The following is a 57,671-nucleotide window of genomic DNA, read 5'->3' as shown; positions in this document are numbered from 1 at the left end:
GGATGTTGGCTTAGAAGCAGCCATCATTTAAAGAAAGCGTAATAGCTCACTGGTCGAGTCGGCCTGCGCGGAAGATGTAACGGGGCTAAACCATGCACCGAAGCTGCGGCAGCGACACTTATGTGTTGTTGGGTAGGGGAGCGTTCTGTAAGCCGTTGAAGGTGTGCTGTGAGGCATGCTGGAGGTATCAGAAGTGCGAATGCTGACATAAGTAACGATAAAGCGGGTGAAAAGCCCGCTCGCCGGAAGACCAAGGGTTCCTGTCCAACGTTAATCGGGGCAGGGTGAGTCGACCCCTAAGGCGAGGCCGAAAGGCGTAGTCGATGGGAAACAGGTTAATATTCCTGTACTTGGTGTTACTGCGAAGGGGGGACGGAGAAGGCTATGTCAGCCGGGCGACGGTTGTCCCGGTTTAAGCATGTAGGCGGAGGTTCCAGGTAAATCCGGTACCTTATTAACGCTGAGGTGTGATGACGAGGCACTACGGTGCTGAAGTGATAAATGCCCTGCTTCCAGGAAAAGCCTCTAAGCATCAGGTAACACGAAATCGTACCCCAAACCGACACAGGTGGTCAGGTAGAGAATACCAAGGCGCTTGAGAGAACTCGGGTGAAGGAACTAGGCAAAATGGTGCCGTAACTTCGGGAGAAGGCACGCTGATAGGTAGGTGAAGTCCCTGCGGACGGAGCTGAAATCAGTCGAAGATACCAGCTGGCTGCAACTGTTTATTAAAAACACAGCACTGTGCAAACACGAAAGTGGACGTATACGGTGTGACGCCTGCCCGGTGCCGGAAGGTTAATTGATGGGGTTAGCGGCAACGCGAAGCTCTTGATCGAAGCCCCGGTAAACGGCGGCCGTAACTATAACGGTCCTAAGGTAGCGAAATTCCTTGTCGGGTAAGTTCCGACCTGCACGAATGGCGTAATGATGGCCAGGCTGTCTCCACCCGAGACTCAGTGAAATTGAACTCGCTGTGAAGATGCAGTGTACCCGCGGCAAGACGGAAAGACCCCGTGAACCTTTACTATAGCTTGACACTGAACACTGGTCCTTGATGTGTAGGATAGGTGGGAGGCTTTGAAGCGTGGACGCCAGTCTGCGTGGAGCCATCCTTGAAATACCACCCTTTAATGGCTGGTGTTCTAACGTAGACCCGTGATCCGGGTTGCGGACAGTGTCTGGTGGGTAGTTTGACTGGGGCGGTCTCCTCCCAAAGAGTAACGGAGGAGCACGAAGGTTGGCTAATCCTGGTCGGACATCAGGAGGTTAGTGCAATGGCATAAGCCAGCTTGACTGCGAGCGTGACGGCGCGAGCAGGTGCGAAAGCAGGTCATAGTGATCCGGTGGTTCTGAATGGAAGGGCCATCGCTCAACGGATAAAAGGTACTCCGGGGATAACAGGCTGATACCGCCCAAGAGTTCATATCGACGGCGGTGTTTGGCACCTCGATGTCGGCTCATCACATCCTGGGGCTGAAGTAGGTCCCAAGGGTATGGCTGTTCGCCATTTAAAGTGGTACGCGAGCTGGGTTTAGAACGTCGTGAGACAGTTCGGTCCCTATCTGCCGTGGGCGCTGGAGAATTGAGGGGGGCTGCTCCTAGTACGAGAGGACCGGAGTGGACGCATCACTGGTGTTCGGGTTGTCATGCCAATGGCACTGCCCGGTAGCTAAATGCGGAAGAGATAAGTGCTGAAAGCATCTAAGCACGAAACTTGCCCCGAGATGAGTTCTCCCTGAGACTTTAAGTCTCCTGAAGGAACGTTGAAGACGACGACGTTGATAGGTCGGGTGTGTAAGCGCAGCGATGCGTTGAGCTAACCGATACTAATGAACCGTGAGGCTTAACCTTACAACGCCGAAGATGTTTTGGCGAAGAGACAGACACGATTTTCAGCCTGATACAGATTAACAGAATTTGCCTGGCGGCTTTAGCGCGGTGGTCCCACCTGACCCCATGCCGAACTCAGAAGTGAAACGCCGTAGCGCCGATGGTAGTGTGGGGTCTCCCCATGTGAGAGTAGGGAACTGCCAGGCATCAAACAAGTGAAGAGGCCATCCGCAAGGATGGCCTTTTTGCGTTTGTTTGCTGAAAAACGGCAGGCCTTAAGAAGCCGTCACCCGGCAGATTTCAGACTGCACACCACGCCGAAATAAACGCTGCAATCCCCTCCACATTATTCAAATCCAGAACCGGTACTTTCAGCGTCAACGCAACGTCACTGGCCACGGCAATCACATGTTCATCCAGCGTTAACTCACTTACGTCATGTCCGGCATCGCTTCTGAATAGCAGGATCTTCGCAACAGCCTCATGCTTAAACCCCTCAACCAGCACCAGATCCAGCGTGGAGTGATCCATCCGGCTGACAAGATAAGCGAGATCCAGCGGTGCTTCATCCGGTGTTTCTGTCATTAACGCCCAGCGCTGGTTACTCGCCACCATCGTTTGTGCAGCGCCAGCCTTACGCAGCTCATAGCTATCTTTCCCCGGTTTATCGACATCCATGTTATGGTGCGTATGCTTAATCAATCCGGGACGAATGCCTTTGGCGCAAAGTGCAGGTATCAGTTTTTTTAGCAGCGAAGTTTTCCCGGTGCCACTCCAGGCTGAGATCGCTAATACGGGTATCATTTTCTCTCCTGCATCATCTGCAAATCTTCCGTCGTGTTTACATTCACAAACGCCGATTTCATGTCGCTGAAATCAACGGAATGCCCTCCGGACTGGCGCATAAATACCATGACGCGTCGCTCTCCTGCGGCCAGGTAATCTTCCAGCGCGGATATTAACGAGCGATTAATCAATGCGATCGTTGGATGGTCGCGTTCACCGTCGTGTACCCAGACGACGGGAGCACCACCGCGCCGCTGCACCAGACGTTCAACCAGACAGGACGGGATGAAGGGCGTATCACATGAACAAAAGAGAAACCACTCTCCGTACGACTGCTGCATAACAGAAAGCATTCCCGCCAGCGGACCGGGGTAGTCCATCAGGTTATCCTGATAAACCGGATACCCGCTGCGCTGATAAATATCAACATGTCGGTTAGCGCTGATCGCCATCGATGACACCTGATCTGCAAGCGTATCAGCAACATGCTGCCATAATGGTGTGTTGTTCAGGAGCTGAAGTCCCTTATCCTTTCCACCCATTCGCGTTGCCCTGCCCCCGGCCAGAACAACCCCGATGATTTCCTGGCATTGATTCACGAATATCGCCTCTTTTATTGTGGGATTGACCCTGCTAACGTGTCTCTCTAAATGAAAGGAGCACTACCATGAAATGTAAACGTCTTAATGAAGTCATTGAGCTTCTCCAGCCGGCCTGGCAAAAAGAGCCAGAGCTGAATCTGATGCAATTTTTACAGAAACTGGCGAAAGAGTCAGGTTTTGATGGCGAACTGGCGGACCTTTCTGACGACATCCTGATCTACCACCTGAAAATGCGTGACTCGGCTAAAGATGCTGTTATTCCTGGCATTCAGAAAGATTATGAAGAGGATTTTAAAACCGCATTACTGCGCGCCCGAGGCGTAATTAAAGAGTAAAAGCTTGTAAGCGGAGCCACCGAAATCGCCACAAGATGATATCCTGAATCATTCGTATAATTTCCGGATGATCGGATGAACGACCAGGCTTTTACTTTCCAGACACTACACCCGGATACCATTATGGATGCGCTGTTCGAGCAGGGTATTCGGGTGGATTCCGGGTTAACCGCTTTAAACAGCTACGAAAACCGTGTCTACCAATTTCAGGACGAAGAGCGCCAGCGCTTTGTCGTAAAGTTTTACCGTCCACAGCGCTGGTCCGCAGAACAAATTCAGGAAGAACATCAGTTTGCCCACGATCTACTGGATGATGATGTTCCCGTTGCGGCACCGATTAAATTCAATAACCAAACGCTGCTGACCCATCAGGGCTTTTACTACGCGGTATTTCCGAGCCTGGGCGGAAGACAGTTTGAGGCAGATAATATCGATCAGATGGAATGGGTTGCCCGCTATCTGGGGCGCATTCATCAGACGGGACGTAAAAAACCGTTTGTTGCCCGTCCGACGATTGGTGTTCAGGAATATCTTATTGAGCCGCGACAGGTATTCGAAACATCGGCGCTGATCCCGAATGCACTAAAGGATAATTTCCTCACGGCGACCGATAAGCTTATTGATGCTGTAAAAGCCTGCTGGCGGGATGATATTACTACTCTGCGCCTGCACGGTGACTGCCACGCCGGGAATATTCTCTGGCGCGATGGGCCGCTATTTGTCGATCTTGATGACGCACGTATGGGACCCGCGGTGCAGGATCTATGGATGCTACTCAACGGTGATAAAGCCGAGCAGCGCATGCAGCTTGAGACCATAATTGAAGCTTATGAAGAATTTATCCCCTTTAATTCAGACGAAATTGCCTTGATAGAGCCTTTACGTGCGATGCGATTTGTTTATTATCTCGCGTGGTTAATCAGGCGTTGGGAAGACCCGGCTTTTCCCCGAAATTTCCCCTGGCTTACCGGGGAGGATTACTGGCGCAACCAGATATCCACATTTACCGAGCAGGTTAAGGTTCTACAGGAACCCCCTTTGCAATTAACGCCGATGTATTAATTGGACACACCCAGGAGAGAGTTGATCATGAAAAAAATTTGGCTGGCGCTGGCTGGTATGATTCTGGCATTTAGCGCAACTGCTGCGCAGTTTACCGACGGCAAGCAGTACATTACGCTAGACAAGCCTGTTGCTGGCGAGCCTCAGGTGCTGGAGTTCTTCTCCTTCTACTGCCCGCACTGCTACGAGTTTGAGCAGGTACTTCATGTTTCTGACAACGTGAAGAAAAAGCTGCCGGAAGGCACCAAAATGACGAAATACCACGTTGAGTTCCTTGGCCCACTGGGCAAAGATCTGACTCAGGCATGGGCGGTCGCGATTGCGCTGGGTGTGGAAGATAAGATCACCGCGCCTATGTTTGAAGCCGTACAGAAAACCCAGACCGTACAAACTACGGCAGATATCCGTAAAGTGTTCGTAGATGCCGGTGTGAAAGGTGAAGACTACGACGCTGCCTGGAACAGTTTTGTGGTGAAATCTCTCGTGGCACAGCAGGAAAAAGCTGCCGCTGACTTCCAGTTGCAGGGCGTGCCGGCGATGTATGTTAACGGCAAATACCAGGTGAATATGCGTGGTATGGACACGACCAGCATGGATATCTTCGTACAACAGTACGCTGATACCGTGAAATACCTGGTTGAGAAAAAGTAACAACCATAAAGAAAAACGCCGGTCACTGACCGGCGTTTTTGTATGAAGATTTAATCTTCGCTATCTGCTCGTCTTTCTCTTTCCAGAGTGTATTAAGCCAAAGCTGGAAACGACGTTTGAAGTTTTTATCGTTGACGTAATCCCCGTGCAGTTCAGTATTGACGGGCACCAGATCAACGCGGACAACGATACGCGTCAGCCTGCCGCTGAGCATGTCGTAGAATGGCGTCCTGTCGTTTTCCGGATAGCAGAGCGTTACGTTCAACAATTTATCGAACTGCTCACCCAGCACGTTGAGCGCCATTGCGATGCCCGCAGCCTTTGGCGGCAACAGGTTCTGATAAGGAGAGCGAGTTTGCTGGCGCTTCTCTTCGGTAAAGCGCGATCCTTCGACGAAGTTAACAATGGTGGTGGGATGCGCGCGAAACTTCTCGCAAGAACGGCGCGTGGTTTCCACGTCCTTACCGCGGCGTTCCGGATGACGAATCAAATAGCTGCGTGAATAGCGTTTCATAAACGGCATATCCAGCGCCCAGCAGGCCAGACCAATGAAAGGCACCCAGGCCAGCTGCTGTTTCAGAAAGTATTTATTCATCGGAATGTGTTTGCGAAACAGTACGCACAATACAACAATGTCGGCCCAGCTGTGGTGATTGCAGATCAGCAGATACCAGTTCTTTTTGTTCAGCTTCTCCAGACCCTGAACGTCCCACTTCAGCCAGGGGTTCAGATGCAGCAGGATCGCCAGGCCTTCACACCAGCAGTACATCATAAAATTACAAAAAGCAGACACCGCGCGCCATACCGGAGGGACAGGCAACAGGAGCTTAATTATTCCGGCAACGATGATTGGCACAGAACAGGCGATAGTAACCAGAATAGTTAAAATGACGCTTAATAATAATGTTATCGCAGCGAGTATTCTCGACATGATGAATTTTTTCAGATAGTTAGCTGTAATTGAGCAGCCGGCTATCCGGTGCTGGGCGCCGATCTTATCAGAAATTCGCTCAGACCAGGGCGCTTTCACACCAGGAGGCCGCGGCTTTTCCTGGCAGGCCTCGAATTTTTCCCTATAGACAAGGTGCTTAAGCCTTATATCCACATAGACTAAATAACCATCAGTGAGGTGTGATCTTAATTGATCTTGTATTAATTGTTTGATTTAAATAGATAAATAAGTTTTCAATATCACTTTTATCAAGCTGTTATTCACCTGTATTAAAAATATGCACAAACTTATCCACAGTTTTGTTTTGCGAGCGATCTTCCCGATCGCAAAATCTTTTTCTGTATAAAGCGCTAAAACCTGATGTTTTCATCCTTCTGTGGCATCCTTTACCCATAAATTCATAACAGGCACGGACATTATGGTTCAGATCCCAGAAAACCCACTTATACTCGTCGATGGCTCTTCTTACCTGTATCGGGCGTATCATGCGTTTCCTCCTCTGACCAACAGCGCAGGGGAACCTACCGGCGCAATGTACGGCGTGCTGAATATGCTGCGCAGCCTGATTCTGCAATACCATCCAACCCATGCGGCCGTGGTGTTTGATGCGAAGGGTAAAACCTTCCGCGATGAATTATTTGAGCACTACAAATCACACCGTCCCCCTATGCCTGACGATCTGCGTGCGCAGATTGAACCGCTGCACGCTATGGTGAAAGCGATGGGGCTGCCACTGCTGGCGGTCTCTGGCGTTGAAGCTGACGACGTAATTGGTACCCTGGCGCGCGAAGCGGAAAAAGCAGGCCGCCCGGTTCTGATCAGTACCGGTGATAAAGACATGGCGCAGCTGGTAACGCCAGGGATTACGCTGATCAACACCATGACAAACACCATTCTTGGCCCGGAAGAAGTGGTCGCCAAATATGGTGTGCCGCCAGAGCTCATTATTGATTTCCTCGCCCTGATGGGCGATTCCTCGGATAACATTCCTGGCGTGCCGGGCGTGGGTGAAAAAACAGCTCAGGCGCTGCTGCAAGGGCTGGGCGGGCTGGATACGCTGTATGCAGAGTCCGATAAAATTGCCGGTCTTACCTTCCGTGGCGCAAAAACCATGGCCGGAAAGCTCGCCGATAACAAAGAGGTGGCTTATCTCTCCTATCAGTTGGCCACCATCAAAACTGACGTAGAGCTGGAGCTTACCTGCGAGCAGCTGGAAGTGCAGGAACCCGCCGCCGACGAACTGCTTGGTCTGTTCAGAAAATACGAATTTAAACGCTGGACCGCGGATGTTGAAGCCGGTAAATGGCTTCAGGCGAAAGGGGCTAAACCTGCGGCGAAGCCGAAAGAGACCATCGTTGTCGATGCCGAAGAGCAGTCAGAAGAAGAGGCGGTAGCGCTCTCCTTCGACAACTATGAAACCATCCTGGAAGAGTCACGGCTCGTCGCCTGGATTGAAAAGCTGAAAAAAGCGCCAGTATTTGCTTTCGATACCGAAACGGACAGCCTCGATAACATTACGGCTAATATGGTGGGCCTGTCATTCGCAACGGAGCCGGGTATTGCCGCCTATGTTCCGGTTGCTCACGACTATCTGGATGCGCCGGAGCAAATCTCCCGCGAGCGCGCCTTAGAACTGCTGAAGCCGATTCTGGAAGACGAGAAAGCGCTGAAGGTCGGGCAAAACCTGAAGTACGACCGCGGTATTCTGCAAAACTACGGCATTGAGCTGCGTGGTATCGCTTTTGACACCATGCTGGAATCTTACATTCTGGACAGCGTGGCGGGCCGCCATGATATGGATTCCTTATCCGATCGTTGGCTGAAACACAAAACCATCACCTTCGAAGAAATTGCCGGTAAGGGCAAAAATCAGCTGACCTTTAACCAGATCGCGCTGGAAGAAGCAGGCCGCTACGCCGCGGAAGACGCTGACGTCACGCTACAGCTGCATCTCAAAATGTGGCCGAAATTGCAGAAGCACGAAGGGCCGCTGAATGTGTTCCGGAACATTGAGATGCCGCTGGTGCCTGTGCTGTCCCGCATTGAGCGCAATGGCGTTAAAATCGACCCAACGGTGCTGCATAACCACTCTGGTGAGCTGGCGCAGCGCCTGACCGAGCTTGAACAGAAGGCGCATGAGCTTGCTGGCGAGGCATTTAACCTGTCGTCACCGAAACAGCTGCAAACCATCCTGTTTGAAAAACAGGGCATCAAGCCGCTGAAGAAAACCCCAGGCGGCGCCCCTTCAACGTCTGAAGAGGTGCTGGAAGAGCTGGCGCTGGACTATCCGCTGCCAAAAGTTATTCTGCAATACCGCGGCCTGGCTAAGCTGAAATCGACCTATACCGACAAACTGCCGTTGATGATCAACCCGAAAACGGGCCGCGTGCACACCTCCTATCACCAGGCTGTGGCGGCGACCGGGCGACTTTCGTCAACCGATCCTAACCTTCAGAACATTCCGGTGCGTAATGAAGAGGGCCGCCGTATTCGCCAGGCTTTCATTGCGCCAGAGGATTATCTGATTGTCTCCGCGGACTACTCGCAAATCGAACTGCGTATTATGGCGCACCTGTCACGCGACAAAGGCCTGCTGACGGCCTTTGCCGAAGGGAAGGACATTCACCGGGCAACCGCTGCCGAAGTGTTTGGGCTGCCGCTGGAGAGCGTGACAAATGAGCAGCGTCGTAGCGCAAAAGCGATCAACTTCGGTCTGATTTACGGCATGAGTGCCTTTGGTCTTTCACGCCAGCTCAATATTCCGCGTAAAGAGTCGCAGAAGTATATGGATCTCTACTTCGAGCGGTATCCGGGCGTGCTGGAATATATGGAACGTACCCGCGCGCAGGCGAAAGAGAAAGGCTACGTTGAAACGCTGGATGGCCGTCGTCTCTACCTTCCGGACATCAAATCCAGCAACGCCGCGCGCCGCGCGGGTGCTGAACGTGCTGCGATTAACGCCCCTATGCAGGGCACTGCGGCGGACATCATTAAACGCGCAATGATCGCCGTCGATGCCTGGTTGGAAAAAGAGAAGCCGCGCGTGAAAATGATCATGCAGGTACACGATGAACTGGTCTTTGAAGTTCATAAAGACGATCTGGAGACGGTCTCTCAGAAGATCCATGAACTGATGGAAAACAGCATGAAGCTGGACGTTCCGTTGCTGGTGGAAGTGGGTAGCGGCGAAAACTGGGATCAGGCTCACTAAGGGTTAACGGAATAACGCGCGTTTTATGTAAGTAAGCAACATAAGTACGCGCGTTTTGTGACGATCATTAGAATTCCCTATGTAAAGAATGAAAAAAAACTACAAAAAGTGCTTTGTCCAGCGATAAAAAAAGAGTAGAGTTAACGACGTAGGGTACAGAGGTAAGATGTTCTATCTTTCAGACCTTTTACTTCACGTAATCGGATTTGGCTGAATATTTTAGCCGCCCCAGTCAGTAATGTCTGGGGCGTTTTTTATTGCGGCAAAGAAAGTTTCAGGCGAAAAAAAGCGCGGTCATCGCCGCGCCTGTTATTACTCTGCTTCCGCTTCTGTCGCCGGTTCCAGATCGTTAAACCAGCTGTCGAGCTTCTGACGCAGTTTATCCACGCCCTGCTTTTTCAGCGAGGAGAACGGTTCAACCTGTACATCACCGTTGAATGCCAGCACCGCTTCACGAACCTTATTCACCTGTGCCTTGCGCGCGCCGCTCGCCAGCTTATCCGCTTTTGTCAGCAGTACCAGCACCGCAATATCGCTTGCCACCGCCCAGTCAATCATCTGCTGGTCGAGATCTTTCAGCGGATGACGAATATCCATCAGCACCACCAGGCCTTTCAGACACATGCGTTTTTCCAGGTATTCACCCAGCGCACGCTGCCATTTGATCTTCATCTCTTCCGGTACCTGCGCGTAACCGTAGCCCGGTAAATCGACCAGGCGTTTGCCTTCAGCCACTTCAAACAGGTTAATCAGTTGTGTACGGCCAGGTGTTTTTGAGGTACGCGCCAGGTTTTTCTGATTGGTCAGCGTATTCAGGGCACTGGATTTTCCCGCATTGGAGCGGCCAGCAAATGCCACTTCAATCCCTGTGTCTGAGGGCAGGTGGCGAATATCGGGCGCACTGGTGACAAAATGCGTCTGTTGGTAGTTCCAGGTAGTCACGTGGTCGTCTCCAAAAATCGTAATCTGCGGGGATTATACCTGAATGCGGGCAAAAGGCTTTTCCCTTCGTCATTGACATGTAAGTGAAAGCCCTGCGAAATGTAAGAGATTTGCCCTTAAGCGTATGAGAAATTTAAGAGAAATCGCAGGGTCTAAAAAACTCAAGATATTAAAATTCAAAGAGTTATTAATGAGTAATTATCTGAAAATCCGGTTTTGTACCTTTTCGTTGCTTGTTAGTTTAAAGGAACAAGGTAAAGTGTGTGCTACGGCGAGGATGCCAACAGGATAACGACTTAAGGATAAGGGTCAGGAGCGCCAGGAGGCGAAGACTCAGGATTGTCAGGACGACCGGCGCCTGGAGGCGTTTTTAACAGGAAACGGAACCGTATCACGGACGGTAGTAGCCAAGGGATAAACAGGGTTTGTTGCAGGCAAACAGGGAATGTCTGACCCGTTAAGGGTTGTGAGTCAGGAAAAAAGGCGACAGATTGCTCTGTCGCCTTTTTTCTTTGCTTGCTTTCTGCTAGATTTCGCCGCAATTCTATACTGAAGAAAACGACTTAAAGATAAAACATCATGAAAAAACCGACCTCCGCTGCGGGCGCGAAACGCCCTGCAAAAGCACGCCGCAAAACGCGCGAAGAACTGAATCAGGAAGCGCGCGATCGCAAACGCGATAAAAAACATCGTGGCCATGCTGCGGGTAGCCGTGCTAACGGTGGCGGTGCCGCAGGCGCTTCTGCAAAAGGCAAACAGCAGAAAGATCCTCGTATCGGCAGTAAAACTCCCATTCCACTGGGCGTGACAGACACCCCGGTCACTAAGCAGCATAAACCAAAGAGCGAGAAACCTATGCTTTCACCGCAGGCTGAGCTGGATTTGCTGGAGAACGATGAGCGCCTGGACGCGCTGCTGGAACGTCTTGAAGAGGGTGAAACCTTGACCGCCGAAGAGCAGTCATGGGTGGATGCCAAACTGGATCGCATCGACGAGCTGATGCAGAAGCTGGGTCTGTCTTACGATGACGAAGACGATGAAGAAGAAGACGAAAAGCAGGAAGATATGATGCGTCTTCTGAAGGGTGGAAACTAACATTTGCACCCGGCAGGTACACTCGTCCTGCTTATAACCCTTCCGGTTATATGTTATCTGGTGTGGTTATTCGTTAAACTACGGCGGTTGTCGCGGCGACAGAAGTGGCTGCGCACCCGAATGATGGCCCGCAACGGGACCAGAACGGGCCGCCGTATACGAACGCGACACCAACGGAAGGAGTGAGCATGTCTGTACCATCTATCGACTGGGATTTGGCCCTGATCCAGAAATATAACTATTCCGGGCCGCGTTATACCTCATACCCCACCGCGCTGGAGTTTTCTGACGCTTTCGGCGAGGCGGATTTTCAGCATGCTGTGGTGCGCTATCCCGAGCGCCCGCTGTCGCTCTACGTCCATATTCCATTCTGCCATAAGCTCTGCTACTTCTGCGGCTGCAATAAAATCGTTACCCGCCAGCAGCACAAAGCCGATCAATACCTCGATGCGCTCGAACAGGAAATTCTGCACCGCGCACCGCTGTTTAAAGGGCGTCACGTTAGCCAGCTTCACTGGGGCGGTGGTACGCCAACCTATCTGAATAAAGCGCAGATCAGCCGCCTGATGGCGCTGCTGCGCGACAATTTCAGTTTTAACGACGACGCCGAAATTTCGATCGAGGTCGATCCACGTGAAATCGAGCTGGATGTGCTGGATCATTTACGCGCTGAAGGCTTCAACCGCCTGAGTATGGGCGTACAGGACTTCAATAAAGAAGTACAGCGCCTGGTAAACCGCGAGCAGGACGAAGCGTTTATCTTTGCCTTACTCAACCATGCGCGTGAAATCGGCTTTACCTCAACGAATATAGACCTGATTTACGGCCTGCCGAAGCAGACGCCGGAGAGCTTCGCCTACACGCTTAAACGCGTGGCTGAGCTTAACCCGGACCGTCTGAGCGTCTTTAATTACGCGCACCTGCCGACGCTGTTCGCCGCTCAGCGCAAAATCAAAGATGCGGATCTGCCTTCCGCCCAGCAGAAGCTGGACATTTTGCAGGAGACCATCGCCTCGCTGACCGAAACCGGCTATCAGTTTATCGGGATGGATCACTTTGCCCGCCCTGACGACGAACTGGCAATTGCCCAGCGCGAAGGTGTTCTCCACCGTAACTTCCAGGGTTACACCACCCAGGGCGATACCGATCTGCTCGGAATGGGCGTCTCCGCCATTAGCATGATTGGCGACTGCTACGCTCAGAACCAGAAAGAGCTGAAGCTGTACTACCAGCAGGTTGATGAAACGGGTAACGCATTGTGGCGCGGCATTGCGTTAACGCGTGACGACTGCATCCGTCGTGATGTGATTAAGGCGCTTATCTGCAACTTCCGTCTCGAATTCCGCGAGGTGGAGTCGCAATGGGATCTGCAATTCAGCGATTACTTTGCCGAAGACCTGAAACTCCTTGCGCCGCTGGCGAAGGACGGGCTGGTGGATGTGTCGGAAAGCGCGGTGGTCGTCACGCCGAAAGGACGTCTGTTGATTCGTAATATCTGCATGTGCTTCGATGCCTATCTACGTCAGAAGGCGCGTTTACAGCAGTTCTCGCGGGTGATTTAAGTTGAAAAGCCGGGTAAGCGAAGCGCCACCCGGCTTTTCATCAACAGCTCGTTAGCTAAACAGCCCAACCAGCGCCGCACACAGCACCGCCGCAACGGCAGTTTGTGGCGTGTGGCTTTCTGCTGCTCCGCTCGAAAGCAAAGTCACTAATGATTCCAGCATGATGCTCCCCCTGTTTCCGGGCACGATCATACAAAACTCATCGGAACAGTAAAGCGCAAAATAACGGCACTTTGCGCTCAATTAGTAACCTTTACACAGCGGAGTAAGATCACTCCATTCCCAGCTCTTTCAGCTTGCGCGTCAGGGTGTTTCGACCCCATCCCAACAGGCGAGCCGCTTCCTGTTTGTGGCCCTGGGTATGACGAAGCGCGGTAGTTAACAGCGTGCGCTCCATCTCAGGCTGCGCTTCGGAGAGCAGATTTTGATGACCGGAACGCAGCGCGCGATCTGCCCACTGCGCCAGCAGCGTCGCCCAGCTGTCCGGCAGCGCATGTCCGGCGGTGCTTTCGGGCACGGTGGCTTCAAACAGCTCGGCAGGGAGATCCTGAATCAACACTTCCTGTCCGGCGGCCATCACGGTCAGCCAGCGACAGGTGTTTTCCAGCTGACGCACGTTGCCAGGCCACGCCAGACGGGTGAGGGCGGCATCCGTTTCCGGATGAAGCTGCTTGGCTTCCACGCCCAGCTCGCGGGCCGCCACTTGCAGGAAATGGCGCGCCAGACGCGGGATATCTTCCCGACGCTCGCGCAGCGGCGGCAGGTGGACACGGATCACGTTCAGACGATGGAATAAATCTTCACGGAATTTCCCCTCCTGCACGCGCAGCTCCAGGTTCTGGTGCGTCGCGGCAATAATACGCACGTCCACCTTCACCGGCGCATACCCGCCCACGCGGTAAAACTGGCCATCTGCCAGCACGCGCAGCAATCGGGTCTGAACATCCAGCGGCATATCGCCGATTTCATCCAGGAATAGCGTTCCGCCGTCAGCCTGTTCAAAGCGTCCCTGACGAATGGTATTGGCTCCGGTAAACGCCCCTTTTTCGTGGCCGAACAGCTCAGATTCAATTAAATCCTTAGGGATCGCTGCCATGTTCAGGGCGATAAAGGGGGCTTTCGCCCGCGGGCTGTGGCGATGCAGGGCGTGTGCAACCAGCTCTTTACCGGTCCCTGATTCACCGTTAATCAAGACGCTGATAGACGAGCGCGACAGACGCCCGATGATGCGAAACACGTCCTGCATGGCCGGCGCTTCACCGATGATGTCCGTCGTAGGCCCGAAATCCGGCGCGTGGCGGGGCTGCTGTTGCTCCTGATAGTGGCTGATGGCGCGTTCGACCAGGGCAACGGCTTCGTCGATATCAAACGGTTTTGGCAGATAATCAAACGCCCCCTGCTGGTAGGCGCTAACGGCGGCATCCAGGTCGGAGTGGGCGGTCATTATGATGACCGGAAGCATGGGGTGGCGCTGTTTGATCTGCTTTAAGAGCGCCAGTCCGTCCATGCCCGGCATGCGAATATCCGAGAGCAGAACGTCCGGCGTTTTGGTGGTGAGTGCGTCGAGCACCTCGCTGCCGCTCTCAAACGTCGTGCAGCTTAATCCCGCTCCCGTGAGTGCGCGTTCAAGCACCCAACGGATGGAGCTATCGTCATCGACTACCCAGACTATCCCTCGTTGCATAAACGTCACCTTTATTTTTTAATCGGCAGGAAAACCGAAAACTCGGTATGTCCCGGCCAACTGGTAAATTCAATTTTGCCGGAGTGTTGGTCAATCAAATTTCGGGCTATGGATAACCCCAGCCCGGTGCCGCCTTCGCGACCGCTGACCATCGGGTAGAACAGAGTGTCCTGGAGATGCGGTGGGATCCCCGGCCCGTTATCTTCCACATCAATACGTGCCGCCAGACGATAACGCACGCCGTGCAGCGTCAGCTGGAACGCGGTGCGGGTACGCAGAATAATTTCGCCACCCTCCGGGCCCAGCGCCTGCAACGCGTTACGCACAATGTTCAACAGCACCTGTTCAATCTGGTCCGGATCGTGCGCCAGCTCCGGCAGGCTTGGGTCGTAATCACGCACCAGCGTGACGTTATCCGGCAGCTCCATAGAGACGAGTTTCACCACCCGCTCCGCGACCTTGTGAATGCTTTCTGAAACATGCATCCCCGGCTGCTGTGGCCCGAGCAGGCGATCGACCAGATTACGCAGACGGTCCGCCTGCTCGATAATGACGTTGGTATACTCCGCCAGGGCAGGGTCAGGCAGCGCTTTGGTCAAAAGCTGTGCCGCACCGCGTAAGCCGCCCAGCGGGTTTTTGATCTCATGGGCCAGCCCGCGCACCAGGTCGCGCGCCGCAATCTGCTGCGCATGCTGAAGCTGCTCCTGGCTGAGACGACGTTGGTTATCCATCGGCGCCATTTCCAGCAGAATCATGCCATCTGGCAGGCGCTGTGCGGTGAGGGACAAAATATGCGAGCGTCCGTCAATCACCAGCGTCACTTCGTTATCGGTGAAGCCCTGACCCGCCTGCAAACTCTCCTGCATCAGACCAATATTCAGCGAGAAATAGCTCAGCAGTTCCGGCAGCGGCGTGCCAAACAGTTTTCGGGCGCTTTGGGCGAGCAGCTGTTGCGCCGCCGGGTTGGCGTAATGCACCGCCAGCTCGTCGTCGACCAGCAAAATACTGTTAATCAAAGAATTGAGGATCTGCCCAGCATCGGGCAGCGTGCCAGTTGCCATTCAGCAGTCTCCTGGAGTCGTTGCACTATTTTAGTGCAGTATAGCGTTTTAGAGGTAAAAAGCGCGTGAGATCAGGTTGTTGGTGGAGAAAAAAGCCCATCCGAAGATGGGCTAAAGTTTCCACGGCAACTACTCCCGACGCGTATGCGCCGGGTAAAACAAATCAATTAAACGCTGTAGTACAGTTCGAACTCAACCGGGTGCGGCGTCATGCGAACGCGGTCGTTTTCTTCGGTACGCAGCGCGATGTAAGCGTCGATAGCTTCATCGGTGAACACGCCGCCAGCGGTCAGGAACTCGCGGTCTGCGTCCAGCGCTTGCAGGGCTTCTTCCAGAGAGCCGGCAACCTGTGGGATCTCTTTCGCTTCTTCTGGCGGCAGGTCGTACAGGTTTTTGTCCATGGCTTCGCCCGGGTGGATCTTGTTCTTGATACCGTCCAGACCGGCCATCAGCAGTGCTGCGAAGCACAGGTATGGGTTAGCCGCCGGGTCCGGGAAGCGCACTTCGATACGACGCGCTTTCGGAGACGCAACCACCGGGATACGGATAGAAGCAGAACGGTTACGGGCAGAGTACGCCAGCATCACGGGTGCTTCGTAGCCTGGAACCAGACGCTTGTAGGAGTTCGTGGTCGGGTTCGCCAGGGCGTTGATCGCTTTAGCGTGTTTGATAACACCGCCGATGTAGTGCAGCGCCTGCTCAGACAGACCCGCATACTTGTCGCCAGAGAACAGGTTGGTGCCGTTCTTGGACAGGGACATGTGGCAGTGCATGCCGGAACCGTTGTCGCCAAACATTGGTTTTGGCATGAAGGTCGCGGTTTTACCGAAACGGTGCGCAACGTTGTGTACAACGTATTTGTAGATCTGAATCTCATCCGCTTTTTTGGTCATGGTGTTGAAGCGGGTAGCGATCTCGTTCTGGCCAGCCGTTGCCACTTCGTGGTGGTGCGCTTCAACAACCAGGCCCATCTCTTCCATGATCAGACACATGGTAGAACGGATGTCCTGTGAAGAATCGACCGGAGGAACCGGGAAGTAACCGCCTTTCACGCCCGGACGGTGACCTTTGTTACCACCTTCGTACTTGGTGGAAGAGTTCCATGCGCCTTCGATGTCATCGATAGCGACGTGGGAGCCAGAAATGGAAGCACCAAAACGGATGTCGTCGAACAGGAAGAACTCTGGCTCTGGCCCGAACAGAACGGTGTCTGCGATGCCGGTAGAGCGCAGGTACTCTTCAGCGCGTTTTGCGATGGAGCGTGGGTCACGGTCATAGCCTTGCAGCGTGCCAGGTTCCAGAATATCGCAGCGGATGATCAGCGTAGGTTCTTCGTAGAACGGGTCAATGAGCGCAGTGGTTGCATCTGGCATCAGAACCATGTCGGATTCGTTAATGCCTTTCCAGCCGCCAATGGAGGAGCCGTCAAACATTTTGCCTTCTTCAAAGAATTCGGCGTTCACCTGATGAGCAGGGATCGTGACGTGCTGTTCTTTACCTTTGGTATCGGTGAAGCGCAGATCAACAAACTTCACTTCATGTTCGTTCAGCATCGTCAAAACGTGTTCAGCGGACATACTTAACTCTCCAGATTGGTCATTGTCGTCGTGGTAACGAGGTCTTCAAATCGGCTGGGCTGCCATATTTTTACTGTATTTCTGTAAAGCGAAATCTGTGCCAACTTTTAAAACACCCCAAAAAGGCGTTATCATGCGCACCATAGTGCAGAAGGGCTGCACCACATTGGATTTGTTGCACCATTATAGTGCTTCTGTGTGAACATCGAGCACCATATTGGTGCAATTTACGTTAAAGTGCCCTTTTACCGCTCCGTGAAAGCGATCACAAAGCATCTCTGCAATACTTGTTTGCGGGGGATGTTTGTGATCCTGTTTTGTAGTGCGATTAATCCGTGTACAATAACGCGCTATTTCTAAATGCCTGAGGCAAAGTTGTGATCGAAAAATTGCGTAATATCGCCATCATCGCGCACGTCGACCATGGTAAAACTACCCTGGTTGATAAGCTGCTACAGCAGTCCGGTACGTTTGATGCTCGTGCCGAAACTCAAGAGCGTGTGATGGACTCCAACGATTTGGAGAAAGAGCGTGGGATTACCATCCTCGCCAAAAACACCGCTATCAAATGGAATGACTACCGTATCAACATCGTTGATACCCCAGGGCACGCCGACTTCGGTGGTGAAGTTGAGCGCGTGATGTCCATGGTGGATTCCGTGCTGCTGGTGGTTGACGCATTTGATGGCCCTATGCCGCAAACGCGCTTCGTGACCAAAAAAGCATTTGCCCACGGCCTGAAACCTATCGTTGTGATCAACAAGGTTGACCGTCCTGGCGCGCGTCCTGACTGGGTTGTTGACCAGGTCTTCGACCTGTTCGTTAACCTCGACGCGACCGACGAACAGCTGGACTTCCCTATCGTTTATGCGTCTGCGCTGAACGGTATCGCCGGTCTGGATCACGAAGACATGGCGGAAGACATGACTCCGCTGTACCAGACGATTGTTGACCGCGTTCCTGCGCCAAACGTTGACCTGGAAGGCACCCTGCAAATGCAGATCTCTCAGCTCGACTACAACAACTATGTTGGCGTAATCGGCATTGGTCGTATCAAGCGCGGTAAAGTGAAGCCTAACCAGCAGGTCACTATCATCGATAGCGAAGGGAAAACCCGTAACGGTAAAGTCGGTAAAGTGCTGACTCACCTGGGTCTTGAGCGTATCGAGAGCGACATCGCTGAAGCGGGCGACATCATCGCTATCACCGGTCTGGGTGAACTGAACATCTCCGACACCATCTGCGATCCGCAGAACGTCGAAGCGCTGCCAGCCCTGTCCGTTGATGAACCAACCGTATCCATGTTCTTCAACGTCAACACCTCTCCGTTCTGTGGTAAAGAAGGTAAGTTCGTTACCTCTCGTCAGATCCTTGACCGCCTGAACAAAGAGCTGGTGCACAACGTTGCGCTGCGCGTTGAAGAAACCGAAGACGCTGATGCATTCCGCGTTTCGGGTCGTGGTGAGCTGCACCTGTCTGTTCTGATTGAGAACATGCGTCGTGAAGGTTTCGAGATGGCGGTTTCCCGTCCGAAAGTTATCTTCCGCGAAATCGATGGCCGTAAACAAGAGCCGTTCGAAAACGTAACGCTGGACGTTGAAGAGCAGCACCAGGGTTCTGTGATGCAGGCACTGGGTGAGCGTAAAGGCGACCTGAAAAACATGAATCCAGATGGCAAAGGCCGCGTACGTCTCGACTACGTGATCCCAAGCCGTGGCCTGATCGGCTTCCGTTCTGAGTTCATGACCATGACTTCCGGTACCGGTCTGCTGTACTCCACCTTCAGCCACTACGACGACGTTCGTCCGGGCGAAGTGGGCCAGCGTAACAACGGCGTGCTGATCTCCAACGGTCAGGGTAAAGCGGTTGCGTTTGCGCTGTTCGGTTTGCAGGATCGCGGTAAGCTGTTCCTGGGTCACGGTGCTGAAGTTTACGAAGGCCAGATCATCGGTATTCACAGCCGTTCTAACGACCTGACGGTAAACTGCCTGACCGGTAAGAAACTGACCAACATGCGTGCGTCCGGTACTGACGAAGCAACGGTTCTGGTTCCACCGATCAAGATGACCCTGGAGCAGGCGCTGGAATTCATCGATGATGACGAACTGGTCGAAGTGACGCCTCAGTCAATTCGTATCCGTAAACGTCACCTGACTGAGAACGATCGTAAACGTGCAATGCGCGGTGCGAAAGAAGACTAATTCGGTTATGCCGTAGGCCGGGTAAGCGCATGCGCCACCCGGCAACGAAAAAGCCGCTGAGCGATCAGCGGCTTTTTTATTAGAACGAATACCGTAACCCTAAACGGATCCGGTACTGCTCCCGGTTGTAATCATTCCATCGGTCCAGCCACTGTAGCTCAAGATACGGCAGCCAGTTTCTGTCGATTTTATAGCTGAACTTGTTAGTAATTTCCCAGTGATGATCTTTGCCATTTTTGCTGTGGTAATCATTCACCCGCTGGAAAAAGTGCGGCTCAAAGGTGTAGAAAAACGCATCCGTCACTTTGAAATTCCAGTAGTTGGCGAATTCATGCGTGTCGTTCTTATCCATCTGCCCGTTATAGTCCGGCGTATCGTAATTGTTATGGTTATAGCGATAGCGGAACGTCAGATTAAACCAGTCCGTAAATTTGTAATTGGTATCTAAATAAACCGCGCCACCTGATCCTGCGCTGCTGTCATTAATTAAGCCGCCGGGCTGGAAGGTCAGTTTGTCGGTCGGTTTGAAGAGCGGATACCACCCCTCGATTTCGTTATAGCTGTGTTTCAGTTCGTCCCATTTCCCCACGTTATAAGCGTTGGTGAACATCAGCCCCGCGCCCATATCGAAGTTATAGCCCGCACGCAGGATCACTTCGTGCAGCTCTGAGGCGGTGTTGTAGGCTTCGCGCGTTTCGACGTAGGCCCCGGCAAATACCGGGCAGGACACAGACGACACGATCAGTACGGTGATGATTCTTTTCATAATTTGTCCATGTATCAGGTACAGAAAGGCCTCCCTCCTGATAAACAGGAAGGACATAGTGGCCGGATTTATTGTTATAAAGTGACTGCTGACGCTTTATTGTTGGTGGTTATCTCAGGGGTATTTGCTGTCTGTTTCTTCCGTTTTCCAATCTCCTCGATAATAAAGGCGAAGCGCGCTTCGTTGAGTTTATAAAATAGCCCCATGGTCACGGCGGCGACGATTGCCAGGCCGCACGGCCAGAGGAAAATAAGCTGACGCAACCCAAGCAGCGTGCCCGCGCTCTGCACGGCGTGAGGAACGTAGCCAATCTGGGCCAGCATGATGCCGGGCAGGAAACCGGCGAGCGCGGCGGAGATTTTGCGCGAGAAGGTATAGCCGGTATACACCGACCCTTCGGCGCGAATGCCGGTTTTCCACTCGCCGTAATCAACGGTATCCGGCACCAGCGCCCAGTTCAGGCTATTAACAAACGCCGTGCCGAAGAAGGCCATGCAGGAAAACAGCACGAACAGCAGGGAGCTGGTCCCCCAGAAAAAATTCAGCACGTCGCCCACCGCCCACAGCGTCAGCCCGCCCAGATAGACCGGCTTCTTGCCAAAGCGCTTCACCGCGCCAGGCACCAGAAACACGCCAATCAGAATGCAGCCCATGCTGAAAAAGCCCATCCACGACAGGAGATGCAGATCGTTCAGCACGTACTGGGTGTAATAGACCTGAATCGCCAGCTTGATGTTAAACGCGGCGAGGGTACAGAGGTTGGCGATGCACAGCACCAGCAGCGGCGGATTGCGGAAAATCGCGCAGAATGATTTCAGAATGCCGGGCTTATGGTGATCGGGCGTAAGCTCGACGTAGCGTTCTTTCACCCCGCTGTAGCACCACCACATGCAGAACAGCCCCCCGGTGACGAACACCAGCGCGGCCACCAGATAGCCGAGTGAGGGCTGGCTGATGAACAGCGCCTGAATCGGCATAAAGCCGACGGTGCAGAGCAACAGTCCTACCGTTGCGCCGCCTTGACGCCACGCCGCAAGCTGCGCGCGCTCGTTCGGATTTTTGGTGATGGCCGGAACCATTGCACCGTAGGCGCAGTTCATCAGGCTGTAGCAGAGGCCAAACATCATGAAGAGCACGGTGGCGAGGGCCGTTTTCACCGTCAGGCTAAAGTCGTTGGCCATAAACTGCGCCGTCGCGACCAGCGCCACCGGAACGGAGGCGTAAAGTATGAATGGCCTGAACTTCCCCCTCGGGCCAATGTTACGCCGGGAATCCAGCAGCACCCCGGTCAGCATGTCGGTGAACGCGGTAAAGAACTTGGCGACCAGAAAAATGATGCCGCCGTAGAACGCGGGCATGCCCAGCTCGTCCGTGTAAAACTTCAGCAGATACAGCGTGCCAATACACAGCATCAGGTTCGAGCCAAAATCACCCATCCCGTAGGCGCACTTCTCTCGCAGGCTCAATTTCAGGGTTAACGGATCAGTATTATGTGTCATGGTCGATCCTCAAAGCGCCCCGCAGGGCGCTCAATCACGTCATTTATGCCGTACGTTTGCGCAGTTCGATCTCTTCGACGATGCGCACATACATCTTCTCGTTGAGGTTGTAGAAGCAGCCCATCGCCACGATGGTGATGACCGCCAGCAGGCTCGGGTAGATAAATATCAGCTGCCGCAGCCCTTCAACCGTCCCGGCGGACTGCACCACGTTCGGCACATAGCCGATCTGGGTGAGCATGATCCCCGGGAAGAAGCCCGCCAGCGCCTGCGAGACCTTCCTGAAGAAGGTAAAGCCGGTGTAGACCGTTCCCTCGGAGCGCACGCCGGTGCGCCACTCGCCGTATTCCACGGTATCGGACACCAGCGCCCAGTTCAGGCTGTTCACGAACGCGGAACCGAAGAACGCCAGGCAGGAGAACGCCACAAAGCTCACCGAGCCGCCGCCGAAGAAGTAGTTAAGCAGATCGCCCGCCACCCAAATCATCAGCCCGCTGATGTAGACCTTTTTCTTGCCGAAGCGCCGCACCGCGCCGGGCATCATAAAGACGCCGATAAAAATACAGCCCATGCTGAAGAAGCCCATATACGACAGCAGGATCGGGTCGTTCAGCACGTACTGCGTGTAGTAGACCTGAATGGCGAGTTTGACGTTAAAGGCGCCCAGCGTGCACAGGTTAGCGATGCACAGGATGAACAGCGGACGGTTCCCGGCGATGGCGCGAAACGACTGCAACAGCCCCGGTTTCTGCGCCGGGTTAGCAGGCTGCGTCTCGACGTAACGCTCGGTAACGCCCTTATAGCACCACCACATAAAGAACAGCCCGAACAGCGAGAAGAGGGTGGCGGCAAAGATGTAGCCAAGCTGGTCGTTACCCTCAATCAGGTTCATCACCGGGACAAAGCCCACCGTACAGAGCAGCAGGCCGAGCGTGGCGCCGCCCTGACGCCAGGCCGCCAGCGAGGCGCGCTCGTCCGGGTTTTTGGTGATGGCGGGCACCATCGCGCCGTAAGAGCAGTTCATCATGCTGAAGAACAGGCCGTACAGCATGAACAGCACCGTCGCCATCACCGTTTTACCGGTGATTTCAAACGGTGTGCCGACGAAGTTGGCAATCGCCAGCAACGTTACCGGGAAGGCTGCATACAGCACGAACGGGCGGAATTTCCCTTTCGGGCCGATCTTGCGCCGGGAATCGAGCATGATCCCGGTGCCCATATCGGTGAAGGCGGTAAAAAACTTCGCAATCAGGAAGATAATCCCGCCGTAGGTGCCCGGCAGCCCCAGCACGTCGGTGTAGAACTTCAGCAGATACAGCGTGCCGATATCAAGCAGGATGTTAGAGCCGAGATCGCCCATCCCGTAGGCGAGTTTTTCTTTAAACGGCAGGCGCAGGGTTGCCGGATCAGAAGTATGTTGACTCATTATTGTTCTCCGTCTGCCCGCAGGTTTCCCCGCGGGCGAGCCTTATCAGATATGACGTAAGGTGCTAAACAGATCGGCCCATTCGCTTTGCTGGCGATAGAAGACCGGCGGTTTGCCGAGCGGGGCATCAACGGTGATGTCACCGCCCTGGCAGGTTTCTCCGGTCCACGCATTGACCCAGGTGTCCTGCGGCAGATAGAGCGACCAGTCGCGGCGTCCCTTTTCATGAACCGGCGCCACCAGCAGATCGCGGCCAAACAGATACTGGTATTTCAGCGTGTAGGCGCGCGCGTCGTCCTCGTAGTGCAGGAAAAGCGGACGCATCACCGGCAGGCCGCTTTTCGCGTTCTGCGCAACCGCAGCTTTGATATACGGCTTCAGGGTGGTGAAGACGGTGGTCATGCGCGCGAAGTGGGCGATGGTTTCCGCGTCGCCGTCGAACTGCCAGTTATCGCCAGGGCGGTTGCCCTCGTGGGTACGCATCATCGGCGTAAAGGCGCTGAAATCACACCAGCGCAGCAGCAGCTCTTTGCTGCGCTTCATCTCGAAGAGCGTCGTATAGCCGCCAATGTCGCTGTGGTGCAGGCCGTGCCCGGTCATCGCCAGCGACAGCGCCGCCGGTACGACGGAAGCCAGACCGTCGTCCAGGCTCCAGTCGACGTTCTGATCCCCCGCCCACATCATCACCGAGTGCTTCTGGCTACCGGTGTAGCCTGCGCGCATGAAGAACAGGATCTCCCCGAGCTTGCCGGTCTCCTCCAGCGCTTCGTAGTTACATTTCGCCCACAGGGCAGGCCAGGCGTTATGCATGATCTCCGCGCTCACGCCGTTGTGCAGGAAGGTATCGGTCGGCAGGTACTCCCCGAAATCGGCCATCCAGCCGCCGCAGCCCAGTTCGATCAGGTTCTTTTTAATGACCTCTTTGTACCAGTCGTAGGCTGCCGGGTTGGTCAGGTCGATAACGCCCGCGTAGAACTCGCCGAACTCGACGTGGTAGTCCTTGCCGTCGGCGTTTTTGGTCAGATAGCCGCGTTTCGCGGCCTCTTCGCAGAGATCTTTATCGCTGGCGACGTACGGGTTGATATAGGAGAGGAACTGCACGCCTTCTTCTTTCCACTGCGCAATCCGCGTATCAAGCTGCGGATAGAGCGCGCTGTTCCACTTCCAGTTCCACATTACGCGTTTGCCGAAGGAGGTCATGCGGATGCCGGACCAGTCCTGCGCCCAGATGCCGTTCACCTTTACGCCGCCGTTACGCATGGTGTCGAGCTTCTGCTGGCACACCTCGGTGCCGCCCTGGATGCCCAGCGTCACGCCGTCGTACACCCAGTCCGGCAGCTCCGGCTGGCGTCCCAGCAGGCCGGTCAGTTTTTCCAGCAGATCGACGTACGTTTCCGCACATTCGAAGCGCAGCGTGGCGTTATCTTCCCAGAACGCCAGCTCGTGGAAGTCAGGGGCGCTGAAGTCGAAGTTCATATAGCAGCTGTTATCCACGTGGCAGTAGTACTTCTGGGTGCTCACGAAGGTGGGCTGCGGGAAGAAGGTCCAGTAGTAGTCACCGCCTGCGTTCTCTTTGCAGTCGGCCTGCCAGGTGACGTAGGTCTGCTTATTGCGGCCCACGCCCTGCTCGCTGGTCCACAGCGGGAACGGCTTGCCGCGCAAATCGAAATACGAGAACTGCTCGCCGCAGCCGTAAATATGATCGTCAGGCTGAGCTGCCAGCCGCAACCAGATGCGGTTATGGCTGGCGGCATCATTTTTCAGCTTCAGCTCCAGACGGCCTTCCGCATCCACGCCCACCAGCAGCGTGGCGCTCACCGCGTCGCCGCGGGTAAAGCGGATTGCCCAGCCCGCGCTTTGCTGCGTAACGGTCGCGTTCGTCAGGGCAATCTTTTCGTTGAGCTTGTCTTTAATGCTGAAGTTGCCGCGAAACATCTCGATATCCGCCTCACCTGCGCCAATCCACAGGCAAGGGGCATCCGCGGTGTGGGATAAAATCAGACGGTCCTGCCAGCGCAGGGTGAAGCCACTTTCGTTATTTTTCAGGTCAATATTGTGTAGGGTACGCATAAAAACTCCGTCTTAATTATTTGGCCTGGCTATCCAGTAATCCGGCGGCGACGGCAGGCGCTAAGCCCGGTGCCAGCGGCAGGCGGGGGATCACCAGGCAGTGCAGCAGATGGTAAATATCCTGCTTGCCGTCCCAGACTTTGGTGGTCACTTCGTTGTTGGTGTCCAGCTCCTGCCACCAGGATCCGTTTTCGTAATCCATCAGATACTTGATGCAGTAATCCCACCATTTCTGATACCAGGCTTCGTACTGCGCCTCGCCGGTCACGGTATAGAGGGCATAGGCCGTGCCCATCGCCTCGACGATTGGCCAGCGCACGCGTTCGCGCACGATTGGCTTGCCGTCCCAGCCCACGGAGTAGACAAAGCCGTCCGCCCCGTCGGGTGCCCAGGCGTCGCGGATGGTGGCGTGGAACAGTCCTTTCGCATCTTCCAGCAGCCACTCCGGCGGGGTTTCAAAGCGCGCTTCCAGCGCGGCGCGCAGGTGCAGCATCAGGCGGCCCCACTCAATCCAGTGCCCAGGCGTGCCGCCATAGGCGCGGAAGCGGTGGGCGGGGTTATCGATGTTATAGTCGCGGATCGGGTTCCAGTTGGTGTCAAAATGCTCGTTAACGCGGTACTCCCCTTTGCGCGCCACGTCGTGAATAATCACCGAGGCGATGCGCAGGGCGCGGTCGAGCCATTTGCGGTCGTGGGTCACGTCATAAACGATGAGGAAAGCTTCCACGGCGTGCATGTTGGCGTTACCGCCGCGATAGTCTTCCGTTTTGCTGAAGGCTTCGTCCCAGGACTCCAGGCACATCTGCTCCTGTTCGCTCCAGAAGTAGCGCTCAATCACCTCGATGGCGTCGTCCAGCAACTTGCGTGCCTGCGGATGGCCGGTGGTGACGGCGCTCGCCGCGCCCAGCAGAACGAAGAAATGCTGATAGCCCTGCTTGGACGCATCAATCACGCCTTCATCGTTTACGCAGGCGTACCAGCCGCCGTGCTGCTTGTCGCGCAGCGGACCGTTCAGGGCATTAATGCCGTGCTCAACCAGGGCGTACGCGCCGGGGCGCCCCATGTTCGCCGCCACCGCGTACACATGCAGCATGCGGGCGGTGATCCACAGATGTGTGCCCATATCGCTACGCACCTGCCCGTTATTGCCCAGCCAGCCAAAGCCGGTCGGTACGGCGGCGTTTTTACCGAAATCGAGAATGCGGTCGGTCTCTTGTTCGAGCCAGCGGTTATGGCTCAGGGTGTTAAACCATTTCATGTTCGGATCCTTTCTTAACGGCGAGCCATCATTTCGTCGACGATCTCACCCAGACGCTGAAGTTTTGGTACGGAAATATCACGCAGCATCAGCTCGGTGTCCGGCAGGCCAATCACAGAGGACCAGACGGCGCGACCGGCTAAAAAGCCCGATGCCCCCGCCTGCATCGCCACGCTCACCGCGCGCGGGAATAACTTATCGTCAACGCCGGACGAGAGGATCACCCACGGCATGGCGATGTTCTCGTTAAGCTTTTGCGAGGCCGCCAGCAGCTCCTGCTGCGTGCCCTTGCCAAACAGTGGCATCTCCACTTTGTAGAGGTCGGCACCGCTGTCGCCCAGCTCTTTGGCCGCGTCGATAATCGCCTGTTCGCGGTTAAACGCGGCACCGCGACGCGGTGGACGCACCACCGGCTCGATAATGCTCAGCAGACCGTTATCGTGGCACAGCGTATTGAACGCTTTCACCATCTCCAGGCGCTGCTGCGGATCTTCATCGCTGCGCCACAGCACCAGCAGCTTCAGTGCTTTGCCGCCATCGCGTTTGACCGCCTGCGCGTCGACGTTCTTGTCGATCACCACGCTGTCGACCGGAATACCGTTCCCCGGAATAAACTCGTCGGCTGCAACAATCATCGCGCAGCTTTTTGCCACGGCCTGCTGCCCGACAATCTGGCGATAGCAGAACTGCTGGTCGACAAGGATCGCAGAGGCGTACGGCGACAGAATTTTTGCCGCGTTGACTTTAAAATCCGTCAGGTGCTGGTCGGTTACCGGTACCGGCGCGCCTGCCGCCGCAAACATCAGGCGCATCGCTTCGCGCTGATCCACGGCCAGCATCGCAAAACCGCCGGAAGGTCGGGTGATATCTTTCAGGGTGTACATCGTCATTCCTCAGTCCTTTCGTATCAGTGTGATTTTTTCAGCCCGGCAGATGCGCGAACCTGTTCAAGAATGGCCGTCCAGTCCTCGCGCCCGCGCCCGGCGGCGCGAGCCTGGTTGTAAACTTCGCGGGAGGCCGCGCCCAGCGGCATCGGAACGTGGAGCTGGTTGGCCACGTCGAGGGCGATCCCCAGGTCTTTATGCGCAAGGTCGATCATGAAGGCGGGAGAAAGATCCCCTTTCAGCACCTTGTTCGGCCAGGATGTCGTGAAGTGGCCTTTACCCGCAGGCGTACCGCTCATGACCTTGAGCGCCACGTCAAAGGAGAGGCCAAGCGCTTCGCACAGTACGGCGGCCTCGGCGGAAAGGGCGTTCAGGGCGATGCTCATGTAGTTATTGATAAGCTTCACGCGGATGCCCATGCCTGGCCCGCCGGCGTTAATCAGTTCATTGCCCATCGCCATTAATACCGGGGTGGCGCGCTCAACCTGCTGCGCCGTACCGCCCGCCAGCAGGAGCAGCGTACCGGCGATGGCATGGTCAGAGGTGCGTCCGACGGGCACGTCCATCAGGCTGAAGCCTTGCTCAGCCATGTCGCGTATCAGCGCGTCGGTTTGTAGCGGGTGAATGGTGGACATATCAATCACCAGCGCGTCGCGGGATAATCCTTCGCACACGCCGTGCTCGCCGAACAGGACGCTGCGTACCAGGTCGCCGTTTGGCAGCATGGTAATCACGAATTCGGCGTCCGTTGCTGCCTGTGCGGGCGTAGCCGCCGCCCGAGCGCCGCTCTCTACCAGCGCCTGAACCGCCTGCGGGTTCACATCAAAAACGTTAAGCTGGTGGCCCTGTTTCAACAGATTCTTCGCCATGGGCGCGCCCATCTGTCCTAAGCCGATAAATGCGATTGCTGACATGCCTCTCTCCTGTCACATCGTGTCAATTTTTGCGCGTTTGTGGTGTCTGTTTTTGATCGTATTTGTAATTTATAGTCAAAAAATTGACACGGGTCACTTTTTAAACATTTGGTGAAATTAAAATGAAGGCATCAGAAATCGCAGAAGGAATCACCATGACTCGCATCGTTTGTGTCGGCATTACCGTGCTGGATCGCATCTGGTATCTCGATGATTTACCGAAAGAAGGTGGGAAATATGTCGCAAAAGACTATACGGAAGTGGGCGGCGGCCCGGCGGCAACGGCGGCAGTGGCAGCCGCGAAACTGGGCGCGGAAGTGGATTTTATTGGTCGGGTGGGTGATGACGATACCGGCAGACGGCTGCTGGCGGAGCTGGAATCCCTGGGGGTGAATACCCGCTACACGCGCGTGTTTAAGGGTGCCCGATCGTCGCAATCGGCGGTGCTGGTGGACGCAGGTGGGGAAAGAGTGATTGCCAACTATCCCAGCCCCGATCTCCCTGCGGTGGCAGACTGGCTGCAAGAAATCGACTTCTCGCAGTGGGATATTGTCTTAGCCGATGTGCGCTGGCATGACGGGGCAAAACAGGCATTTACCCTGGCCCGTCAGCAGGGCGTACCGACGTTGCTTGATGCGGATGTCACCCCGCAGGACATTGCGGAGCTGATCGCCCTAAGCGACCACGCGGCCTTCTCCGCGCCGGGATTGCGGCGTTTAACGCAGCGGGATGACACCGAAGACGCGCTGAAAAAAGCACAAACGCTCACAAATGGACATGTGTATGTTACGCAGGGGCGAGACGGCTGCTTCTGGCTGGAAAACGGCGCATTGTGTCATCAGCCCGGCTTTGAGGTGAACGTGGTGGATACCACCGGGGCGGGCGACGTGTTCCACGGTGCGCTGGCGGTCAGCCTGGGGCAGAAATTACCCGCCGCAGACGCCGTGCGTTTTGCCAGCGCCGTCGCAGCACTGAAATGCACAAAGCCCGGCGGGCGCGCGGGTATACCCGACTGTGATCAAACCCGCTCTTTTTTGTCACTTTTTGTATAAAATGCGGGGCGTGATGGTTTTCAGAGGACAGCCCATGAGCCTTACCGAACTGACCGGCAACCCGCGTCACGATCAGCTGCTGACGCTGATTGCCGATCGCGGCTATATGAACATTGATGAACTGGCGCAGCTGCTGGATGTCTCCACGCAAACCGTGCGCCGGGATATCCGTAAGCTCAGCGAGCAGGGGCTGATCACCCGTCATCACGGCGGCGCGGGCAGGGCATCCAGCGTGGTCAACACGGCGTTCGAACAGCGTGAAGTCTCGCTTACCGAAGAGAAACGGGCGATTGCCGAAGCGATTGCGGACTATATTCCCGACGGTTCGACCATTTTTATCACCATCGGGACGACCGTGGAGCACGTTGCCCGGGCGCTGCTTAACCATAATCATCTGCGCATCATCACTAACAGCCTGCGGGTGGCGCACATTCTTTATAAGAATCCGCGCTTTGAGGTGATGGTGCCCGGCGGTACGCTGCGCCCGCATAACGGCGGCATTATCGGTCCTGCGGCAACGGCGTTCGTGTCAGGATTTCGCGCAGATTACCTGGTCACCAGCGTCGGGGCGATAGAGCACGACGGCGCGATGATGGAATTTGACGTTAACGAAGCCAGCGTGGTGAAAACCATGATCGCTCACTCCCGTCACATTTTACTGGCGGCCGATCATACGAAATACCACGCCTCCGCGGCGGTTGAAATTGGCAACGTGGCGCAGGCGACGGCGCTGTTCACCGATGAGCTGCCCGGCCCGGCGCTGCAAAATCACCTCAAATCCAGCAAGGTTGAGGTTGTCGAAGTCAATTCCGGAGAAGAGCAGCAGGCTGGCTGATCATCCTATGGCCCGATATTGCGATTCGGGCCTTTCCTTTCTCTAAGCTGAATCTGGCGCATAGCTAAAGTTTCTCTTTCCCGCTACAGTTACTTCTCCACGGCGAAAGGAGATAAACATGCTTTATATCTTTGACTTAGGAAATGTAATCGTCGATATCGATTTTAACCGGGTGTTGGGCGCATGGAGCGATTTTAGCCGTGTTCCGCTGGCGACGTTAAAGCAGAATTTCGCGATGGGTGAGACTTTCCATCTGCACGAGCGCGGTGAGATCAGCGATGAAGCGTTCGCAGAGCGTTTCTGTCAGGAAATGGGTCTTTCGTTAAGCTACGAGCAGTTTTCCCACGGCTGGCAGGCCATATTTGTCGCGATCCGCCCGGAAGTGATCGACATCATGCACAAGCTGCGCGAGCAGGGGCATCGTGTTGTCGTGCTGTCTAATACTAACCGCCTGCATACCACCTTCTGGCCGGATGAATACCCGGAAATTCACGCGGCGGCAGATAAAGTGTATCTCTCCCAGGAGATGGGGATGCGTAAACCTGAGGCGCGCATCTATCAGGCAGTATTGCAGGAAGAAGGATTCACGGCAGCGGATGCGGTCTTTTTTGACGACAACGCCGATAATATAGAAGGGGCTAATCAGTTAGGTATCACCTCCATTCTGGTGACCGGAAAAGAGACGATACCGAACTACTTTGCGAAGCAGTTATGCTAAAAACCGTTCATCAAAAAGCCAATCACCACACGCGCCCGCTGAGGGCGTGGTTGAAACTCCTCTGGCATCGCATTGATGAGGACAACATGACCACGCTGGCGGGCAATCTCGCTTACGTGTCGTTGCTCTCGCTGGTGCCGCTGGTGGCGGTGATTTTTGCGCTTTTTTCGGCATTTCCAATGTTTGCCGATGTGAGCATGCAGCTTCGCCATTTTGTTTTCGCAAACTTTATTCCTGCCACCGGCGATGTGATCCAGAACTACATTGAGCAGTTTGTCGCAAACTCCAGCAAGATGACGGCGGTGGGGGCGTGTGGGCTTATTGTTACCGCGCTGCTGCTGATGTACTCCATCGACAGTGCGCTCAACACCATCTGGCGGAGCAAAAAAGTCCGCCCGAAGGTTTACTCCTTTGCCGTCTACTGGATGATTTTAACCCTTGGCCCATTGCTGGCGGGGGCAAGCCTGGCGATCAGCTCCTACCTTCTTTCGCTGCGCTGGGCGACCGACTTAAACAGCGTGATCGATAACGTGCTGCGTATCTTACCGCTGATTTTATCGTGGCTTTCGTTCTGGCTGCTCTACAGCGTGGTACCAACCACGCGCGTACCCAACCGGGATGCCGTGGTGGGTGCGCTGGTCGCGGCGTTGCTCTTTGAGCTGGGCAAGAAAGGATTCGCGCTTTATATCACCATGTTCCCCTCTTATCAGCTGATTTACGGTGTGCTGGCGGTGATCCCCATTTTGTTTGTCTGGGTCTACTGGACGTGGTGTATCGTCTTGCTTGGCGCCGAAATAACTGTCACTCTCGGAGTCTACCGCGAACTCAAAAAAGCAGCAGAAGCTGAAAAACAACAAGAAGCAGACCAACCATGATTGCATTGATTCAGCGCGTAACCCGTGCCAGCGTCACCGTGGCGGATGAGGTGACGGGTGAAATTGGCCCAGGACTTTTGGTGCTCCTGGGTGTCGAAAAAGATGACGACGAACAAAAAGCTAACCGCTTATGTGAGCGTGTGCTGGGCTACCGCATTTTCAGCGATGCGGAAGGTAAGATGAACCTGAACGTTCAGCAGGCGGGCGGCAGCGTGCTGGTGGTTTCCCAGTTTACGTTGGCTGCGGATACCGAACGCGGCATGCGGCCGAGTTTTTCGAAGGGCGCGGCACCGGATCGCGCAGAAGCCCTATACGAGTACTTTGTTGAGCGCTGTCGCCAACAGGACATGAATACACAAACCGGACGATTCGCTGCGGATATGCAGGTTTCGCTGGTGAACGATGGCCCCGTCACATTCTGGCTCCAGGTATGAGCCAACTGGCGGTATGGCCGCGGGTAACAAGAGAGAGTACAGCTATGTATCACCTTCGAGTACCGCAAACGGAAGAAGAATTAGACGCTTATTACCATTTCCGCTGGGAAATGCTGCGCAAACCACTGCATCAACCGAAAGGCTCTGAACGCGACGCCTGGGACGCGATGGCGCACCACCAGATGGTGGTTGATGAAGAGGGCAACCTCGTTGCCGTGGGACGTCTGTACATCAATGCCGACAACGAAGCTTCAATCCGCTTTATGGCCGTTCATCCCTCCGTGCAGGACAAAGGCCTTGGAACGCTGATGGCAATGACGCTGGAATCCGTTGCCCGTCAGGAAGGGGTCAAGCGCGTCACCTGTAGCGCCCGCGAAGATGCCGTTGAGTTCTTTGCCAAGCTTGGTTTCGTGAATCAGGGGGAAATCACCGCCCCGCAAACTACGCCGATTCGTCACTTTTTGATGATCAAACCCATCGCCACGCTGGACGATATTCTCCATCGCGCCGACTGGTGCGGGCAGCTCCAGCAGGCGTGGTATCAGCACATACCGCTCAGTGAAAAAATGGGCGTGCGTATTCAGCAGTATACCGGACAAAAATTTATCACCACCATGCCGGAAACCGGCAACCAGAACCCGCACCATACCCTGTTTGCCGGCAGCCTGTTTTCACTCGCCACGCTCACCGGATGGGGACTGATCTGGCTGATGCTGCGCGAACGTCATCTCGGCGGCACCATTATTCTGGCCGATGCCCATATCCGCTACAGCGCGCCGATCAGCGGCAAGCCGAGCGCGGTAGCTGACCTGGGCGCACTGGGCGGCGATCTCGACCGTCTGGCGCGTGGACGTAAAGCACGCGTACAGATGCAGGTTGAGCTGTTCGGCGATGAAACGCCAGGCGCGGTGTTTGAAGGCACCTATATCGTTCTGCCTGCGAAGCCGTATGGCGCGTATGAAGAGGGTGGGAACGAGGAGGAGTAGTCTCCTTCTCACTCTCGCCCGGCATGGTTAATGCGCCAGGCAATATCTCGCATAATGTCTCGCGCTGACTGGCTAATTCCACCCAACTGGAAGAAGCCGTGAATTACACCCCGCCATTGTTGAGCGGTACACTTCACGCCTTGCGCCGTGAGGCGCTGATAAAGCGCCTCGCCTTCGTCACGTAACGGATCATACTCAGCGGTAACAATATGGACCTTCGGCAGACCGCTAAAGTCGTTGCGCCACAGTGGACTGACTTCAGGATGCTGACGGTCGGCTCCAGCCAGATACATTTCATAGCCGCTCAAAAGGGTATCGCGAGTAATCACGTAATCCATGCCGTTGAGGGTATAGCTTTCAAAACTGGCCGTGGCGTCGAGCATGGGATAGATAAGAATAAGCTGCGCAGGTTGCCACAGCCCTTTAACCTTAAGCCGCAGCGCCGTTACCAGCGCCAAATGCCCTCCTGCGCTGTCTCCACAGAGGGTGAGTCGGTTCTTATCCACGCCTAATTCGTCTGCATACTGCCAGACCAGATTCGCACCTCTTTCAGCATCGTCATGTGCGGCGGGGAAGGTATGCTCCGGCGCCAGTCTGTACTGAATCGCAATCACCCGGCAATTGCCGTAGTAGGCTAACTGACGGAGCTGGTTGTCATGGGTATCAAAGCCGCCGCTGATAAAACATCCGCCGTGGTAGTAGATGGCAGCAGGCAATATTTCAGGCGCATTGAGAGGTGAAAATACCCGAATGGTAAGACCCTCAAGAACAAGCGTCTCCAGCTGAACGCGCGTTTCGGTCTTCCCGGCAAGCTCCGTGCTGGCAATATAGCCTGCTCGTCGTACCTCAATTGTCTGGCGACGCGATGAGGGGCGACCTGCAGCGATAAATCCTTGAACCAGCCGTTCAATACCCTTTTCCAGTGCCATGAAAACACCTTTTAACTGTATGAATGTACAGCTTTATAGCCTGGTTTGATTCAAAAGAAAACAAGAATATTATTGAGGGGAAAAGTCTTGAAAGCTGCTCGCAAAGGCGAGAGCTTTTTTATTATCTGCTTTCGTCACAGACATAAAGTGCGGATGTTGCCTGAGATTTGCCGTGGAAGCGATGCTAAAGCGATAACGCGTCTTTAGACGGATCCTGGACTACGGGCTGAAGAGCATCTGGCATATAAGACGGCAGGTATTGCTGTCGAGGTGTAGGCCGGGCAAGCTCGCGCCGCCCGGCACTGTCACAGGAGATTACTCCCCTTCACCCGGGAACAGGAACGGGTTGATCGAGCTGCGGGCAAAGCCCTCCTGCTCCATTTTGGCGTCCAGAATCAGCGAGGCGAGATCGTCGGCCACCGCTTCGACTTTCGGGTCTTTTTCCTGATACAGAATCTTCAGGTAAGTCCCGCAGTCGCCGCAGCTTTCGGCTTTCACCGCCGCGTCTTCGTTTTCCAGCGACCAGTAGTTCAGATCGCGGGTCTGCTCGCAGTTGCTGCACTTCACGCGCACCACGTGCCATTCGGTTTCACACAGGTTGCAGTGCAGGTAGCGCAGCCCCTGTGTCGTACCAATCTGTACCATGCTGGAGACTGGCATTGAACCACACACCGGACAGAACTGGCGCGCTTCGCCGTATTCGGCGCGGGCTTTGCCTGGGATCAGGCTCGCCATTTGCGCCCAGTAGAGCGACAGCGCAGCCCAGATGAACGGCGCTTTATCGCTGCTCACCAGCGAGAAGTCGGAGGCAAACAGCGCGCTCGCCATCTCTTCCAGCTCTTGCTCTGAGGCTTTTTCCAGGTTCTCAATGACCGCCAGCGCCGTACCGCTCATCTCCGGCTTCAGCTCGGCGATCAGGGAATGCAGCAGCTTATGCCAGTGCTTGTCGCGCGGCAGGACGTGAATATCCAGCGGCGGTTTGCCCTGCTCGTTGGCTTCTTTGATGCGTGCGGTCAGGTCCATTTGCAGCGGATGGTCGTACAGCACCACTTCCTGCGCATGGGCGACCAGCGCGGCAAAACGCAGAAAATCGCCCAGCGGGTTGTTCTCTGCCAGCTCGCGCAGACGCTCTGCGCGGCGGTTGTAGAGGTTCTTGAGTCTGGGGAATAACAACGGCGGAATATACTCCGCCGTACGTTTCTCGCTCGACCCCAGCTCATCTTGCGGGATTATGCGAATACTCATTCAGATGACTTTTCCTGTTTCTGGCGGACTTCACGGTACCAGCGCGGGTGATGTTTCTTCGCCCACGTTTTGGTGACCCAGCCTTCCACCATCGCGGTAATGGTGCCTTTCACCCAGAGGGCGGCGTAAATATGCACCATGATAACCACAATTAACGCCACTGCGGCAAATGAATGCAGCATTAGCGCAAATCGGATCACCGGGATTGAGAAAGCAGGCGCAAAGTACGGACGCCAGATGATCACGCCGCTCACCAGCAACAGGACCAGGAAGATAATCGCCGCCCAGAATACGCATTTCTGGCCGAAGTTATAACGCCCGGTATCACCCACTTCCTCGTTGACGACGATCTTACGAATATTCTTCGCCCAAAAGATATCATCCCGATTGATTAGGTTATGGTGCCAGTAACGGAAAAACATGATGATGAACGACGCGAACATGATGACGCCCACAAACGGGTGCAGTATACGCGCCAGCTGTGGTGTCCCCATGATCTGCATCAGCCAGTTGAAGGACGGGAAGAAGAACCCCAGCCCGCTTATCGCCGCCAGCATGAAGCAGAAGGCGGTGACCCAGTGGTTGATACGTTCCGGCGCGGTGTAGCGCACGATGGTGTCACGTTTTCTCATTTGCGCACCTCGTCTTTCTCTTCATGCAGGTTGTCGTCTTCCTCTTCCGCGCGGTTCGGACCAACGCCGACGTAGTGGAAGATGCTCGCTGCGAAGGTGGCAGCAAAACCGACCGCGGCCAGCGGTTTCCAGATACCTTTCCAGAACTTCACGGTGGCGCTGATTTCCGGGTTCTCCGGCAGGCCGTGATACAGGTTCGGCTTGTCGGCGTGGTGCAGCACGTACATGACGTGCGTACCGCCAACCCCGGCCGGATCGTACAGGCCCGCGTTATCGTAACCACGGGTTTTCAGCTCGCCCACGCGCTCTGCCGCCAGCGTTTTCATATCCTCTTTGGAGCCAAAGTGGATAGCGCCGGTTGGGCAGGTCTTCACGCACGCTGGCTCCTGGCCGACATTTACGCGGTCAACGCACAGCGTACATTTGTAGACGCGGTTGTCTTCCGGGTTCATGCGCGGCACGTCGAACGGACAGCCCGCAATGCAGTAGCCGCAGCCAATGCACTGCTCGGACTGGAAGTCGACGATGCCGTTGGCATACTGAATGATAGCCCCTTCTGACGGACACGCCTTCAGGCAGCCCGGATCCGCACAGTGCATACAGCCGTCTTTGCGAATAAGCCATTCCAGCTTGTCGTTCTGCTCCACTTCCGAGAAACGCATTACCGTCCAGGACTTGGCGGTCAGGTCCGCCGGGTTGTCGTACACCCCGACGTTGTGACCCACTTCGTCACGGATGTCGTTCCACTCAGAGCAGGCCACCTGACAGGCTTTACAGCCGATACAGGTGGTCACGTCGATAAGCTTCGCCACTTCCTGCTGGTGGTCCCGCGCCTGAGGCGCGGGCGTGAAACCGTTAGTCGCGGAACGACGGATAATGTCTTGAGATTGATAAGCCATAAGTCGTCTCCGTTACACCTTTTCCACGTTCACGAGGAAGGCCTTAAACTCCGGCGTCTGCGTGTTCGCATCACCGACGAACGGCGTCAGGGTGTTCGCAATGAACCCTTTCTTCGCCACGCCCTCATAACCCCAGTGAATCGGGATGCCGATGGTATCCACCTGCTGACCGTGAACGTTCAGCGTGCGAATACGCTTGGTCACCACCGCCTTGGCTTTGATGTAGCCGCGGTTAGAGGAGACCTTCACGGTATCGCCATGGGCAATGCCGAGTTTGTTCGCCAGCTTCTCGCCGATCTCCACAAACTGTTCCGGCTGCGCGATGGCATTCAGCAGCGCGTGCTTCGTCCAGTAGTGGAAGTGCTCGGTCAGACGGTAAGTGGTGCCGACATACGGGAACTTGTCCTTTTTACCCAGCGCTTCAAAATCGCCCTTGAAGATACGGGCTGCCGGGTTAGAGACCACGTTCGGGTGCAGCGGGTTAGTACCCAGCGGCGTCTCAAACGGCTCGTAGTGTTCCGGGAATGGCCCTTCCGCCATCTTATCGATAGCAAACAGACGGCCCATCCCTTCAGGCTGCATGATAAACGGCCCGACATCGCTGCCTGGTGCGGCAGTGCTGTAGTCCGGAATATCCACGCCGCCCCATTTCGCGCCGTCCCACTTCAGAAGCTGACGCTTCGGATCCCACGGGTTGCCCTGCGGATCAGCGGAGGCACGGTTATAGAGGATGCGGCGGTTAAGCGGCCACGCCCATGCCCAGCCCAGCGTATTACCGAGGCCCGACGGGTCGGCGTTATCGCGGTTGGCCATCTGGTTGCCTTTCGGCGTCCAGCTCCCGGCAAAGATCCAGCAGCCGCTGGAGGTCGTACCGTCATCGCGCAGGTGCGCAAAGGTGCTGAGCTGATCGCCTTTCTTCGCCAGCACCGCACCGGTCGCCGGGTCGATAACGTCCGCCAGCGCTTTACCGTTGCTCTCCATGGCCACTTCTTCCGGCGCTGGGTTTTCCGGCGTCGAGTAGTTCCAGGTCATGTTCAGTACCGGCTCAGGCGTTGCGCCGCCCTCAGAGGCGTACATCTTACGCAGGCGTAAGAAGATGCCGGCCAGGATCTCGCCGTCGTTCAGGGCGATGCCCGGGGCGTCTGCGCCTTTCCAGTGCCACTGCAACCAGCGGCCGGAGTTGACGATAGACCCGTTCTCTTCCGCGAAGCAGGTGGACGGCAGACGGAACACTTCGGTCTGAATCTTCGACGGATCGACGTCGTTCGACTCACCGTGGTTCTGCCAGAACGTAGACGTTTCGGTATTGAGCGGGTCAATCGTCACCAGGAACTTCAGCTTCGACAGAGACTCGACAACCTTGTTCTTGTTCGGGAACGATGCCACCGGGTTAAAGCCCTGGCAGATATAGCCGTTGACCTGGCCCTGGTGCATCATTTCGAAGTACTGAAGTACGTCGTAACCTTTGTCCCACTTCGGCAGCCAGTCAAAGCCCCAGCTGTTTTCCGCCGTCGCCTTGTCGCCGTAGAAGGCTTTCATCAGCGAGACGAAGAACTTCGGATAGTTGCCCCAGTAGTTCACCTGGCCTTCGAGCAGCGGTTTTGGCGTGCTGGCCGTCAGGTAGGTTTGCAGGTCAGTCTGTTTCTCGCTCGGCAGGTTCATGTAACCCGTCAGGCTCTGAGACAGCAGGCCGAGGTCGGTCAGACCCTGAATGTTGGAGTGACCGCGCAGGGCGTTCACGCCGCCGCCTGCCATCCCCATGTTGCCGAGGAGCAGCTGAACCATCGCCATGGTGCGGATGTTCTGCGCGCCGATGGAGTGCTGCGTCCAGCCGAGCGCATACAGGAACGATGCGGTTTTATCTTTCGCGCTGGTTTCCGCAATCAACTCGCAAACCTTCAGGAAATCCGCTTTCGGCGTCCCACAGATGTTTTCGACAACCTCCGGCGTATAGCGGGAAACGTGCTCTTTCAGCAGGTTCCACACGCAGCGGGGGTGTTGCAGGGTGGTGTCGCGCTTCGCAAAGCCGTTTTCGTCCAGCTCGTAGTTCCAGCTGGTTTTATCGTATTTGCGTTTTTCGGCGTCGTAACCGCTGAACAGGCCATCGTCGAAGCTGTAATCCTCACGCACGATCAGGCTGGCGTTGGTATAGGCTTCGGTGTACTCGCGGTTATATTTTTCGTTGGTCATCAGGTACAGCAGTACGCCTGACAGGAAAGTGATGTCAGTACCTGAACGAATAGGGGTGTAGAAATCCGCCACTGACGCTGTACGCGTAAAGCGGGGATCGATCACAATCAGCTTCGCGCCGTTGTGGATTTTGGCTTCCATCGCCCAGCGGAACCCGACAGGGTGCGCTTCAGCGGCGTTACCGCCCATCACCACAATAAGGTTGGCGTTCTTGATGTCGACCCAGTGGTTGGTCATCGCACCGCGACCAAATGTTGGAGCAAGACTTGCTACCGTTGGTCCGTGTCAGACACGCGCCTGGTTGTCGACCGCGAGCATACCGAGTGCGCGCGTAAATTTCTGGGTTAAATAGCCGGTTTCGTTACTGGACGCTGAAGCACACAGCATGCCGGTGGAGAGCCAACGGTTAACGGTGGTGCCTTCGGCATTCTTCGCGATAAAGTTGGCATCGCGGTCTTCTTTCATCAGCTTAGCGATGCGATCGAACGCTTCTTCCCAGCTGATTTGCTGCCATTTGTCAGAGCCGGGAGCGCGATACTCAGGAAACTTCAGGCGGCTTTCGGAGTGGATAAAATCTACCAGACCGGCCCCTTTCGGACAGAGTGCACCACGGTTTACCGGGTGATCCGGATCGCCTTCGATGTGGAAAATAGATGCTTTGGCGTTTTTCGCACCGTCGCCGAGGCTATACATTAACAGCCCACAGCCGACGGAGCAGTACGTACAGGTGTTACGGGTTTCGCGGGTGCGCAGCAGTTTATACTGCCGTGTTTCCGCCAGCGCTACACCGGGCGCAAAGCCCAGTGCCGCCGCCGTGGTGCCTGCCATACCGCCAGCGCAGATCTTAAAGAACTGCCTTCTGCTGACCTGCATGGGTCACTCCTTGGTTCATTACGACATTGCTATGTAGTTTTACTCTGCGGTTGAGAATTAACCGCAAAGGAGAAAAATTTGCGTTAATCCCTCATTTCTCCGAGGGATAAGCCCAGAATACCACAATGTCGGTACGCCTGTTCCAACGGGGTTAAAACAAAGTGAACGTATTATCACGGCATTGATTATAAAATGTGATATCAATCACATTTTACCCTGTGCATGTTAAAGAGGTGTAGCAGGTGATCGGTTGCACCCCTCCGTATTGAGTAGGAGAATGGTTGCTGAAAAGTTGATCCATACTATGCGTAAGGCCTGCCGTTTGTGTTGCAATAGCAGGCTCACTTCCGTGGTTGTTCAGGAATACCGTTGTGTCTAAACAAAACCGTGTTGCCCACGCGTCGCCACTGCCTGCGGGTATTGTGGAACTGTCGGTACACAGACCGCCTCACATTTCACATGCCACGCCGGATTTTCTGGCGGAAGAGGTCCCCGTTGCCCTGGTTTACAACGGTATTTCGCATGTGGTGATGATGGCCTCGCCGAAAGATCTGGAGCTGTTCGCCATAGGTTTTTCCCTCTCGGAAGGCATCATTGCGCATCCGCAGGAGATCTACGGCATGGATGTGGTTCATGCCTGTAATGGTCTTGAAGTGCAAATCGAACTCTCCAGCCGCCGCTTTATGGGGCTGAAAGAGCGCCGCCGGGCGCTGGCCGGACGTACCGGCTGCGGCGTGTGCGGCGTTGAACAGCTTAACGATATCGGCAAACCCATTATCCCGCTGCCGTTCACCCAGACGTTCAATCTGGCGCACCTTGATCGGGCGCTTGAGCACCTGAACGACGTGCAACCCATCGGTCAGCTCAGCGGCTGTACCCACGCGGCGGCATGGATATTGCCGTCAGGCAACATTGCCGGCGGTCATGAAGATGTGGGCCGCCACGTCGCGCTGGATAAGCTGTTAGGTCGCCGCGCTCGGGAAAGCAACGTCTGGCAGCAGGGCGCGGCGTTAGTCTCCAGCCGCGCCAGCTATGAGATGGTGCAAAAGTCCGCCATGTGCGGCGTGGAAATTCTGTTTGCGGTGTCAGCGGCAACCACGCTGGCGGTGGAAGTGGCGGAGCGCTGCAACCTGACGCTGGTGGGGTTCTGCAAGCCGGGTAGAGCAACTATTTACACCCATCCGCAGCGATTGATAGTTGATCAGTAATTTTGAATGAGTATAGCAAATCCTTCCGCTTTTAGTTGTTCATGATGAGGTCTAATATTTATCTCATCAAGGCACGGCGCCTTATCTAAACAACTTAACGAAAGGGTTTATCTCATGAAAAGCATCAAAACTTTTGTCGCAGTAATCGCTCTGGCTACCTCTTTTGGTTCTTTCGCTGCGCAGACAGTGACCGCATCCGCCTCTACCCTGGATGGTGCAGAAGCTAAAATCGCTGCACAGGCTCAGGAAGCGGGCGCGTCATCCTACAAAATTACCCAGGCATTCACCGGTAACCGCGTACACATGACCGCTGAACTGAACAAATAATTCCGCTATACCGTCGAAAGAGCGCCCCTGGGGCGCTTTTTAGTTTATGCCTGCCAGACGCAGCAGTGCGGTCACCACCGCCGCCGCGACGATCACCACAATTAACGGCATTTTGCGCCAGGCCAGAAACACCGCGAACCCCACGCCCAGCACACGTGCCATCCCGGCAAAATGGTCCCCTTCATAAAACGTTGTCGCCAGCGCGACGGAGAACAGCAAAACGGTAGCCGCGTCTGAAAGCAGCGCCTGCGACCGTTCTGAAAGCGCCAGCCGGTTGCCAAGCTTCGCTCCGCCAAGACGCATCAGATAGGTTCCGGCAGAAAGAATGGCGATGCCGAGAATAAAGACCGTCATGTTTTCCATTATTTTTTCCTCGCGGCAAGGCCGAGCAAAGAGAGCAGTACCGGCAGACCCACCGGCGCAAACGGTACGGCGGCCAGCGACAACACTGCGCCGCTACAGGCGCGGATCAGCGTGGTACGGTTTTTAAATGCCGGCACCACTAACGCCAGCAGGATCGCCGGGAACACCGCGTCCAGCCCGATGGTTTCCGGGTCTGGCAGCAGCTTGCCGACCATCGCCCCCAGTACCGCCCCCAGCGGCCAGATAATTGCCACGCCCAGGCCGCACAGCCAGTAGGCCGCTTTACGCTGCTCGGCGGTTTTTTGCGAAAGGCCGAACACCACGCTTTCATCGTTCATAATATGACAGCCCAGAAAGCTCAGGCCGCGCTTGCCCACCAGGTCACGCACCGTTACGCCGAACGGCACATGGCGCGCGTTTACCAGTAAACCGGCCGCGGCCGCTGCCAGCGGATTGCCGCCGCTCGCCACGATGCCAATAAACATAAACTCGGATGCGCCTGCCAGCACCGTGAGGGAGAGGACAAACGGCACCCACAGCGGGAAACCGTAGGCCATCGCCAGTGAGCCATAAGACATGCCGACTACGCCCACCGCGAGGCAGACCAGGACGATCGCTTTTATCGTGTCGCCTTTCAGACAGGAGAGGTGTTTCTTCATACCATTTTAGCCATATCGAACGTATTTCCATTATAATGAACGCATCAAAACCGTTTTACAAGGCGAACGATTCGTTCGTTATAGAGAGAAAGAGGCCGTTTTTATGACGCAGCCAATCAGCGTGATCGCCAAAAGCCTGGTACGAGAACGCCTGCGAACCGGGCTCTCACTGGCGGAAATTGCCCGCCGTGCCGGGATCGCCAAATCCACGCTTTCACAACTGGAGTCTGGCAACGGCAATCCTAGCCTGGAAACGCTGTGGTCGCTTTGCGTGGCGCTGGATATTCCGTTTGCCCGGTTACTGGAGCCGCAGCAACCCGTCACGCAGGTGATCCGCCGCGGCGAGGGCACAAAAGTCGTCGCCGGGCAGGCGAACTACGAGGCGATTTTGCTCGCGGCGTGTCCGCCGGGCGCGCGTCGTGATATCTATCTGCTGCTGACTCAGCCGGGGGCAGACCGTATTTCCCAGCCCCATCCGCCTGGTTCGGTTGAGCATATTATCGTGACCCAGGGGCGGGCGATGGTCGGTCTGATCGACGCGGCGGAAGAACTCGGCCCGGGAGATTACATTTGCTACCCCGCTGACCAGCCGCATATCTTTAAGGCGCTGGAGCCCGATACGCACGCGCTGCTGGTGGCGGAACAAAACTAAAGAAGATACGGAAAATCATGTCGCTTAAAGCCATTGCCAAAGAACTGGGGCTGTCTGTTACCACCGTCAGCCGCGCCCTCAACGGATATGACGACGTTTCTGCTGAGACGCGCGCCCGCGTGGAAGCGGAGGCCCAGCGCCGTGGCTACCGACCAAATACCTTTGCCCGTCGCCTGAAGATGGGCAAAATCGACGCCGTCGGGCTGGTATTTCCGGTGCATCCTGTTCCGCTCAATAACAGCGTTTTTATGGACATGGTCGGCGAAATTAGCCACGAACTGGCGCGACATGAGATTGACCTGCTGCTCATCGCTGACGACGATCTGGTGGACAAACACAGCTATATGCGCATGGTGCAGAGCCGACGCGTGGATGCGCTGATAGTGGCGCATACGCTGGATCACGATCCGCGTCTTGAGCAGCTTCAGGCCGCCGGGTTTCCGTTCCTGGCGCTCGGCCGCAGCCAGCTCCCGCAGCCGTACGCGTGGTTCGATTTCGACAACTATGCCGGTACGTATCAGGCCACCCGCTGGCTGATCGAGAAAGGCCATCAGCGCATTGCGCTGCTGGGCGAAAGCAACAACCAGGCATTCATCACCCAGCGCCGCCAGGGCTACCTGGACGCGCTGCGGGAAGCCGGACTTTCCAGCGAATGGCTGCGCGCCATGCCTCCTTCGCGCCGCGTGGGTTATGCCACCACGCAAGAACTTCTCTCCCTGCCGCAGCCGCCCACGGCCATCATTACCGACTGCAACACCCACGGCGACGGCGCAGCGATGGCCCTGGCGCAGATGGGACGCTTAACCGGTGAAAATGCCGTCTCGCTGGTGGTCTATGACGGCTTACCGCAGGACAGCATTGTCGATATCGACGTCGCGGCGGTGATCCAGTCTACCCGTCAGGGCGTCGGGAAACAGATTGCCGATATGGTGCGCCAGTTGATTAACGGCGACGACATTGACACTCTTCAGGTGCTCTGGCAGCCAGAATTCTCCCCAGGCCAGACGGCCTAATCACACGAAAAATTCCAAACCCGATCACAGATCCGAAACGTTTTGGTTTGTATCCGAAACGTTTCGGATCAAAACTCAGGACATCCCGATGACAGGAGATGTCCGATGCAAGATGCCATTTTTCGACTTGAAAGCAATACGGTTGACGTGGTGCTAAAAACTCACCCGTTCGCCGAAATTCTCTACTGGGGGCCGCACCTTCAGCACTTCTCGCCGCAGGATGTCCTGAGTATTGCGCGCCCGGTTGCTAACGGCAGGCTGGACGTCGACTCCCCCGTCACGCTGATGGCAGAGCTGGGGCATGGGCTGTTTGGCTCGCCGGGCATCGAGGGGCATCGCCAGGGGCTGGACGGATCGCCGGTATTTAAAACCACGCAGGTGCAGCAGGCGTTAAACGCCCTGACAATCACTGCTGAAGACGAGCATGCAGGCTTGCGCCTGACCAGTGAAATAACGCTGGATGCCAGCGGCGTACTGGTGGTGCGCCATGGGTTAACCAACCTGAAAACGCTGGCGTGGCAGGTGGATCGCTTTGCCGTGACGCTGCCGGTGGCCGAACGCGCGCAGGAGGTGATGGCCTTCCACGGACGATGGATCAGGGAGTTTCAGCCGCACCGCGTTACGCTTGAGCACGACAGCTTCGTGATTGAAAACCGCCGGGGTAAAACCTCCCACGAACATTTCCCGGCACTGATTTCAGGTACGCCGTCATTCAGTGAAATGCACGGCCACGTCTGGGGTGTGCATCTGGGCTGGAGCGGCAACCACCGCCTGCGCGCAGAGGCGAAAACCGATGGCCGCCGCTATATGCAGGCCGAAGCGCTCTACCTGCCGGGTGAAATGGCGATTGAAGAGGGGGAAACGCTCTGGACGCCGCGCCTGTATGCCAGCCACTCCCCGCACGGGCTGAACGGCATGAGCCAGCAGTTCCACCGCTACCTGCGCGATAACGTTATCCGCTTCCCGGAAGATAAACCGCGCCCGGTGCATCTCAACACCTGGGAGGGGATCTACTTCGACCACGATCCGGACTACATCATGCGCATGGCCGACGAGGCCGCAGCGCTGGGCGTGGAGCGCTTTATCATTGACGACGGCTGGTTCAAAGGCCGCAACGACGACCACGCCGCGCTGGGCGACTGGTATCTGGACGAGAAAAAATACCCGAACGGCCTTAAGCCGGTAATCGATCACGTTAAACAGCTCGGCATGGAGTTTGGTATCTGGGTTGAGCCGGAGATGATTAACCCGGATTCCGATCTGTACCGCGCGCACCCTGACTGGGTGCTGGCGCTGCCGGGCTACGCCCAGGCGACCGGGCGACATCAGCTGGTGCTCAATCTTAATATTCCGCAGGCCTTTGATTATCTGGTCGAGCGCATGAGTTGGCTGCTGGGCGAACACGCGGTCGACTACGTGAAATGGGACATGAACCGCGAGCTGGTGCAGCCAGGGCACAAGGGCAAAGCCGCCGCCGATGCCCAGACGCGCCAGTTTTATCGCCTGCTGGACGTGCTGGGCGAGCGTTTCCCGCACATTGAGTTTGAATCCTGCTCCTCCGGCGGCGGGCGAATCGATTATGAAGTGCTGACCCGCTGCCACCGCTTCTGGGCGTCCGACAATAACGACGCGCTGGAGCGCAACACTATCCAGCGCGGCATGAGCTACTTCTTCCCGCCGGAGGTGATGGGGGCGCATATCGGTCATCATAAGTGTCACGCTACCTTCCGCCAGCACAGCATTCAGTTCCGCGGGCTGACGGCGCTGTTTGGTCACATGGGGCTGGAGCTGGATCCGCTCACCGTCGACGCGCAGGAGCGTGAAGGCTATCGACATTACGCCGCGCTGTATAAGCGGTGGCGCGAGGTCATTCATCACGGCACCCAGTGGCGCGTGGATATGCCGGACGCCACCACCCTGGCGCAGGGTATAGTGAGCGAAGACAAGACGCAGGGGCTGTTTTTGGTCAGCCAGCTCGCGATGCCGGATTACACCCTGATGATGCCGCTGCGCATGCCGGGGTTAGACGCCAGCGCGCAGTACCGCATCACGCTGCTCGATCACCCGAACATTCAGATTACGGGCGAGGGCGGGCACACCATGCGCAAGCTGCCGGCGTGGATGGACGCGCCGCAAACGGTAAGCGGTGAATGGCTGATGCAGGCGGGTATTGCGCTGCCGATTCTGGATCCGGAAACCACCATTCTGATTGGTGTGGAACGCGTGTAAGGGTGACGGGCCGGGCAACCGGCCCTCCGTTGAGGATAAAAATAATGAACACAACAACCTGTACCCACAAAGACAACCCTAACTTCTGGATCTTCGGGCTGTTCTTCTTTCTCTACTTCTTCATCATGGCCACCTGTTTTCCGTTCCTGCCGATCTGGCTGTCGGACATCATCGGCCTGAACAAAACCCATACGGGGATTGTTTTCTCCTGCATCTCGCTGTCGGCCATTGCCTTCCAGCCGGTGCTGGGGGTCATTTCGGACAAGCTGGGGCTGAAAAAACATTTGCTTTGGATCATTTCGGTGCTGCTGTTCCTGTTCGCGCCGTTCTTCCTGTACGTCTTCGCCCCGCTGCTGAAAACCAATATCTGGCTGGGGGCGCTGAGCGGTGGGTTGTATATCGGCTTTGTCTTCTCAGCGGGTTCGGGGGCGATTGAGGCCTACATTGAACGCGTGAGCCGCAACAGCTTTTTTGAGTACGGCAAGGCGCGCATGTTCGGCTGTCTCGGCTGGGGGCTGTGCGCCTCAACGGGCGGCATCCTGTTCGGCATCGATCCGTCGTATGTTTTCTGGATGGGATCGGCGGCGGCGCTGTTGCTGATGCTGCTGCTGGTGGTCGCGAAACCGAAGCCCAACCAGACGGCGCAGGTCATGAACGCCCTGGGCGCGAACCAGCGGCAGATCACTGCTAAAACCGTGTTCAACCTGTTCCGCCAGCGCAGAATGTGGATGTTCATCCTGTACGTGATTGGCGTGGCCTGCGTATATGACGTCTTCGACCAGCAGTTTGCTACCTTCTTCAAAACCTTCTTCGCCACGCCGCAGGAGGGGACCCGCGCCTTTGGTTTCGCCACCACAGCGGGGGAAATCTGTAACGCGATCATCATGTTCTGCTCGCCGTGGATCATTAACCGCATCGGTGCGAAAAACACGCTGCTGATTGCCGGGGTGATCATGGCGACGCGCATTATCGGATCGTCGTTTGCCACCACCGCCGTGGAGGTGATTGCCCTGAAGATGCTGCACGCGCTGGAAGTCCCGTTCCTGCTGGTGGGGGCATTCAAGTACATCACCGGGGTGTTTGATACGCGCCTGTCGGCCACCATCTACCTGATTGGCTTCCAGTTTGCCAAACAGTCGGCGGCGATCTTCCTCTCCGCCTTTGCCGGAAATATGTATGACCGGGTCGGCTTCCAGGAGACGTATCTGATACTGGGCTGTTTCGTGCTGGCGATCACGGTGGTGTCGGCGTTTACGCTGAGTGGCAGGCGGGAGATTGCTGCTACCGCTGGGGCAGCAGCGTTAACACATCAGTCCAGGTAAAACACCTCGTTCAGCGCCGCACTCACCGGGCTGTTGTCAGGGTTAGACGGCATAACGTCAACCATATGTTTCCACCAGCGCTGGCAGACGTCGGTATTCGCTACCGCGTTCCAGCGCTCCTCCGATTCAATCTCCACGGTTGCAAACAGCAGGTTGCGGGCTTTGTCGAGGTAAATGGCGTAGTGGTGCGCACCGTGGGCTTTCAGTACCGCCTCCAGCTCAGGCCAGATCGGGTTGTGGCGACGTGCGTACTCCTCGTGCGCGTCCGGGTTTACCTGCATCACAAACGCTTTGCGGATCATAAAGCCTCCAGGTACAGCTCGCGGACCTCATCGCGGCTGGCGGTGCGCGGGTTACACGGCGCGCACGGGTCGGCGAGAGCTTTATCCAGCCAGCCTTCAATATCGGCTTTGGTCACGCCGAGCTGGCTAAATCCGGACGGAATGCCGACCCGGGCGCTCAGGTCGCGAATCGCCTGAATGGCTGACATGCTGGCCGCTTCATCGCTCATGCCGCGCGTGTCAACGCCCATCGCCTGCGCCACGCGGGCAAATCGGGCAACCGCGTTCGGGCGGTTAAAGTTTTCGATGATCGGCAGCAGAATGGCGTTGCACACGCCGTGCGGCAGGTTGTGCGTCGCGCCCGGCTGGTGCGCCAGGGCATGCACCAGCCCCAGACCGGCGCTGTTAAACGCCATGCCCGCCAGATACTGACCAAAGGCCATCTGCTCGCGCGCTTCCAGGTTGTGACCGTCGTCGACCGCTTTCGGCAGCCAGAGGTTGATCAGGCGAATCGCCTCCAGCGCGTTGGCATCGGTCAGCGGGTGCGCGCCGACGGACACGTAAGCTTCAATGGCGTGGGTCAAGGCATCCATGCCGGTTGCGGCGGTCACGGAGGCCGGAATTTCAAGCATCACGCTGGCATCGTCCACGGCGATATCCGGGATGATGTTCGGGTCGATAATCACCTCTTTCACCTGTCGTGCGGCGTCAATGATCACCGCGTTGCTGGTCATCTCCGCTGCCGTGCCTGCGGTGGTGTTGATCGCCACCAGCGGCACGCCCGCGTTTTTCACCTTGCCGACGCCAGAGTAATCGGTTGACGGACCGGGGTTGGCGGTGAGGATTTTGATTGCCTTGGCGGTATCAATCGGGCTGCCGCCGCCAAAGGCAATCAGGTAATCACACTCCGCATCCTGATATGCCGCATAGCCTTTTTGCACCAGCGCTTCCGTCGGATTCGGGAATACCTCATCGAACAGGTGATACGACATCTGATGGGCGTCGAGCGCGGAAAACAAACTGTCGAGCAGGCCCAGCTTCACCAGCTGACCGTCGGTGACAATCAGCGCTTTTCCCCACTGTTTGTTTGCCACCAGATTGACCATATCGCCGATCGCGCCCGCGCCGTGCAGGCTGATTTTGGGGAGTGCCAACATAAAGCTCATGATAATTCTCCTTAATTACTGTGAATTTTATGCCCGGCGGCGCTGCGCTTGCGCGGGCCTACGGTTAAGCAGGCCGGGTAAACGCAGTGCCACCCGGCTATGAGATCCGTCTTCGCTGCATAATCCGGCGGGTAATAATCGGCAGCGAAATCACCACGATCAGCATCGCGCCGATAATCACCGACATCACAATGCCGGGCACGTTGAGCAGGCTCAGGCCGAAGGTCACCAGCCCCATCAGGAAGGCGGCGATAATCACGCCCACCATGCTGCCGGACCCACCGAGAATATTGACGCCGCCGAGCACCGCCATCGTCACCACCGCCAGCTCCCAGCCCATCGCGATGGTCGGACGGGTGCTGCCCAGACGCGAGGTGAGCAGCACCGACGCCAGGCCGGACATCAGCCCCACCAGCGCGAAGAGGATCAGGTTGTGGCGCTTCACGTTGATGCCGGAGTACCACGCGCCGGTCGGGTTGTTGCCGATGGCGTAGGTGCGGCGGCCAAAGTTGGTACGGTGCAGCACAAAGGCAAACAGAGCGGCCAGCACGATAAACAGCGCGAACTCAAACGACAATGCGCCCCAGACGTAGCCCTGGCCGAACCAGGCAAAGCTCTCCGGGTAGCTGTTCAGCGCCTGGTCCCCGAGCAGGATGTAGGTGATCCCGCGGTACAGGCTCATTGTGCCGATGGTGATGACGATGGACGACAGGTTAAAGCGCGTCACCAGAATGCCGTTGAACAACCCGCACAGTAGCCCGACGCCTAATCCCACGCACACCAGCAGTGGCGTATCGACGCCCGCCGCCGCGTAAAAGCCCATCACCGTGGAGCTGAGCGCGATGGTGGAGGCCACCGACAGGTCAATTTCCCGGGCGATAATCAGCATCGCCATCGGCAACACAATGATCGCTTTTTCCGTGAAGTTGAACGTCGCGTCGGAGAGGTTCCAGATATTGAGGAAGTAGGGCGAGGCAAGCGCGTTCACCACAAACACCGCCAGCGTCACCGCCAGCAGGAAGCCCTCCCAGCACAGCAGACGCTGGAAGATGCCCGGCGCAGAAGTGGGTTTGAACTCTTCAGATGTCATCATTTTACTCATGGTTTCACCGCCAGTTTCTGACGTGCCAGCGCCGCGTCGCGCAGGATCAGCCTGCCTTTGCGCTTGTTGCCGCGCTCGTTCAGCAGCACAGCGATGACAATGACCGAGCCGGAAATCGCCATCTGCCAGAACGGGGAGACGCCGATCACCGGCAGGGCGTTGTTGATGACGCCAAGGAACAGCGCCCCGAACAGACAGCCGAGCACGCGGCCTGTGCCGCCCATGGTGCTGATCCCGCCAATCACGCAGGCTGCCACCACCTGCAATTCAAAACCGTTAGCGACGTCAACATACGCAACGGCAAAGCGCGATATCCACAGGTAGCCGCAGAACCCGGCCAGCAGACCGGAAAGGCAGAAGCTGATGAACTGCATTTTCCCGGCGTTGATCCCGGTGTAGTACGCTGCCGTGGCGTTCCCGCCTGCGGTGTAGAGCGCCCGTCCGGTGCGGCTGTAGCGCAGGAAGTAGCCCACCAGCAGCAGTACGGCGATGGCGCACCAGCTCAGCACCGGCAGGCCCAGCACTGACGCACGCGGCAGGCCGAGGAAGTCTGCACCCATCTGGTTGGAGTTCACCCAGCCGCCGCCGGAGAGCAAAAAGATCATTCCGCGGTAGATGCTCATGGTGCCGAGTGTTACCACAATCGCCGGAATGCCCAGCTTCCACACAAGCAGGCCGTTTATCGCGCCCATCAGTAGCCCAAGCGCGCTGGCGAGGATCAGCAGCGCCCAGACGGGCACGTCCGGGTAATGGAAGTTAATCAGGGCGACAATCATCCCGGTCAGGGCCAGATTGGCCGCCATCGACAGGTCGATGCCTTTAGTGAGCAGCACCAGCATCTGCCCGAGCGCGAGGACGATCAGAATGGCGGTGTCGTTAAACATCTCCACCAGGTTGCCCGGCGCGATAAACGATGGCACGCGGCTGCCAATGGCGACGATCATCAGGATAATCACCGCGCCCAGCAGGGCTTCGCGGTGTTTTAAGAGTGAGCTAAGCATTTATGCCGCCTCCTGTTTTGCACCGCTGGCGGCGCTGACGATGGTTTCCGCCGTCGCGTCTCCCGCCTGGTATTCGGCCACCATCAGCCCCTCGTGCATGACGATAATGCGATCCGCCATGCCCATCACTTCCGGTAGTTCGGACGAGACCATAATCACCGCCAGCCCCTGACTGACCAGCTCGGACATAAACTGATGAACGGCTGCCTTTGAGCCGATATCGATGCCTTTTGTTGGCTCATCGAGGATGATCACGTCAGGGTGCGTCGCCAGCCATTTGCCGATCACCACCTTTTGCTGGTTGCCGCCAGAGAGGGTCTCCACCGCCTGCTTCCAGCTGAAGGCTTTCACTTGCAGGCGTTTGGCGTACTCGTTCGCCAGTTTCCATTCACGGTCGTCATGCAGCACGCCGTTCGGATTGAGCGTGCTAAGCTGAGGCAGGCTGATGTTCTGGGCAATCGGCAGGGCGATAATCGCCCCCTGTTTCTGCCTTTCTTCCGGCACGCAGACAATACCGGCTTTGATCGCATCCGCAGGCTGGCGGAAGCGCCGGGGCTGTCCGTTGAGGATAATTTCCCCGGACGATGGCCGCGTGACGCCGGAAAGCGCCTGCATCAATTCGGTACGCCCGGCACCCACCAGCCCGTAAAAGCCGAGGATTTCCCCTTTACGCAGGGAGAACGAGATATGCGCAAACTCGGTCGGATGGCAGAGGTTTTTCACCTCCAGCACCGTCTCGCCTTTTTCGCAGTCGATTTTCGGGAAGGTTTGGGTAATGGCGCGCCCGACCATCATCGACACCATCCGCTCCTCGGTGATCTCATTTATTGCCCCTGCACCGACGAACACGCCGTCGCGCAAAATGGTGTAGTGATCGGCCAGCTCAAAAATCTCGTCGAACTTGTGGGAGATAAACAGGATGGCTTTTCCCTCCTGCTTTAAGCGCTCCACAATCTGGTAAAACTCGAGGATTTCATGCTGCGACAACGCCGCCGTGGGTTCGTCGAGGATCACCACCTGCGCCTCAAACGACAGCGCGCGGGCAATCGCCACCATGTGACGCTGGGCGATGCTTAGGGTTTTCAGCGTTGCGCGCGGGTCGATTTGCACCTCAAGGCGGGCGAGAATAGCCTGCGCCCGGCGGTGCATTTCCGGCCAGTCGAGCTTTTTCAGGAAGCCTTTGTGAAGGTACTGACCAACAAAGATATTTTCGGTGACCGAGAGTTCATCAAACAGGACGGTTTCCTGGTGTATGGCGGTGATACCCATTTTATGCGCCGACTCCGGCGTTGGAAGGTGAACGGGGATCGCCTTGTAGAGAATTTCGCCCTCGTCGGGCTGGTATATGCCGGTCATCACTTTGACCAGCGTCGACTTGCCCGCGCCGTTTTCGCCGATAAGCGCCGTCACTTTGCCGGGCCACAGCGCAAGCTGCACGTTCTCAAGAGCACGTACGCCGGGGAACACCTTGGTGATGCCAGAAAGCTGTAGCAATGGGGTCATGATAGTTCTCCGTTTGGTTCACCCTCACCCCGACCCTCTCCCTTTGGGAGAGGGCTAGGGTGAGGGGGGAAAGGATCAAAAGATTTTCGAGAACTTATCAATATTGCTGGCATCGTAGACGAACGGCTCGGCCATCGCGCCGTTGCCGTCCGCATCCAGCTTCACTTTGCCCAGTTTGCCCATGCTGGCCTCACCTTTCGTGGCCGTGCCTTTCACCAGATCGTCCGCTAAGTAAGTCGCGGCATAGCCCAGGTCAATCGGGTTCCAGATGGCAAAGCTCTTGCTCGCGCCGGATTTCACCGCGCCCGCCATCTCAGACGGCAGGCCTAAACCGGTGACGTACACTTTGCCAATCTTGCCCTGGTCCTTCACCGCCTGCGCGGCAGCCACAATGCCCACGGACGACGGCGAGACGATGACTTTCAGCTCCGGGTAGGTTTTCAGCAGGCCGACCGCTTCGCGGTAGCTTTTGTCAGAGAGATCGTCTCCGTAGGCCACGGTCACCAGATTGACGGACGGGTACTTCGGCAGCACCTTTTTCATCTCCGCAATCCAGGTGTTCTGGTTGGTGGAGGTTGGCGTGGCGCTCAGCACCGCTACTTCGCCCTTCTCCACGTTCAGCGCTTTCAGGGCATCGGCGGCGAGCTTGACGTTGGTTTCGCCAATCAGGGCGTTATTGGACGGGTTGAGATGGATCTGACGCCCGGCTTTCGCCACCCCGGAATCCCACGACACAACCTTAATGCCGCGCTGCATCGCTTTTTTCAGCACCGGCACGACGGCGTCCGGATCGTTCGCGGAAATTGCGATCGCATCCACGCCCTGGGCGATCAGCCCGTTCAGCACCTCGATCTGCGCTTCCGCCGTGGTGGTGGTCGGGCCGGTATAAATCACTTTTACATCGCCTAACTCTTTGGCCGCCTCCTGCGCGCCGACGTTCGCTGCCTCGAAGAATCCATTCCCTAAGGACTTCGCCACCAGGGCGATTTTCACTTCTGCTAAAGCGGAACCGGACAACGCCAGAGCGGCAACGGTGAGGATCAAGCTTGCTTTTATTTTCATTGCTTTTACTCCACTGACTTGAGTTAGTTGTAGGGATTGCAGGTGGTTTTCGCCCCGTCTCGGTGAGCGGGGCGCGATGTTGTTATTGGTACAGATCTAACGCCGACTGCATCGGGGTGACGCCAAAGCGTTTGCCCAGGGCAATCAGCTCTTCCCGGGTGATGGTCTGCTTCATGCCGCCCATGGAATAGACCTTCACCAGCACCTCCGCGGATTTCTCGGCGGTGTCGATCAGGCCGAAGGTTTCATCCAGTGTCGGGCCGCTGCCGAAGACGCCGTGGAACGGCCACAGCACCAGTGAGTGCTTCTGCATGTCCGTCGCGGTCGCCTGGCCGATTTCGTCGGTACCCGGCACCATCCACGGCAGAATGCCGACGCCGTCCGGGAACACCACCAGACACTCGGTGCTGCCTTCCCACAGTTTGCGGGTGAAGAAATCAGAATTATTTTCCAGCACGTAGGTCAGGGCGATCAGGTTGGTGGCGTGGCAGTGCATGATTACGCGGTCCTTGCCATTGGTCGCCTTGATGCGCTCGCAGTGGGAGAGGAAGTGCGCCGGCAGTTCGGATGTGGGTACCGCGTCGTCCGTCAGTCCCCAGAGAATGTGGTAACCCGCGCCGTCGCTGTCCACCTTCACCACGCCGAGGTTGGCTTCCGGGTCCAGCTGTACGTTGCGGAAAAACTTCCCGGAACCGGTGACGATAAACGGCGTGTTGGCGAGCAGCGGCATCGGCTGGCTCAGGGCGATATAGCGCGGCTTCTGGTGGAAATCGGAGGCAAATGGCTCGATATCCGCGTCGTCCAGGCGTAGCGTCAGGTTGCCGCCGTTGCGCTCATCCCAGCCCTTCAGCCAGGCGTCGGAGGTGGCTTTGATCATGCCCTGGACGAACCAGGAGGTGGTGATGGTCTGCATACTGTAGTTCCTTTGAAAATGCCGGGTGGCGTTACGCTTACCCGGCCTGGTCTTATCTGTAGGCCCGGCAAGCAACGCGCCGCCGGGCGATGTTTTTTACTGACGAGCGGCAAGAACCTCTTTCTCATACGCCCGCACGTTATCCAGCCACTGGCTGCCCGCAGGTGCATCGTGACGCTGGCAGTACATCTCCCACACCGCCTGCCACGGCAGGGATTTCTGCTCTTCCAGCAGCGCCAGGCGCGCGGTGTAGTCGCCGTTTTCTTCCAGCTGTTTCAGGGCGGCGACAGGCTCCAGCAGCGCGCGCAGCAGGGCTTTCTTCATGTTACGGGTGCCGATAACCCACGCCGCGATGCGGTTGATGGAGGCGTCGAAGAAGTCGAGGCCGATATGTACGCGGTCAAAGAGGTTGTGGCGGATGATTTCGCTGGCAATGGCCTGGGTTTCGTCATCCAGCAGCACCACGTGGTCGCTGTCCCAGCGCACCGGGCGGCTGACGTGCAGCAGCAGGCGCGGCACGTAGAGCATGGCGGCGGAGATCTTGTCGGAGATGACTTCCGTTGGGTGGAAGTGGCCGGCATCCAGGCACAGCGCGGTCTGGCGGCTGGTGGCATAACCCATGTAGAACTCGTTTGAGCCCACGGTGTAGCTCTCTGCGCCAATGCCGAACAGCTTGCTCTCGACGGCGTCGATGTGGTGCGCCGGGTCCAGCTTCTCGCTGATGGCTTCATCCAGCGCGGCCAGCAGGCGCTGACGCGGGGCCAGTCGGTCTACGGTGATGTCCTTCATGCCGTCCGGGATCCAGATATTCATTACCGATGGCGTGCCAAGCTGCTCGCCAAAATAAGCCGAGACGCGGCGGCTGGCTTTGACATGGTCGATCCAGAACTGGCGGATTTCATCGTTGGCATGCGCAAGGGTAAACCCGTCCGCGCTCAGCGGGTGCGAGAAGCAGGACGGGTTAAAATCCAGACCCAGCCGGTTGGCTTTCGCCCACGCCACCCAGTTCGTAAAGTGTTCCGGTTTGATTTCGTTACGCGCGACCGGCTCATCGGATTCGAGATAAATGGCGTGCAGGTTCAGGCGCTTTGGCCCGGGGATCAGGCTCAGCGCCAGCTCCAGATCCGCACGCAGTTCGGTGGCGTTGCGCGCTTTGCCAGGATAGTTACCCGTGGCCTGAATACCCCCCGTCAGGGAACCGCCCGGGTTCTCGAAACCGGCGACATCATCACCCTGCCAGCAGTGCATGGAGACGGGCAGACGATCGAGCTGGCGCAGCGCCTCTTCGACATCCACGCCGACGGCGGCGAAACGCTGTTTAGCCAGGTCCCAGGCTTGTTCAAGTTGAGTGGTCATGCGCAAAGCTCCTTAGTCAGTCGTTTTTGCTGAAACTGCGCCCGGTAGCGGGCAATTTCATGGCAGGGATGGGGGGTGAAGGTGGTCAGGCTGTTATTCGCCGTCACCACCGAACGGAAATCGTCGACGTTGGACAGTTCGTCCAGGGTCATCAGCTGAATGCCGATATTGCCGAGCGTGGAGGCTTCAATCGGACCTGCCACCACGGTAATGCCGCATGCATCCGCGCAGAGCTGGTTCAGCAGTTGGTTCTGGCAGCCGCCGCCCACGATATGCAGTTGTGTGAACGGTTTGCCGCGAAGGTCAGCCAGCTCGCTCAGGATGTCGGCATACAGCAGGGCGAGACTGTCAAAAATGCAGCGTGCCAGCTCGGCGGGGCGGGAAGGTACCGGCTGCCCCGCTTCAAAACAGGCGGCCTGGATTTCGGCGCTCATGTGCGCCGGGTTGATAAAGCGGTCATCGTTCGGGTTAATCAGGAAGGTACAGGCCTTCAGCGTTTCGGTTTCGGCGATAAGCTCGGGCAGGTCGGTGATGTTCTGCTCTTTCAGCACCCGCTGGAGCAGCCACAGGCCCATGATGTTCTTCAGCACCCGGTAGCGCCCTTCGGCACCGCCTTCGTTGGTGATGTTCGCGGCCAGCGCGGCATCGCTGGTGTAGGGCGTTTTGCTCTCAAAGCCCATCAGCGACCAGGTGCCGGATGAGAGGTAGGCCGCATCTTTGCCGGCGAGCGGCGAGGCAATGACCGCGCTCGCGGTGTCGTGGCTGGCGACGGCGACAACGGGGATTTTATTCCCCTGCGGGCAAAGCCAGTGGCCGATCACATTGCCCGGATGGGTTGGCGCGCCAAACCAGGACGGCGAGGCGCCCGTCCAGGCCAGCAGATGTTCATCCCAGTTATCGGTGTTGATGTTGACCAACTGCGTGGTGGTGGCGTTGGTGTATTCCCAGTTCATGTTGCCGGTCAGACGGTAGCTTAAGTAGTCCGGGATCAGCAGCGCATGCGCCACCTTTTCGACCAGCTCTGGCTGTTGCTCAACCAGCGCGCGCAGCTGATACAGCGTGTTAAACGGCAGAAACTGAATGCCGCTGCGACCATAGATGTTCTCCTTGCCAAGCTGGGCGATGGCGTGCGCCATTAGCCCATCGGTGCGGCTGTCGCGGTAGGAGACGGGCAGGCCGACGCGTTCGCCGTGACGGTCCAGCAGTACGTAATCCACACCCCAGGTATCAATGCCGATACTGTCGATGCGAATACCGTCTTCGCAGACGTTGTGAAGTCCGGTGCGGATCTCTGCTTCCAGGGCGTCGATATCCCAGGTAACAAAACCGTCCTGTTTTTGCAGACAATTGGCGAAACGGTGCATTTCGCGAAGCGTAAGGGTGTGCAGGTCGCAGTCCCAGGTGGCGAGCATTACACGGCCGCTGGATGCGCCTAAATCGACAGCCACACAATGGCGAAAAGTCATGGTCGGGTC

General features: G+C 56.4%; 50 protein-coding genes and 2 rRNA genes (1 of these 52 running past the window's edge). 21 read left to right on the top strand and 31 right to left on the bottom strand.

The genetic code is table 11. The features are described 5' to 3' along the window. Window positions 1-1,854: ribosomal RNA gene (locus tag L384_RS15530) — 23S ribosomal RNA — on the top strand (it extends 1,051 nt beyond the left edge of the window). Window positions 1,855-1,923: 69 nt separating this feature from the next. Further along, window positions 1,924-2,039 (top strand): 5S ribosomal RNA (gene rrf / locus L384_RS15535). Window positions 2,040-2,133: 94 nt separating this feature from the next. On the opposite strand, the gene mobB is transcribed toward rrf, so the two are convergent. Beyond that, complete coding sequence (mobB, locus tag L384_RS15540; protein ID WP_003861899.1) at window positions 2,134-2,637, bottom strand: molybdopterin-guanine dinucleotide biosynthesis protein MobB; 504 nt, start codon at window positions 2,635-2,637, stop codon at window positions 2,134-2,136. After that, window positions 2,634-3,218 carry a molybdenum cofactor guanylyltransferase MobA gene (gene mobA, locus L384_RS15545; protein ID WP_003861901.1) on the bottom strand — a complete coding sequence of 195 codons (585 nt, stop codon included), beginning with the start codon at window positions 3,216-3,218 and terminating at the stop codon, window positions 2,634-2,636. Before mobA ends, mobB begins: the two co-directional genes overlap by 4 nt. Window positions 3,219-3,286: 68 nt before the next feature. Between mobA and L384_RS15550 the strand changes: the two genes are divergently transcribed. The 3 genes from L384_RS15550 (at window position 3,287) to dsbA (ending at window position 5,269) form a co-directional block, all read left to right on the top strand. After that, window positions 3,287-3,556, top strand: coding sequence for a YihD family protein (locus tag L384_RS15550; RefSeq protein ID WP_003861904.1), 270 nt, complete (start codon window positions 3,287-3,289; stop codon window positions 3,554-3,556). 75 nt (window positions 3,557-3,631) lie between these two features. Then, window positions 3,632-4,618: a serine/threonine protein kinase gene (locus L384_RS15555; RefSeq protein WP_003861905.1), complete on the top strand. Its 987-nt coding sequence runs from the start codon at window positions 3,632-3,634 to the stop codon at window positions 4,616-4,618. Between the two features lie 27 nt (window positions 4,619-4,645). Beyond that, entirely contained in the window at window positions 4,646-5,269 is a 624-nt protein-coding gene (gene dsbA, locus L384_RS15560; protein ID WP_003861908.1) for a thiol:disulfide interchange protein DsbA, read from the top strand. Window positions 5,270-5,291: 22 nt separating this feature from the next. Here dsbA and L384_RS15565 read toward each other — a convergent pair whose 3' ends face one another. Then, entirely contained in the window at window positions 5,292-6,200 is a 909-nt protein-coding gene (locus L384_RS15565; protein WP_003861910.1) for an acyltransferase, read from the bottom strand. Between the two features lie 439 nt (window positions 6,201-6,639). Here L384_RS15565 and polA point away from each other — a divergent pair, with 439 nt between their 5' ends. After that, window positions 6,640-9,432: a DNA polymerase I gene (polA, locus tag L384_RS15570; RefSeq protein ID WP_023323904.1), complete on the top strand. Its 2,793-nt coding sequence runs from the start codon at window positions 6,640-6,642 to the stop codon at window positions 9,430-9,432. A gap of 312 nt (window positions 9,433-9,744) precedes the next feature. Here polA and yihA read toward each other — a convergent pair whose 3' ends face one another. Then, a complete protein-coding gene (gene yihA / locus L384_RS15575; protein ID WP_003861913.1) occupies window positions 9,745-10,374 on the bottom strand; it encodes a ribosome biogenesis GTP-binding protein YihA/YsxC in 630 nt (209 codons plus the stop codon). Window positions 10,375-10,953: 579 nt separating this feature from the next. Between yihA and yihI the strand changes: the two genes are divergently transcribed. After that, on the top strand, window positions 10,954-11,469 hold the full coding sequence (gene yihI, locus L384_RS15580) for a Der GTPase-activating protein YihI (RefSeq protein WP_014885763.1): 516 nt from the start codon (window positions 10,954-10,956) through the stop codon (window positions 11,467-11,469). A gap of 188 nt (window positions 11,470-11,657) precedes the next feature. Continuing rightward, a complete protein-coding gene (hemN, locus tag L384_RS15585; protein ID WP_023315061.1) occupies window positions 11,658-13,031 on the top strand; it encodes an oxygen-independent coproporphyrinogen III oxidase in 1,374 nt (457 codons plus the stop codon). A 51-nt stretch (window positions 13,032-13,082) separates the two neighbouring features. Here the strand turns inward: hemN and L384_RS22410 are convergent, their stop codons facing one another. The 4 genes from L384_RS22410 to glnA form a co-directional block, all read right to left on the bottom strand. Then, window positions 13,083-13,193, bottom strand: a complete 111-nt coding sequence (locus L384_RS22410; RefSeq protein WP_017382667.1) for a YshB family small membrane protein — start codon at window positions 13,191-13,193, stop codon at window positions 13,083-13,085. Between the two features lie 109 nt (window positions 13,194-13,302). Next, window positions 13,303-14,715 carry a nitrogen regulation protein NR(I) gene (gene glnG / locus L384_RS15590; RefSeq protein WP_003861919.1) on the bottom strand — a complete coding sequence of 471 codons (1,413 nt, stop codon included), beginning with the start codon at window positions 14,713-14,715 and terminating at the stop codon, window positions 13,303-13,305. Between the two features lie 11 nt (window positions 14,716-14,726). Beyond that, window positions 14,727-15,776 carry a nitrogen regulation protein NR(II) gene (gene glnL / locus L384_RS15595; RefSeq protein WP_003861923.1) on the bottom strand — a complete coding sequence of 350 codons (1,050 nt, stop codon included), beginning with the start codon at window positions 15,774-15,776 and terminating at the stop codon, window positions 14,727-14,729. 167 nt (window positions 15,777-15,943) lie between these two features. Continuing rightward, window positions 15,944-17,353, bottom strand: coding sequence for a glutamate--ammonia ligase (glnA, locus tag L384_RS15600; protein ID WP_003861925.1), 1,410 nt, complete (start codon window positions 17,351-17,353; stop codon window positions 15,944-15,946). Window positions 17,354-17,730: 377 nt separating this feature from the next. Between glnA and typA the strand changes: the two genes are divergently transcribed. Then, a complete protein-coding gene (gene typA / locus L384_RS15605; protein ID WP_003861927.1) occupies window positions 17,731-19,554 on the top strand; it encodes a ribosome-dependent GTPase TypA in 1,824 nt (607 codons plus the stop codon). Between the two features lie 79 nt (window positions 19,555-19,633). On the opposite strand, the gene ompL is transcribed toward typA, so the two are convergent. From ompL to yihU, 7 genes are all read right to left on the bottom strand, one after another. Beyond that, entirely contained in the window at window positions 19,634-20,320 is a 687-nt protein-coding gene (ompL, locus tag L384_RS15610; RefSeq protein WP_003861929.1) for a porin OmpL, read from the bottom strand. A 74-nt stretch (window positions 20,321-20,394) separates the two neighbouring features. Then, a complete protein-coding gene (locus tag L384_RS15615) occupies window positions 20,395-21,819 on the bottom strand; it encodes an MFS transporter (protein ID WP_023323903.1) in 1,425 nt (474 codons plus the stop codon). 43 nt (window positions 21,820-21,862) lie between these two features. Then, entirely contained in the window at window positions 21,863-23,245 is a 1,383-nt protein-coding gene (locus tag L384_RS15620; RefSeq protein WP_003861932.1) for an MFS transporter, read from the bottom strand. Window positions 23,246-23,290: 45 nt separating this feature from the next. Next, complete coding sequence (locus L384_RS15625; RefSeq protein WP_023323902.1) at window positions 23,291-25,315, bottom strand: alpha-glucosidase; 2,025 nt, start codon at window positions 25,313-25,315, stop codon at window positions 23,291-23,293. A gap of 16 nt (window positions 25,316-25,331) precedes the next feature. Next, window positions 25,332-26,573, bottom strand: a complete 1,242-nt coding sequence (gene yihS, locus L384_RS15630) for a sulfoquinovose isomerase (protein WP_003861936.1) — start codon at window positions 26,571-26,573, stop codon at window positions 25,332-25,334. Window positions 26,574-26,587: 14 nt separating this feature from the next. Further along, window positions 26,588-27,463: a sulfofructosephosphate aldolase gene (yihT, locus tag L384_RS15635; protein WP_023323901.1), complete on the bottom strand. Its 876-nt coding sequence runs from the start codon at window positions 27,461-27,463 to the stop codon at window positions 26,588-26,590. A 17-nt stretch (window positions 27,464-27,480) separates the two neighbouring features. Beyond that, window positions 27,481-28,371 (bottom strand): sulfolactaldehyde 3-reductase, encoded by an 891-nt coding sequence (gene yihU / locus L384_RS15640; RefSeq protein WP_023323900.1) that lies wholly within the window; start codon window positions 28,369-28,371, stop codon window positions 27,481-27,483. Between the two features lie 155 nt (window positions 28,372-28,526). Between yihU and L384_RS15645 the strand changes: the two genes are divergently transcribed. From L384_RS15645 to fabY, 6 genes are all read left to right on the top strand, one after another. Continuing rightward, window positions 28,527-29,423, top strand: coding sequence for a sugar kinase (locus tag L384_RS15645; RefSeq protein WP_023323899.1), 897 nt, complete (start codon window positions 28,527-28,529; stop codon window positions 29,421-29,423). 34 nt (window positions 29,424-29,457) lie between these two features. Then, window positions 29,458-30,258, top strand: coding sequence for a DeoR/GlpR family DNA-binding transcription regulator (locus L384_RS15650; protein ID WP_003861944.1), 801 nt, complete (start codon window positions 29,458-29,460; stop codon window positions 30,256-30,258). A 118-nt stretch (window positions 30,259-30,376) separates the two neighbouring features. After that, window positions 30,377-30,976 carry a glucose-1-phosphatase gene (gene yihX, locus L384_RS15655; RefSeq protein WP_003861947.1) on the top strand — a complete coding sequence of 200 codons (600 nt, stop codon included), beginning with the start codon at window positions 30,377-30,379 and terminating at the stop codon, window positions 30,974-30,976. Continuing rightward, on the top strand, window positions 30,970-31,851 hold the full coding sequence (locus L384_RS15660) for a virulence factor BrkB family protein (RefSeq protein WP_023315055.1): 882 nt from the start codon (window positions 30,970-30,972) through the stop codon (window positions 31,849-31,851). Before yihX ends, L384_RS15660 begins: the two co-directional genes overlap by 7 nt. Next, window positions 31,848-32,285: a D-aminoacyl-tRNA deacylase gene (gene dtd / locus L384_RS15665; RefSeq protein WP_015569909.1), complete on the top strand. Its 438-nt coding sequence runs from the start codon at window positions 31,848-31,850 to the stop codon at window positions 32,283-32,285. The genes L384_RS15660 and dtd overlap by 4 nt, the downstream gene beginning before the upstream one ends. Window positions 32,286-32,329: 44 nt before the next feature. Continuing rightward, complete coding sequence (gene fabY / locus L384_RS15670; RefSeq protein ID WP_015569910.1) at window positions 32,330-33,271, top strand: fatty acid biosynthesis protein FabY; 942 nt, start codon at window positions 32,330-32,332, stop codon at window positions 33,269-33,271. 8 nt (window positions 33,272-33,279) lie between these two features. Here the strand turns inward: fabY and L384_RS15675 are convergent, their stop codons facing one another. From L384_RS15675 to fdnG, 5 genes are all read right to left on the bottom strand, one after another. Next, window positions 33,280-34,200 carry an alpha/beta hydrolase gene (locus L384_RS15675; protein ID WP_023323897.1) on the bottom strand — a complete coding sequence of 307 codons (921 nt, stop codon included), beginning with the start codon at window positions 34,198-34,200 and terminating at the stop codon, window positions 33,280-33,282. 315 nt (window positions 34,201-34,515) lie between these two features. Further along, the gene (fdhE, locus tag L384_RS15680) at window positions 34,516-35,445 is read right to left on the bottom strand and encodes a formate dehydrogenase accessory protein FdhE (protein ID WP_023323896.1); all 930 of its coding nucleotides are present in this window, start codon (window positions 35,443-35,445) and stop codon (window positions 34,516-34,518) included. After that, the gene (gene fdoI / locus L384_RS15685) at window positions 35,442-36,077 is read right to left on the bottom strand and encodes a formate dehydrogenase cytochrome b556 subunit (protein WP_003861958.1); all 636 of its coding nucleotides are present in this window, start codon (window positions 36,075-36,077) and stop codon (window positions 35,442-35,444) included. The genes fdhE and fdoI overlap by 4 nt, the downstream gene beginning before the upstream one ends. Then, on the bottom strand, window positions 36,074-36,976 hold the full coding sequence (fdxH, locus tag L384_RS15690) for a formate dehydrogenase subunit beta (protein WP_003861960.1): 903 nt from the start codon (window positions 36,974-36,976) through the stop codon (window positions 36,074-36,076). Before fdxH ends, fdoI begins: the two co-directional genes overlap by 4 nt. A 12-nt stretch (window positions 36,977-36,988) precedes the next feature. Next, window positions 36,989-40,039, bottom strand: a complete 3,051-nt coding sequence (gene fdnG / locus L384_RS15695) for a formate dehydrogenase-N subunit alpha (protein WP_123060841.1) — start codon at window positions 40,037-40,039, stop codon at window positions 36,989-36,991. A 371-nt stretch (window positions 40,040-40,410) separates the two neighbouring features. On the opposite strand from fdnG, the gene fdhD reads away from it, so the two are divergent. Beyond that, window positions 40,411-41,247: a formate dehydrogenase accessory sulfurtransferase FdhD gene (gene fdhD / locus L384_RS15705; protein ID WP_003861964.1), complete on the top strand. Its 837-nt coding sequence runs from the start codon at window positions 40,411-40,413 to the stop codon at window positions 41,245-41,247. Between the two features lie 114 nt (window positions 41,248-41,361). Beyond that, a complete protein-coding gene (locus tag L384_RS15710; RefSeq protein WP_003861966.1) occupies window positions 41,362-41,574 on the top strand; it encodes a YdgH/BhsA/McbA family protein in 213 nt (70 codons plus the stop codon). Window positions 41,575-41,613: 39 nt separating this feature from the next. Here the strand turns inward: L384_RS15710 and L384_RS15715 are convergent, their stop codons facing one another. Beyond that, window positions 41,614-41,937: an AzlD domain-containing protein gene (locus L384_RS15715; protein WP_003861969.1), complete on the bottom strand. Its 324-nt coding sequence runs from the start codon at window positions 41,935-41,937 to the stop codon at window positions 41,614-41,616. Further along, on the bottom strand, window positions 41,937-42,596 hold the full coding sequence (locus tag L384_RS15720; RefSeq protein ID WP_022652076.1) for an AzlC family ABC transporter permease: 660 nt from the start codon (window positions 42,594-42,596) through the stop codon (window positions 41,937-41,939). Before L384_RS15720 ends, L384_RS15715 begins: the two co-directional genes overlap by 1 nt. Window positions 42,597-42,699: 103 nt before the next feature. Here L384_RS15720 and L384_RS15725 point away from each other — a divergent pair, with 103 nt between their 5' ends. The 4 genes from L384_RS15725 to L384_RS15740 all read left to right on the top strand — a co-directional run bounded on the left by L384_RS15725 (window position 42,700) and on the right by L384_RS15740 (window position 47,812). Further along, window positions 42,700-43,248 (top strand): helix-turn-helix domain-containing protein, encoded by a 549-nt coding sequence (locus L384_RS15725; RefSeq protein ID WP_003861973.1) that lies wholly within the window; start codon window positions 42,700-42,702, stop codon window positions 43,246-43,248. A 17-nt stretch (window positions 43,249-43,265) separates the two neighbouring features. Next, window positions 43,266-44,261 carry a substrate-binding domain-containing protein gene (locus L384_RS15730; protein WP_023323894.1) on the top strand — a complete coding sequence of 332 codons (996 nt, stop codon included), beginning with the start codon at window positions 43,266-43,268 and terminating at the stop codon, window positions 44,259-44,261. Between the two features lie 105 nt (window positions 44,262-44,366). Next, window positions 44,367-46,490: an alpha-galactosidase gene (locus tag L384_RS15735; protein ID WP_023323893.1), complete on the top strand. Its 2,124-nt coding sequence runs from the start codon at window positions 44,367-44,369 to the stop codon at window positions 46,488-46,490. A gap of 44 nt (window positions 46,491-46,534) precedes the next feature. Next, complete coding sequence (locus tag L384_RS15740; protein ID WP_003861977.1) at window positions 46,535-47,812, top strand: MFS transporter; 1,278 nt, start codon at window positions 46,535-46,537, stop codon at window positions 47,810-47,812. Here the strand turns inward: L384_RS15740 and rhaM are convergent. The 9 genes from rhaM to rhaB form a co-directional block, all read right to left on the bottom strand. Next, window positions 47,800-48,114, bottom strand: coding sequence for an L-rhamnose mutarotase (gene rhaM, locus L384_RS15745; protein WP_023323892.1), 315 nt, complete (start codon window positions 48,112-48,114; stop codon window positions 47,800-47,802). The two genes, L384_RS15740 and rhaM, sit on opposite strands and share 13 nt — an antisense overlap. Next, window positions 48,111-49,259: a lactaldehyde reductase gene (fucO, locus tag L384_RS15750; RefSeq protein ID WP_023323891.1), complete on the bottom strand. Its 1,149-nt coding sequence runs from the start codon at window positions 49,257-49,259 to the stop codon at window positions 48,111-48,113. Before fucO ends, rhaM begins: the two co-directional genes overlap by 4 nt. 97 nt (window positions 49,260-49,356) lie before the next feature. Further along, window positions 49,357-50,361, bottom strand: coding sequence for an ABC transporter permease (locus L384_RS15755; RefSeq protein ID WP_032627978.1), 1,005 nt, complete (start codon window positions 50,359-50,361; stop codon window positions 49,357-49,359). Next, window positions 50,358-51,362 (bottom strand): ABC transporter permease, encoded by a 1,005-nt coding sequence (locus L384_RS15760; protein WP_023315047.1) that lies wholly within the window; start codon window positions 51,360-51,362, stop codon window positions 50,358-50,360. The genes L384_RS15755 and L384_RS15760 overlap by 4 nt, the downstream gene beginning before the upstream one ends. Further along, window positions 51,363-52,865, bottom strand: a complete 1,503-nt coding sequence (locus L384_RS15765) for a sugar ABC transporter ATP-binding protein (RefSeq protein ID WP_023315046.1) — start codon at window positions 52,863-52,865, stop codon at window positions 51,363-51,365. A gap of 75 nt (window positions 52,866-52,940) precedes the next feature. Next, window positions 52,941-53,927, bottom strand: a complete 987-nt coding sequence (gene rhaS, locus L384_RS15770) for a rhamnose ABC transporter substrate-binding protein (protein WP_003861987.1) — start codon at window positions 53,925-53,927, stop codon at window positions 52,941-52,943. 82 nt (window positions 53,928-54,009) lie between these two features. Beyond that, window positions 54,010-54,840, bottom strand: a complete 831-nt coding sequence (rhaD, locus tag L384_RS15775) for a rhamnulose-1-phosphate aldolase (RefSeq protein ID WP_003861989.1) — start codon at window positions 54,838-54,840, stop codon at window positions 54,010-54,012. A gap of 96 nt (window positions 54,841-54,936) precedes the next feature. Then, on the bottom strand, window positions 54,937-56,196 hold the full coding sequence (gene rhaA, locus L384_RS15780) for an L-rhamnose isomerase (protein ID WP_003861990.1): 1,260 nt from the start codon (window positions 56,194-56,196) through the stop codon (window positions 54,937-54,939). Then, a complete protein-coding gene (rhaB, locus tag L384_RS15785; protein WP_022652069.1) occupies window positions 56,193-57,662 on the bottom strand; it encodes a rhamnulokinase in 1,470 nt (489 codons plus the stop codon). Before rhaB ends, rhaA begins: the two co-directional genes overlap by 4 nt. Between the last annotated feature and the right edge of the window lie 9 nt (window positions 57,663-57,671).

It is taken from the genome of Enterobacter sp. MGH 38 (genome assembly GCF_000492855.1).
Taxonomy (GTDB): Bacteria; Pseudomonadota; Gammaproteobacteria; order Enterobacterales; family Enterobacteriaceae; genus Enterobacter; species Enterobacter hormaechei_C.
The sequence above is the reverse complement of the archived record's forward strand: the minus strand, read 5'-3'. Positions and strand labels throughout refer to the sequence as shown.

Excerpts from the sequence above, each read along its gene's own strand:
- L384_RS15735 (WP_023323893.1), top strand. The coding sequence starts at position 44,367 with ATGCAAGATGCCATTTTTCGACTTGAAAGCAATACGGTTGACGTGGTG.
- L384_RS15645 (WP_023323899.1), top strand. The coding sequence starts at position 28,527 with ATGACTCGCATCGTTTGTGTCGGCATTACCGTGCTGGATCGCATCTGG.
- L384_RS15615 (WP_023323903.1), bottom strand. The coding sequence starts at position 21,819 with ATGACACATAATACTGATCCGTTAACCCTGAAATTGAGCCTGCGAGAG.
- fucO (WP_023323891.1), bottom strand. The coding sequence starts at position 49,259 with ATGAGCTTTATGTTGGCACTCCCCAAAATCAGCCTGCACGGCGCGGGC.
- glnA (WP_003861925.1), bottom strand. The coding sequence starts at position 17,353 with ATGTCCGCTGAACACGTTTTGACGATGCTGAACGAACATGAAGTGAAG.
- rhaB (WP_022652069.1), bottom strand. The coding sequence starts at position 57,662 with ATGACTTTTCGCCATTGTGTGGCTGTCGATTTAGGCGCATCCAGCGGC.
- dsbA (WP_003861908.1), top strand. The coding sequence starts at position 4,646 with ATGAAAAAAATTTGGCTGGCGCTGGCTGGTATGATTCTGGCATTTAGC.
- L384_RS15725 (WP_003861973.1), top strand. The coding sequence starts at position 42,700 with ATGACGCAGCCAATCAGCGTGATCGCCAAAAGCCTGGTACGAGAACGC.
- L384_RS15760 (WP_023315047.1), bottom strand. The coding sequence starts at position 51,362 with ATGCTTAGCTCACTCTTAAAACACCGCGAAGCCCTGCTGGGCGCGGTG.
- rhaA (WP_003861990.1), bottom strand. The coding sequence starts at position 56,196 with ATGACCACTCAACTTGAACAAGCCTGGGACCTGGCTAAACAGCGTTTC.
- hemN (WP_023315061.1), top strand. The coding sequence starts at position 11,658 with ATGTCTGTACCATCTATCGACTGGGATTTGGCCCTGATCCAGAAATAT.
- dtd (WP_015569909.1), top strand. The coding sequence starts at position 31,848 with ATGATTGCATTGATTCAGCGCGTAACCCGTGCCAGCGTCACCGTGGCG.
- fdhE (WP_023323896.1), bottom strand. The coding sequence starts at position 35,445 with ATGAGTATTCGCATAATCCCGCAAGATGAGCTGGGGTCGAGCGAGAAA.
- yihT (WP_023323901.1), bottom strand. The coding sequence starts at position 27,463 with ATGACGATGTACACCCTGAAAGATATCACCCGACCTTCCGGCGGTTTT.
- ompL (WP_003861929.1), bottom strand. The coding sequence starts at position 20,320 with ATGAAAAGAATCATCACCGTACTGATCGTGTCGTCTGTGTCCTGCCCG.
- L384_RS15740 (WP_003861977.1), top strand. The coding sequence starts at position 46,535 with ATGAACACAACAACCTGTACCCACAAAGACAACCCTAACTTCTGGATC.
- L384_RS15730 (WP_023323894.1), top strand. The coding sequence starts at position 43,266 with ATGTCGCTTAAAGCCATTGCCAAAGAACTGGGGCTGTCTGTTACCACC.
- L384_RS15715 (WP_003861969.1), bottom strand. The coding sequence starts at position 41,937 with ATGGAAAACATGACGGTCTTTATTCTCGGCATCGCCATTCTTTCTGCC.
- glnG (WP_003861919.1), bottom strand. The coding sequence starts at position 14,715 with ATGCAACGAGGGATAGTCTGGGTAGTCGATGACGATAGCTCCATCCGT.
- L384_RS15650 (WP_003861944.1), top strand. The coding sequence starts at position 29,458 with ATGAGCCTTACCGAACTGACCGGCAACCCGCGTCACGATCAGCTGCTG.
- L384_RS15620 (WP_003861932.1), bottom strand. The coding sequence starts at position 23,245 with ATGAGTCAACATACTTCTGATCCGGCAACCCTGCGCCTGCCGTTTAAA.
- yihX (WP_003861947.1), top strand. The coding sequence starts at position 30,377 with ATGCTTTATATCTTTGACTTAGGAAATGTAATCGTCGATATCGATTTT.
- yihI (WP_014885763.1), top strand. The coding sequence starts at position 10,954 with ATGAAAAAACCGACCTCCGCTGCGGGCGCGAAACGCCCTGCAAAAGCA.
- L384_RS15765 (WP_023315046.1), bottom strand. The coding sequence starts at position 52,865 with ATGACCCCATTGCTACAGCTTTCTGGCATCACCAAGGTGTTCCCCGGC.
- L384_RS15625 (WP_023323902.1), bottom strand. The coding sequence starts at position 25,315 with ATGCGTACCCTACACAATATTGACCTGAAAAATAACGAAAGTGGCTTC.
- polA (WP_023323904.1), top strand. The coding sequence starts at position 6,640 with ATGGTTCAGATCCCAGAAAACCCACTTATACTCGTCGATGGCTCTTCT.
- rhaD (WP_003861989.1), bottom strand. The coding sequence starts at position 54,840 with ATGCAGACCATCACCACCTCCTGGTTCGTCCAGGGCATGATCAAAGCC.
- L384_RS22410 (WP_017382667.1), bottom strand. The coding sequence starts at position 13,193 with ATGCTGGAATCATTAGTGACTTTGCTTTCGAGCGGAGCAGCAGAAAGC.
- fabY (WP_015569910.1), top strand. The coding sequence starts at position 32,330 with ATGTATCACCTTCGAGTACCGCAAACGGAAGAAGAATTAGACGCTTAT.
- L384_RS15550 (WP_003861904.1), top strand. The coding sequence starts at position 3,287 with ATGAAATGTAAACGTCTTAATGAAGTCATTGAGCTTCTCCAGCCGGCC.
- rhaS (WP_003861987.1), bottom strand. The coding sequence starts at position 53,927 with ATGAAAATAAAAGCAAGCTTGATCCTCACCGTTGCCGCTCTGGCGTTG.
- L384_RS15675 (WP_023323897.1), bottom strand. The coding sequence starts at position 34,200 with ATGGCACTGGAAAAGGGTATTGAACGGCTGGTTCAAGGATTTATCGCT.
- yihU (WP_023323900.1), bottom strand. The coding sequence starts at position 28,371 with ATGTCAGCAATCGCATTTATCGGCTTAGGACAGATGGGCGCGCCCATG.
- L384_RS15720 (WP_022652076.1), bottom strand. The coding sequence starts at position 42,596 with ATGAAGAAACACCTCTCCTGTCTGAAAGGCGACACGATAAAAGCGATC.
- L384_RS15565 (WP_003861910.1), bottom strand. The coding sequence starts at position 6,200 with ATGTCGAGAATACTCGCTGCGATAACATTATTATTAAGCGTCATTTTA.
- L384_RS15555 (WP_003861905.1), top strand. The coding sequence starts at position 3,632 with ATGAACGACCAGGCTTTTACTTTCCAGACACTACACCCGGATACCATT.
- rhaM (WP_023323892.1), bottom strand. The coding sequence starts at position 48,114 with ATGATCCGCAAAGCGTTTGTGATGCAGGTAAACCCGGACGCGCACGAG.
- fdxH (WP_003861960.1), bottom strand. The coding sequence starts at position 36,976 with ATGGCTTATCAATCTCAAGACATTATCCGTCGTTCCGCGACTAACGGT.
- mobB (WP_003861899.1), bottom strand. The coding sequence starts at position 2,637 with ATGATACCCGTATTAGCGATCTCAGCCTGGAGTGGCACCGGGAAAACT.
- L384_RS15710 (WP_003861966.1), top strand. The coding sequence starts at position 41,362 with ATGAAAAGCATCAAAACTTTTGTCGCAGTAATCGCTCTGGCTACCTCT.
- L384_RS15660 (WP_023315055.1), top strand. The coding sequence starts at position 30,970 with ATGCTAAAAACCGTTCATCAAAAAGCCAATCACCACACGCGCCCGCTG.
- glnL (WP_003861923.1), bottom strand. The coding sequence starts at position 15,776 with ATGGCAACTGGCACGCTGCCCGATGCTGGGCAGATCCTCAATTCTTTG.
- L384_RS15755 (WP_032627978.1), bottom strand. The coding sequence starts at position 50,361 with ATGAGTAAAATGATGACATCTGAAGAGTTCAAACCCACTTCTGCGCCG.
- yihS (WP_003861936.1), bottom strand. The coding sequence starts at position 26,573 with ATGAAATGGTTTAACACCCTGAGCCATAACCGCTGGCTCGAACAAGAG.
- fdoI (WP_003861958.1), bottom strand. The coding sequence starts at position 36,077 with ATGAGAAAACGTGACACCATCGTGCGCTACACCGCGCCGGAACGTATC.